This window comes from Nocardioides sp. GXQ0305, assembly GCF_050880345.1.
GTDB lineage: Bacteria > Actinomycetota > Actinomycetes > Propionibacteriales > Nocardioidaceae > Nocardioides.
On sequence record NZ_JBNYXG010000002.1, the window covers coordinates 330,095 to 387,765 of the forward strand.

Consider the following 57,671-nt stretch of genomic DNA (forward strand, 5'->3'; position numbering starts at 1 on the left):
ACATCGGCCCGGAGGCCGGAGTTCGCCTGGCCGATGGCATCGGTTCCACTCGTACTTTCCGCCGATCCATCGGCGGCCGCGCCGTCCCTGCTTGGGGCAGGAGGTGCCGAAGGCTCGACGTGAGGTGGACCGGGTCCAGCCGGTGGACCGGGTCGACCACAGGTCTTGGCCGTGCCGCACCGCAGCGGCCGGTCAGTGGCCGGGCAGGATCTTCCGCTTCTTCTGGCGGGGCGGGCCCTTGCGGGTGACGGTGACGCCGGCCATCAGCGCCACGCCCTTGACCCGGACGACCGGGGAGTCCGCGGTCAGCTCCGCCGCCACCTTGTCGCGGCCCTGCTCGAAGGCCCCCATGATCCCGACGCCCTCGATGATCACGTGGGTCGCTGCGTCGACGGTGATGTCGACGCCCGCCATCACGGCGTTCGCGTAGATGACCGTCTCGCGCTCGGCGAACGTCGCCTCCCGCAGGTCGAGGTCGACCCCGCCCATGAGGGCGAACGCCTGGTGCCGGGGCGGGACCAGCCACGGGCCCTTGCGGGTGCAGCCGCCCATGATCGCCAGCGACGAGTCGTACGTCGTGGTGGCCGGCAGCGTCTCGCGGCGCGGCGCCGGCGCCGTCGACGGCTGCTCGCCGTGGGCGGGGAGGTCGATGGTGATGGGGACCAGGTCGGCGTAGGTCTTCGCGGCGTACGCCGCCTCGAGCCGCTCGTCGAGCTCCTCCAGGTCCAGCCGACCCTCGGCCGCGGCGTCGCGGAGCAGCTCGGCGACCTTGTGCCGGTCGGCGTCGGAGATCCGCAGCCGTGACGGGTCCCCCGGCTGCGGTGTCGGCTCGAGCGGTCCTCCCATGCGGATCACCCTAGGGCGTGCCCCTCAATCCGGCGCCACGCACGCTAGCGGAGGGCGACCAGCAGCCGGTCGACGAGGAACCGCACCCGGCCGCGGTCGGCGTCGCCGTCGAGGGCGGCGCGGACCTTTGCCACGCGCGCCCGCAGCTGCGGGCCGAGGTTGCCGCCGAGGGCGGTCTCCCAGGACGGCAGCAGCGCCGCCAGCCGCGCCACGTCCTCCTCGGACAGGGTTCGCGGCGCGTTCCACCGCCGCTCCAGGTCGGCCGCGGCCCGTGCGTGGTGGACAGCGCGGTCCAGCGCCTGGCCCTTCTCCGTGAGCCGGAGCGCGTCCTCGGCCGTGAGCCCGACGAAGCGACGGTGGGCGACCCCGCGGTGCACCAGGTCCAGCGCATACTCGCGGTGCCGGGCTGCCACGTCAGGTGGTCCCTCCTGCAGCGGCGGCAGCGGGCGCTGGCACTCCCGGCGCACCGCGGCCCCCACCGCCACCCACGGCAGGACCAGCGAGAGGCCCAGCAGGAGCACGGCGTAGGCCAGGCAGGCCGCGAACGCCGTCCGGCGCCCGGGCCCCGGGACCTCCCCCCAGACGGGCAGGCTCACCACGAACGCGATCAGCGCGAACCCGACCGCGTAGACCACGGCCCAACCAGCCGAGAGCGCGCGGGCGTCCGCCACGGGCGCGAAGCGGTAGGGCGGGTCACTCTCTCCTGTCGCCCCCAGTACCTGCATCCACCGCCCGGTGCGGTCGGAGGCCCAGCCGCAGACCAGTACGGCGACCAGCACCAGCGGCCAGACCCACAGGTGGGCCTCGACCCAGCCGAGCAGGTCGGTGCGGGACAGCCACCACACCGCCCCGACAAGAACCGCGAGCCCGGCCAGCCAGGCAAGCGCGGTCAGCCCGACCCACACCAGCGCGAGCACCCGACGGGCGACGGTCCGACCGAACGAGCGGGGCCGGGTCCGCCGGGAGCCGTCCGCGGGCGGGATGGGGCGCACGAAGCCCTGCCGGTCGGCGAGCCGGTCCAGCGCCACCCAGACGCTGCCCGCCGCCATCGGGATGCTGCCCAGGAGCATCAGGCCGAGCACCACCGCCAGCACCACCAGGAACGTCGACACACCGCCGGCGTCGTCTGGTCGCTGGGCCAGCGCGTAGATGACCAGCGGCACCACCGGGGCCAGCAGCACCACGCCGTGCAGCAGCGACCCGGTGCGCAGTGCGCCGTACGCGAAGGCGCCGAGCACGGCACCCGCTCCGACCGCGGCCGCGACCGGCTGCAGGCCCTCGGGGAGGACGCCGAGCAGGGCCAACGCGAGCGCGGTGCCGCCGAGCGCGAAGGCCAGCAACGCCAGGGCACGGGCGATGCCGCCACGGGCCAGTCCGGTGATCCCCCAGTAGGGCAGCAGCATGCCGCCGCGCAGCGTCCGGGTGACCGGCTTGAGCGCTCCCAGGCCGGAGCCCGACGAGTCGGCCACGGTCGTGACGACGGCGGCCGCGGAGGTGACGGTCCGGATCAGCAGGTCACTGCCGGCCTCCTCGTGCAGCGGCTCCGAGCCGATCCCGGCGCCGTCGAAGGCGGCGAGGGCCCGTCGGCTGTCCTCCTCGTCCGCAGCGTGGTGGGGGTCGCCCAGACGTCGCAGCAGCTCGTCGTGCTGGGCCACGAACTGCTCGCTCCGGGACCGGGGGTTGGCCCCGTCGACCCGGTCGCCGACGATGGCCGCGGCCAGGGCCGGCAGCTCGCTCGGGAGCGAGTCGAGGTGGAGCGCCCACGCGAAGATGTTCGCGAGCGACGGCATCGCCGACGGCAGGTCGGCGTCGGCGACGGTGAGGTCGAACGCCGTGCTCAGCTCGCGGCCCGCCGCCCTCGCGTCGGCGGGGAACGCCTCCGCGTCGAACCCCAGCGCCGCCAGGACGTCGGCCAGGGTGCGGTCGGCGCAGCGCCTCGCCTGCTCCTGGTGGATCTCCTTGACACGGGCCGCGTCCCCCTTCCCGGTCGGTTCGTGGCGGACGATGTAGCCGGACACCAGGGCGGCGCGGCGTACCCGTTTGGGGTCGAGCAGCGTGCGGGCCAGCATCGTGGCGCCGTCGGCGCGGCCCCAGATCCAGTCGTTGACCCGCCACGAGCGCTTCAGGAAGCCGCCGAACCGGTTGATCGCGTCTCCCCCGAGCTTCTCCCGGCCGTGGGTCGTGATCGTCGCGAACGGGTTCTGCGTCTCGGCGGAGACCTGCACCAGCTCGACCGGGATCGAGGCACCGGTGACGACCTCGTCGCCGAGGGCGGTGCTGACCACCTCGAGCTGCATCAGCCGGGTCAGCGCCGTCAGCCGGTCGGTCCCGTGGAGGAGCGCGTGCCAGCCCGGGAGGCCGGCGTCCTTCCCGACGGCGGTCCCGGCATGCCTCTCGAGCGACCGCACGCAGGTCAGCAGGACGTCGACCGTCTCCTCGACCAGCCGCCGCACCTCCGCCCCCGCGGAGGCCGGCGCCCGCAGCCGACCGTGGTCCTGGAGCGCCGCGGCCACCGCCCGGGCGACCTCGGCCGTGGCCTCGTCGAGCTTCTCGACCCGTTCGGCGACGGCGTCCTCGGAGATCGCGCCCGTCATCAGGTAGGCGTAGAACGCCAGCCGCAGGGTCCAGTACGCCCGGGTCGGGGGCAGCTCGAGCAGCGTCGGGTCGGTCTCCCACGCGTCGTCGGTCAGGTGGCGGGCCTCGCGGATCTGCTGGGCGAGCCCGAACACCTTCAGCCGGGCGGCGTTGACGGCCTCGAAGTCCTCGCCCTTGGGCAGGATCCAGACGAGTCGGCGGAGCAGGTCGGCGGCCCCCTCCGCCACCCCGAGCGCGGCGTCGATGCCCCAGTCCCACTGACCGACGGTGATCCGGAAGTGGTCGACGGTCGGGGCGGAGGCCGGCACGTAGGGCAGCACGTCGGCCGGGGAGCCGTCGGCGTCGCTCTCCCACATGTGCTGGGCCCGCACCGCCGCCGACCGCACCCGCTCGTAGCTCCACTTGTCGGGCAGGGTGGCCCCCATCAGCCCGTCGGGCGTCATGCCCGTGCGCCAGGCCGCCAGGTTGCGGCCGATGCGACGCTGGCGCAGCCTTCGGTACTGGCCGTAGACCGACCCGGTGAGCGCAGTGAGCGCGTCGGGCCCGGCGGGGCCGCCGCCCGTGGGTTCGAGCAGCTGCTGGAGCAGCTCGTTGCGGGTGCCGCGCCGTCCCGACACCGTCAGGTTGTGGCGCTCCAGCTCCTCGACGTAGGAGCGGCTGCCCTGGGCGGTGAGGGCGCCGAGCAGCCCGGTGAGCGACTGGGTGAGCTCGAACGGCTCGTCGCGCTCGTCGGGCGGGTCCTGCTCCTCGGCCGGCGCGTGGGGGAAGACCAGCAGCACGACGCGGCGTACCGGTCCGGCGGCAGGCATCTCCTCGATCGCCTGGAGCGCCTCCCGGGTGGGGGTGTTGGAGAGCGCCCCGCCGTCGGCGCAGTAGCGGGAGCGGTTGGTGGTCATCCCGGGGTTGCCCCAGAACTCCACGTGGTCGCCCATGTCCGGTCGCAGCTTCTGCTCCGGAGTGAGCGGCACGCCGGGCCGGTCGCGGTAGTCGGGGTGGAAGACCGGCACGTACGACGGCTCGAAGGCGAACGGGAAGCTGGCGGAGCTGCGGGAGGCGAGCGCCAGCCGGTCGGCCGTGCGGGCCAGCCGGTCCTCGGCGAAGGGGTCCTCGACCATGCCGGCGCGGCGCCGGAACCGGAACCGGCCGGCGTGCAGCCGCTGCGGCAGCGGCTGGCCCATGGAGTCGACCGACACCGCCTGGTTGCCGCCGATCACGGTGGTGGTGATGGTCAGGTCGACGGGTGCCTCGTCCGGGCCGACGTGGCCGGTTCCCCGGGCCAGCCGCCCGAGCGCGGCGTTGAGCGCCGGCAGGAAGTACTCGTCGCCCTGGAGCAGCGACCGGGGCTGGCCGCGGAACGGCTGGCGGAGCAGGTTCTCGAACCGCCCCTGCTCGATCCACAGGTCGCGCAGGGCCGACGGCGACGCGTGCCGGTTGACCTGGGTCAGCGCGAGGGCGGCGCCGTTGATGCCGCCCGCCGAGGTCCCCGTGATCACGTCGACGCGGGCCGCGCAGCCGGTGAGGCGCTTGAGCACCGAGTACGGCGTGCCCGCCGCCGGATCCGCCTTGGTGAGCCGGTCCAGCTCGAGGACGACGCCGCCCATCCAGACGGCGAGCGAGACGCCGCCGTTGAGCACGACCGCGAGCCGCACCTGCTCCTCCGGGACCGCGTGCAGCTCCGCGTGCCCGAGCAGTCCCGTGGTCCCCACCTGCGCCGTCGTGGCCGCCATCGCGCCTCCCGTGCCGACACCCTCCGAACTCAGCGTGGCACCTCCCCGGCGCGCGCGGAATACCCACGACGGAGGGCCTGGGCGGCACCCCGGCTCCGGGCTACCCTGCCGGGGTGAGCACCTCACCCGAGTTCCGCCACTCCGACCTGCTGCCGACCGCGGCCGACGACACGCCGTACCGCCTCCTGACCACCGAGGGGGTGTCGACCTTCGAGGCCGTGGTCGACGGGCAGAGCCGGACCTTCCTCCAGGTCCGACCGGAGGCGATCCGTCGGCTCACCGACGAGGCGATGCACGACATCGCCCACTACCTGCGGCCGGCCCACCTCGCCCAGCTGCGGAGGATCATCGACGACCCGGAAGCGTCGGGCAACGACCGCTTCGTCGCGCTGGACCTGCTCAAGAACGTCAACATCTCCGCCGGCGGCGTGCTGCCGATGTGCCAGGACACCGGCACCGCGATCGTGATGGGCAAGAAGACCGAGGGCGTGCTGACCGGGGCCGACGACGGCGAGTGGATCTCCCGCGGGGTGTTCGACGCCTACACGCGGCTCAACCTCCGCTACAGCCAGATGGCGCCGCTGTCCATGTTCGAGGAGAAGAACACCGGCTCCAACCTGCCGGCGCAGGTGGAGCTCTACTCGGTGCCCGGTGACGCCCCCGAGTACAAGTTCCTCTTCATGGCCAAGGGCGGCGGCTCGGCCAACAAGTCCTTCCTGTTCCAGGAGACCAAGGCGATCCTCAACCCGCAGCGGATCCTGACCTACCTCGACGAGAAGATCCGCTCGCTCGGCACCGCCGCCTGCCCGCCCTACCACCTCGCGGTGGTCATCGGCGGCACGTCGGCCGAGTACGCCCTCAAGACGGCCAAGCTGGCCTCCGCCCACTACCTCGACCGCCTCCCGACCGAGGGGTCGATGGCCGGCCACGGGTTCCGCGACCTCGACCTCGAGGAGCAGGTGTTCGAGCTGACGCAGTCGTTCGGCATCGGTGCGCAGTTCGGCGGCAAGTACTTCTGCCACGACGTCCGGGTCGTGCGGCTGCCGCGGCACGGGGCGTCCTGCCCGGTCGCGATCGCGGTCTCCTGCTCGGCCGACCGGCAGGCCCTCGGCAAGATCACGCCGGAGGGGGTGTTCCTCGAGCAGCTCGAGACCGACCCCGCGCAGTACATGCCGGACGCCGGCACCGCCGAGACCATCAGCGGGGGCGAGGTGGTGCCGATCGACCTCACCCGGCCGATGGAGGAGATCCTGGCGGAGCTCCGCCGGCACCCGGTCAAGACCCGGCTCTCGCTGACGGGGCCGCTGGTGGTGGCCCGCGACATCGCCCACGCGAAGATCAAGGAGCGGCTCGACGCCGGCGAGGAGATGCCGGCGTACCTCCGCGACCACCCGGTCTACTACGCGGGCCCCGCCAAGACGCCCGAGGGGATGCCGTCGGGCTCCTTCGGCCCGACCACGGCGGGGCGGATGGACTCCTACGTCGAGCAGTTCCAGGCCGCCGGTGGCTCGATGGTGATGCTGGCCAAGGGCAACCGCTCGAAGGTCGTCGCGGACGCCTGCCGCCAGCACGGCGGCTTCTACCTCGGGTCGATCGGCGGCCCGGCCGCGCGGCTGGCCCAGGACTGCATCCGGTCCGTCGACGTGATCGAGTACGAGGAGCTCGGCATGGAGGCGGTCTGGAAGATCGAGGTCGAGGACTTCCCGGCGTTCATCGTGGTCGACCACGAGGGCAACGACTTCTTCACCGACCCCGCCGGCACCACGACGATCCCGCTCACGGGCCTCCGGGTGCGGTCGCGGGAGTGACCCGGGAACCCCGCAGGTGGCGTCCTCGTTCCTCGGGGTGACGACAGGAGCCGACATGAAGTGTCCCAACGACGGAACGACGCTCACCATGAGCGAGCGCAGCGGGATCGAGATCGACTACTGCCCCGACTGCCGCGGAGTCTGGCTGGACCGGGGTGAGCTGGACAAGCTGATCGAGCGCTCGACGGACTACGCCGCAGCGCCCGAGGGGCGAGCCTCGTCCTACGAACGCGAGAGGGACGAGCGGCAGCAGCACTACCAGCAGCGGTACGCCGATCCCCAGCGATACCCGCAGCAGCAGCCCTACCGCAAGAAGCGCAAGGAGAGCTGGCTCAGCGACATCTTCGACTGAGGGCCGACGGACCCGCGACGGAGCGTGTCGAGACCGGTGCGGGCCGCACGCGTCGTCACCACGTAGCGTCCTGCCCGTGGAGTACGTCGAGCTGGCCCGTGCGGAGTCCGAGCGCGGCGAGCTGGTGCTGCGCCAGCGGCAGGAGGCCGGCGGGCCGGCGATCCTCGAGCTGCGGGCGAACGGCGTCTTCGTGATGGACAGCGCGGAGTTCACCAGCGAGCGGGCGCTCGCCACCTCGGCCCTGGCGCTGGTCGAGGACCCACGTGACGTGCTCGTCGGTGGGATGGGCCTGGGCTTCACCATGCACGAGGTGCTCGCCGACCCGCGCGTCGAGCGGTGCACGGTCGTGGAGATCGAGGAGGCCCTCGTCGGCTGGATGCGCGACGGGACGATCGGCCACGGGCAGACGATGCTGGCCGACGCGCGCGCGAACCCGGTCGTCGCCGACGTCACGGTCGCGCTGGCCGAGGGGCCGCCGGCGTCGTACGACCTGGTGCTGCTCGACGTCGACAACGGCCCGAACTTCCTGGTCCACGAGTCCAACGCCCGGATCTACGAGGAGGGGTTCCTCGCCGAGGCGCGGCGGCTCCTGCGGCCCGGCGGAGCGCTGGCGATCTGGTCGATGGACGACGCGCCGGCGCTGCGGCAGACCATGGCGGCGGTGTTCGACGAGGCGGCGGCCGTGCCGCAGCCGGTGCGGCTCCAGGACCGCGACGAGCAGTACTGGCTGCTGGTCGGTCGGGTGGCCCGCGCCTAGAGTGGATGGATGCTCTTCGACGTCACCGCCGACGCCTACGGCCGGTTCATGGGGAGATACTCCGAGCCGTTGGCCGATCAGCTCGTGGCGATGGCCGGCCTGCGGGCCACCGACCGAGTGCTCGACGTGGGCTGCGGACCGGGGGCGCTGACCGCGCGGCTGGTCGCCGTCGCCGGCACCGGCCGGGTCACCGCGATCGACCCGTCCTCGTCGTTCGTCGCCGCCGTCGCCGCCCGCCTTCCGGGCGTGGACGTCCGTGAGGCGAGTGCCGAGGCGCTGCCGTTTCCCGACCACGGGTTCGATGCGACGTTGGCCCAGCTGGTGGTGCACTTCATGAGCGACCCGGTGGCGGGCCTGCGCGAGATGGCCCGGGTCACGCGTCCGGGCGGTCCGGTGGTCGCCTCGGTCTGGGACCACGGCGGCGGCCGAGGACCGTCGTCGCCGTTCTGGCGAGGTGTCGCGGACGTCCACCCCGGCGCGCGCGACGAGAGCGACCCTCCCGGCTCACGCGAGGGCCACCTGCGCCAGCTCTTCGAGGACGCCGGCCTGGACGACCTCGACGAGACGGTGCTCACCGTGACCGTGCCGTACGAGAGCTTCGAGGAGTGGTGGGAGCCCTACACCTTCGGGGTCGGGCCGGCCGGCGCCTACGTCGACCGGCTGGACGAGGCGGACCGGCAGCGGGTGCGTGACGCGTGCGCGGCGCAGCTGCCCACGGCGCCCTTCGAGGTCACGGCGTCGGCGTGGACGGTGCGCGGGCGGGCCTAGCCGAACTCGGCGCGGTAGTGGTCGGCCAGGGCCGGGTAGTAGTCGTCCCACACCACCCCGGCCACGTCGCGGCCGTCGTGGGCGACGACCAGCCGGTCGAGGTAGTAGTCCCAGCCCGGCCCGACGCTCTCGACCTGGATCGCCTCCTCGAGGCGCTGGGCGAAGGTCAGCACCGTCACGCCGCCGGCCTCCGCCAGGTCGAGCTCGAGCCGCCACACGGTCTCCTCGCCCGCTCCGGTCGACTCGGTGACCAGGTGCCGCGGCGGGTCGCACGCCACGATCCGGTGCGTCTCGGCCGGCGCGTCCTCCCCCTCGGCCGTCATCCGGAACTCGATCGAGCCGCTGGCCGGGTCGCCGGACCAGGTGCCGATCCAGCGTTCCAGCCGCGCGGGCTCGGTCACGGACGCCCAGACGTCGGTGATCGGCGCGCGGAACTCACGGCGGAACTCGACGTACGTCGTCCCGTCGCGCTGGTCGCGGCGCCCGGTGGCGGTGGGGTGAGTCATGCGGTCTCCTCGTCGTGGGCGGAGTCGGTCGGGGTCGGGCGTCGCTCCCTGCCGGTACGGCGGACCTCGAGCTCGAGGCCGTCGAGCAGGTGCTCGGGCACGGGGCCGCGCAGCTCGCGTAGCAGGTCGGCGACCGGCCGCAGCCCGGGTCTGGCCAGCGTGTAGTGGCGCTCGCGGCCGCGGTCCTCGACCTCGACGAGGGCGGCCTCTCCCAGCAGCCGCAGGTGGCGGCTGATGGCGGGGCGGCTCACCGGGTGGTCGGCGGCGAGGTCGACCACCCGCGCCGGGCCCCGGGCCAGCCGACGGAGCAGGTCGCGGCGGACCGGGTCGGCGAGCGCGGCGAACGGGTCCATGGACTATTGGTAACCGTTTCGTTACCAATAGTCAAGCGTGCAGGGCGGCGATGTGCCGGCCGAGCTCGGCCATGGTGCGCCGCATCGTCAGCGGCAGCAGCACCTCCACGTCGGCCCCGAGCGCCAGCAGCTCCTGGGCGGCCACCTCGTACGACGGGAACCGGAACGACCCCTCGACCCAGCCGGGTCGGTCGGGGCCAGGCTCGGCGCCGGGGCGCGACCGCCACCCCTCGGGTCGGCCCAGGACGAGCGCGAGCTGGAGCGCCGCCGGCGACAGCCGGACCCGGACCCGGCGCAGCTGGCCGGCCGGCGCCACGATGCCCGCCGGCAGCGCCGGCACGTCGTGGTCGAAGGTGTCGAGCAGCTCGAAGCCGCCCTGGCAGCCCCGCACGGCGTACACGGGCACACCCGACGAGCTGAGCCGGTCCAGGTCGCGGAGCACGGTGCGTGAGGACACCTCGAGCCGGTCCGCGAGCTCGCGTGCGCTCATCCGGCCGCCGTTCTTCAGCAGCAGGAGCAGGCTCAGCAGCCGCTGCGCGCTCACTTCTCCCGACCGATCACTGACACATGATGTCAGGTATGGGTCGGCACCATGGTCGCCATGAGGCACTTCGCAGCCCGGACCGAGATCGCCGCCCCTGCCGCGCGGGTGTGGGACACGCTGCTGGACGTCGCGGCCTGGCCCTCCTGGGACCCGGGCCTGGATCGGGTCGAGGGGACCCTCGACGAGGGCGGCCGGGTGACCATCCACGTCACGGAGAGCAGCCGACCGTTCCGGCTCCTCGTCACGGAGCGGGAGCCGGGGAGCAGCCTGGTGCTGCGGGGCGGCCTGCCGCTCGGCCTGTTCAGCGGCACCCGCCGCTACCGGCTGGAGGCGCGCGCCCCGGATCGGACGTCGTTCTCGATGGAGGAGTCGTACTCCGGCCTCCTCGCCCCGGCGATCACCCGGTCGATCCCCGACCTGCAACCGTCGTTCGACGCCTTCACCTCCGGACTCAGGCGTGCCGCCGAGACCCGGTCCAAGGACCGGCCGCTCGACCACGAGCGGGGCACCGCATGATCGACCACGTCGAGGGGAACGGCACCGCCGAGGACCCGTGGATCCTCACCACCCCGCCGGGCAGCTCGGAGTTCGACGCCTGGCACGACGAGGAGCGGGACGCCCTCGCCATCCGGGTCGGGTCGACCACGCTGAGCTACCAGTGGCGCAGCATCGCCGACCTGCACGCGATGCTCGTCGAGCACGGCGACTGGATGCCGCTCGGCAACGCCGACGAGCAGAAGCCCGCCAAGCCCGGGACGGTCGAGGCGTGGGCGAGGTCGGAGGACAACCCCGTCGGGGGGTGGTACGGCCTCCGCAAGGGCTACCGCGGCCGTTTCGGCACCTACGTCCCTCCCGTGCTGGAGCACCTCGGCCTGGCCGAGCTCGAGCACCTCCCCCGCAACAACCGGATGCGCGCCACGGGCTGAACCCCCGCGGCGCGGCGCCTTGTAGCGTCGGGAGCATGACCGACGACTACCGGACAGAGCACGACTCGATGGGCGAGGTGCGGGTACCCGCCGCCGCACTCTGGCGGGCGCAGACCCAGCGGGCGGTCGACAACTTCCCCGTCAGTGGCACCCCGATCGAGCCGCGGCTGGTCCAGGCCCTGGCCCTGGTCAAGCAGGCGGCGGCCCGGGCCAACGGCCGCCTGGGCGTGGTCGACCCGGGGCAGGCGCAGGCGATCGAGCACGCCGCGGCCGCCGTGGCTGCCGGCGAGCACCTCGACCACTTCCCGGTCGACGTGTTCCAGACCGGGTCCGGCACCAGCTCCAACATGAACATGAACGAGGTGCTCGCCTCGCTCGCCTCCCGCGGCGGAACCGACGTCCACCCCAACGACCACGTCAACGCCAGCCAGTCCAGCAACGACACCTTCCCGACCGCGATCCACGTCGCGGCCGCCCTGGCCGTCGTGGAGGACCTGCAACCGGCGCTCACCGTGCTCCGCGACAGCCTCCGCGCCAAGGCCGAGGAGTACGCCGGGCTGGTGAAGTCCGGCCGGACCCACCTGATGGACGCGACGCCGGTCATGCTCGGCCAGGAGCTCGGCGGCTACGCGGCCGTGCTGTCACTCGCGCAGGAGCGCCTCGACTCCGTCCTCCCCCGGGTGCGCGAGCTGCCGCTCGGCGGCACCGCCGTCGGCACCGGCATCAACACCCCCGAGGGCTTCGCCGCCGGCGCGATCGAGGCGCTGGGCGAGCTCACCGGCCAGCCGTTCACCGAGGCCCGCGACCACTTCGAGGCCCAGGGTGGCCGCGACTCGCTGGTCGAGCTCAGCGGCGTCCTGCGCACCATCGCGGTCGGCCTCACCAAGATCTGCAACGACCTGCGCTGGCTGGCCAGCGGACCCACCACCGGGCTCGCCGAGATCCGGCTGCCGGACCTGCAGCCGGGGTCGAGCATCATGCCGGGGAAGGTCAACCCGGTCCTGCCCGAGGCGACCCTCATGGTGTGTGCCCAGGTCGTCGGCAACGACGCGGCCGTCGCGTGGGCGGGTGCGGCCGGCAGCTTCGAGCTCAACGTCATGATGCCGGTCCTCGCCCGCAACGTGCTCGAGTCGGTCCGGCTCCTGGCCACGAGCACGCGGCTGCTCGCCGAGCGTTGCGTCGACGGGATCGAGGCCGACGCCGAGCGGATGCGCGCGTACGCCGAGTCCTCCCCCTCGATCGTGACCCCCCTCAACCGGGTCATCGGTTACGAGGAGGCCGCCAAGATCGCCAAGCGGGCCATGGCCGACGGCGCCACCATCCGCGACACCGTGATCGCGATGGGCTACCTCGAGCGGGGCGAGCTCACCGAGGCCCAGCTCGACGAGGCCCTCGACGTGGAGTCGATGACCCACCCCTGAGCGCTCGACGCAGGGTCGAGACGGCCCGGGTCACTGGAAGGTGCGGTCGACCCCGCTGCCCCCGCGGATCCTGTCGCGTCCGGACATCCCGACGATGCAGTCAGCGTCGGCGCCGCCCCAGAGCCGGTCGCGGCTGTCGCCGCCCCGGATCCAGTCCTTGCCGGCTCCGCCGACCGAGATGTCGCGGTCCATCGCGCCGCCGAGGTAGTCGTCGCCGCGGCCGCCGTACAGTGAGTCCCGCCCGGCGTCCCCGAGCACGGCCATGTCGAGGATGGCGGGCAGGCCGCGCCCGTCGACGCGGTCGTTGCCCAGCCGCGGCCGCACCTCGATCAGCGCGTGGTCGTCGGCGGTGGCGTCGGCAGGAACGCGGCAGGTCGCGGCGACCCCGGGGTCCACCCGCTGGCGGTCGCAGGCCCTCGGGAGCGACTTCCACGAGTCGACCCGGGTGTCACGGAAGCGCAACCGGCCGTTGTCGGTCATCGTGATCCTGAGGCGCGAGTTCTGCTCGGCAGCCGTGAGCCGGTAGCCGTACCGGGTGCGGGCGATCTTGGCCTGTCCCCGCACCGACTCCTGGGGCCCGTCGTCCGGCTTGATGGAGTCGTCGAACGGGTCGGCAGGGCCGTAGCCCTCCGGCTGGTCGGCGGTGGCAGGGCCCGAGCCCAGCGCCACGAGCGAGATCGTGACGGCGAGTGCGGCGACGGTGGCGGTGACGAGCCGCCGGAAGAGGCGAGCCATGGGGGGTCCTCCAGGGGGGTCGGGGGGCCACGATGGTAGGCACGTGGCGCTCCACATGGCCAGCCTCGCGGCCCTCAGTACCAGTTGTTGGCCTGCTTGAACTCCCAGGCAGCGCAGGGGGAGCCGTAGGAGTCGGCGATGTAGTCCAGACCCCAGCGGATCTGGGACTCCGCGGAGGTCATGTAGTCGGCGGGCAGGTCGTGCATCGAGGTGAGCGCCTGCGGGATGCCGTACGCCGACGAGGTCGGGTTGTCGGCGTCCACGCGCCAGTTGCTCTCGCTGACGTAGAGCGAGTCCAGGCAACCGAACTGGTCCCCGGAGAAGCCGTACGCCGGCAGCAGCGCCTGGGCGATCTCGCGCGGGTCGCCGCTGGAGACCTCCTCGGACCGGGTGACCCCGCCGCCGCCGTCCTGGGAGAGCGCCGCGGCCTTGGTCTCGTCGGTGCGGCCCCGGCTGTCGGAGCGGGAGACGGTGTCGCGCCGGTCCTCCATCTCGGCCTGGCTCAGCGAGGCCGCGATGGGGGCGGTCGAGGTGGTGTCGGTCGAGGTGGTGTCGGCCGCAGCGGGCTCCGTCTCGCCGTCTGCGTCGAGCACCCCGCCCACGACCGACGCGCCGGTCGCCGCCACGGCGACCGATGAGAGCAGCATCGTGTTGCGCACCACCGTCCCGGGCGCGGACCGCGCGAAGCGGTTGGCGCGCGTCTGCCGGTGTCGGGGCGCGTACTTCTGACGTGCAGGGGAGGTGAGGGACATGAGTCGCTAACGGGGGTCGGAAACAGGGGGTCAGGGCAATCACTGCGACAAGGGGCCCGAACCACCGAGGTCACGAAATGATCACGAGGCACCCTGCCGCACCTGACGTGGTCATGCAAACCGAACGCCGGGAAATGACCCGGATGCACCATGCGATACCGGTCACACGGGACCCCACGAGCCACACCTGTCGCTCAGGTCACGCGACAGACCACCCGGTCGGGTCGCCGTGGTCACGGCGGCCCGGCCGGGTGTACGGCGCTCAGAGCGTGACGTTCTCCAGCATCTCGGTGACCAGGGCAGCGATGGGCGAGCGCTCGCTGCGGGTGAGCGTCACGTGGGCGAACAGCGGGTGACCCTTGAGCTTCTCGACCACGGCGACCACGCCGTCGTGCCGCCCCACCCGGAGGTTGTCGCGCTGCGCGACGTCGTGGGTGAGCACCACCTTGGAGTTGGCACCGATCCGGGACAGCACGGTCAGCAGCACGTTGCGCTCCAGCGACTGGGCCTCGTCGACGATGACGAAGGCGTCGTGCAGGGAACGGCCCCGGATGTGGGTGAGCGGCAGCACCTCGAGCATCCCGCGGTCGAGCACCTCGTCGATCACGTCGCGGGAGGTGACCGCCCCCAGGGTGTCGAAGACCGCCTGCGCCCAGGGGTTCATCTTCTCGGCCTCCGAGCCCGGGAGGTAGCCCAGCTCCTGGCCGCCGACTGCGAACAGCGGCCGGAAGACGACCACCTTCTGGTGCTGGCGACGCTCGAGCACCGCCTCCAGCCCGGCGCACAGGGCCAGTGCGGACTTGCCGGTGCCGGCGCGGCCGCCCAGCGACACGATCCCGACCTCGGGGTCGAGCAGCATCTCCAGCGCCACCCGCTGCTCGGCCGAGCGGCCGTGGATGCCGAACGCCTCCCGGTCGCCGCGCACCAGCTGGACCTGCTTGTCGGCGCCGACCCGGCCCAGCGCCGTACCACGCTCGGAGAGCAGCACCAGGCCGGTGTGGCAGGGCAGCTCGCGGGCGGTCTCGAGATCGACCGTGCCGTCCTCGTAGAGCTCGTCGAGCTCGCCGGCGGTCACGTCGAGCTCGGCCATGCCGGTGTAGCCGGTGTCGGAGTCGGAGCCCTTGAGACCGGACTCGGCGCGGTACTCCTCGGCGTCCAGGCCGACCGCGGAGGCCTTGATCCGCATCGGGAGGTCCTTGGAGACCAGGGTGACCGCGTGGCCCTCGTCGGCCAGGTTGCGCGCGACCGCGAGGATCCGGGTGTCGTTGTCGCCCAGCCGGAAGCCGGACGGGAGCGAGTCGGCGTCGGTGTGGTTGAGCTCGACCCGGACCGTGCCGTCCTCGTCGCCGATGGGCACCGCCTCGTCGAGGCGTCCGTGGGTCACCCTCAGCTCGTCGAGCAGCCGTAGCGCCGACCGGGCGAAGTAGCCCAGCTCGGGGTGGTGCCGCTTGGCCTCGAGCTCGGTGATCACCACGACCGGCAGCACCACCTCGTGCTCGTGGAAGCGCCTGATGGCGCCGGGGTCGGCGAGCAGCACGCTGGTGTCGAGCACGAACGTCCGGGTGGCGCCCGGAGGTGTCGCGGCGGACGGGGAGCTGGAGGCGGGCGCCTGGGACTTCTGGGCCGTGGTCGGCACGATGTCACCCCTCACGGACCGGCGCGCGCACTCCTCGCCCGGTCCTTGTTCCTACGCGGTGGACCGGACAGGGCGCGGTGGACCGGAGTGCCGGTCCCCGTGGTCGCCGCGGGATCCCCGTGGTGACCGACGGTCGTGATAGGTCACGAACTGCCCTCCCAGCACGACGAGCTTCCCCACTCGCCGATACCCGCGAAAGTACGCCCGCCGCCCACCCCGACTGTCGCGACACGCCCGAATCAGGGGTGACAGGAAGGTGAAGGAATCGTGGCGGGGTCGCCTCGGTCGGTTTCCCCGCTCAGGCGGGGAAACTGACGGTTGGCGCGGGAAGTTTCCCCCTCCAGGCTCCAGTTTCCCCGCTCAGGCGGGGAAACCGCCGCCCGCCCTCACGACCCGAACCGGCGCTCCCGCTGGGCGTACGCCCGGATGGCGCGCAAGAAGTCGACGCGGCGGAAGTCGGGCCAGTAGGCCTCGCAGAAGTAGAACTCCGACCGCGCGCTCTGCCAGAGCAGGAACCCGCCGAGCCGCTGCTCCCCCGAGGTGCGGATGACCAGGTCGGGGTCGGGCTGGCCCTTGGTGTAGAGGTGGTCGGCGATGTGCTCGACGTCGATCACCTGCGCGAGCTCCTCGAGGCTGGTGCCCCGGGTGGCGTGCTCGGCGAGCAGGGAGCGTACGGCGTCCGCGATCTCGCGCCGACCGCCGTACCCCACGGCGACGTTGACCAGCAGCCCCTCGACGTCGCGGGTCTCGTCGGCCGCCTGCTTCAGCCGGGCGGAGACCCGGGCCGGCAGCAGGTCCAGCGCACCCACCGGGTGCAGCCGCCACCGGCGCTGCTCCGCGAGGGCGGTGACCGCGTCGCCGATGATGTCGAGCAGCGGGTCGAGCTCGTCGGTGCCGCGGTTGAGGTTGTCGGTGGAGAGCAGCCACAGCGTGACCACCTCGACGCCGACCTCCTCGCACCAGTCGAGCAACGGCTCGATGTTGGCCGCCCCGACCCGGTGGCCGTGGGCGCTGTCGTGCCCGACTGCGCGCGCCCAGCGGCGGTTCCCGTCGAGCATCACGCCGACGTGCTTCGGGATCCGGTCGGCCGGCAGCGCCTTCACCATCCGCGCCTCGTAGGCGGGGTAGAGGGCGCTCCTGACGGCGTCCTTCACGCTTCGCAGGGTGGCCACGACTGCCGATGATAGACCCCGTGATCCTGCTCGCGTTCTGCTTCACGCCGACCGCGGGTCCCGTAGCCTCGTGGTCATGAACGACGTCGTGCGCCAGGGGCTGGACCACCTCGCCCACGACGTCGCCGAGCTCACCCGGCACGTCAAGCCGAAGCTGCGCGGCTGGCTCCACCTCGTCAACGCGCCGCTCACGCTGGCCGCCGGGATCGTGCTGATCGCACTGTCCCCCACGGCCCCGACGCGGGTCGGGTCGGCCGTCTTCGCCGGGTCCGCGCTGGTGCTGTTCACGGTGTCCGCGGTCTACCACCGCGGGACGTGGTCACCACGCGTGCACGCGTTCCTGAAGCGTTTCGACCACGCGAACATCTTCGTGCTGATCGCCGGCTCCTGCACGCCGTTCGCGATCCTGCTGCTCGACGGCGCCGACCGGTGGACGATGCTCGGCATCACGTGGGGCGGCGCGCTCGCCGGCGTCGCGATGAAGGTGCTGTGGGGCGGTGCCCCGCGCTGGCTCTCGGCGCCGATCTACATCGCCCTCGGCTGGGCGCCGGTCTTCTTCTTCGGCGACTTCATCACCGGGGCGATGGGGTACGGCGAGGCCATCGGCACCGCCATCATCGTGCTGGTCATCGTCGGGGGCGGTCTCTACACCGTCGGCGGCCTGGTCTACGGCACGCAGTTCCCCAACCCCTGGCCCCGCTGGTTCGGCTTCCACGAGGTCTTCCACACGCTGACGATCCTGGCGTTCGTGACCCACTACGTCGGCGTCTCGCTGGCGACGTACTCGCTGCGCTGACGGCCGGCAACCGGCATCACAGCAACGCCGGGTCGGTCACCGGCCGCTCGCACACCAGCCGCCGGCAGACGTACGCCGCCGGGCGGCCGTCGACGGGCTCCCGCCCGACCAGCAGGGGGACGTCGTCGCGGGGCCCGTCGGCCACCAGCACGACCGCGCCGGGGCGCCGTCGGGCCGCCGCCTCGAGCGCGTCGCGGTCCGGGCCGGGCGGGCCGACCACGGCGACCTCCTCGGGACCGTCGAGCATCGACACCGCGGCGGCCAGGGACCATCCCGCGAAGCGCGGCGCCCGCTCGGCGATCGGCGCGACCGTGGCCAGGGCCGCCTCCGCGGCGTCGCGGTGGCGACCGGAGCCGGTGAGGGCCGCGTAGTCCGCCAGCGCGTGCACCATGGCCGACAACCCGGACGGGGAGGCGTTGTCGGACGGGTCACGCGGCCGCGCCACCAGCGCCTCGGCGTCGTCGGCGGTGTCGAAGAAGCCACCGTCGTCGGCCGCGAAGTGCTCCAGCGCGGCATCGAGCACCACGCGTGCCCGCTCCAGCCAGGCCGCGTCGCCGGTCGCCTGGAGCAGGTCGAGGAACCCGGCCGCCACGCACCCGTGGTCCTCCAGCACCCCGGCCGGCGACCCCACGACCCCGTCCCGGGAGACCCGCCGGAGCCGCCCGTCGACCAGGTGCCGGTCCCACAGCAGCTCGCCGGCGGCCACGGCCGCCTCGACGTACGCCGGCTGCCCGAGCAGCGTCCCGGCGCGGCACAGTCCCGAGATCGCGAGCCCGTTCCACGCGGCCACGACCTTGTCGTCGCGGGCCGGCCTCGGGCGCGCGGCCCGGGCCTCGCGCAGCCGTCGCTGCACGTCGAACCACCGGTCGAGGTCGTCGGGGTCCTCGCGCAGCTGCAGCGTGGAGGTGCCGTTCTCGAACGTGCCGGCCTCGGTCACGCCCAGCCAGCGGGCGGCCCAGGCGCCGTCGTCGGGTCCGAGCACCGAGGTCAGCTGGGCGGGCGTCCAGACGTAGTAGGTCCCCTCGGCGCCCTCGGAGTCGGCGTCGAGGGCGGAGGCGAAGCCACCCTCGGGGGTGCGCAGCTCCCCGAGCAGGAAGTCGGCGATGCCCTCGGCAGCCCACACGCCCTCGGCACTGTCACACCGGGCGGCCCACTCGGCGTACACGCGGAGCAGCAGAGCGTTGTCGTAGAGCATCTTCTCGAAGTGGGGCACCACCCAGTCGGCGTCGACGCTGTAGCGGGCGAACCCACCGCCGAGCTGGTCGTGGATCCCGCCGCGGGCCATCGCCTCCAGGGTCTGCGCCGCCATCGCCCGCGCGCGCTCCGAGCCCTCGCGCAGCAGGAACTCGAGCACCATCGAGGGCGGGAACTTCGGCGCTCCCCCGAAGCCACCCCGCTCCGCGTCGAACTCCCGGGCGAGCAGGTCGACCGCCGTGTCGAGGGTCTCCCGGCCGATCGGCGCCGCCGCGGCAGCCAGGGGCTGGCTCAGGTGGTCGCCGAGCCGCTCGGCCACCCGCTGGACCTCGTCCCCGCGGTCGCGCCAGGCCTCGGACACGGCGGCCAGGATCTGCCGGAAGGCCGGCTGCCCGTGCCGCGGCTGGTCGGGGAAGTAGGTCCCGGCGAAGAACGGCCGGGCGTCGTGGTCGAGCACGACGGTCATCGGCCAGCCGCCGTGACCGGTCATCGCGGTGGTCGCGTTCATGTAGACCGCGTCGACGTCCGGCCGCTCCTCGCGGTCCACCTTGATGCTCACGAAGTGCTCGTTCATCAGCGCCGCGGTCGCGTCGTCCTCGAACGACTCGTGCGCCATCACGTGGCACCAGTGGCAGGCGGCGTAGCCCACGGACAACAAGATTGGTGCATCACGGCGCCTGGCTTCCTCGAAGGCTTCGGGTCCCCACTCCCACCAATCCACCGGATTCTCCGCGTGTTGGAGCAAATACGGGCTGGTAGCGTTGGCGAGGCGATTGGCCATTCCTGTGACTCCTGATGAGTGGCACGTGCATCACTTTTCCCTTGAGTGATGCACGAGAGTGATGCACGAAACCGGCGTACGATGGGCTTCTCCAGCGTAGGAGGTCTCGTGGCGGCGCGTTCTCAGCCGAAGCTGCTCGCACAGGGCAAGCCGCGCACCCTCGGCGGCAGCACGCGGCCGTGGCGGGTGCGTGTCTACGCACCGGCACCGGGCAGCAACAAGTACCAGGTGTACTTCAAGGCGCCGGCCGGCGACGGCGAGCCGTGGAAGCGGGTGCTGCGTCGCGCCGCCTCCGAGGAGGAGGCCCGCAAGATCTTCGCTCAGGCCGAGGCCGCGCTCGACACCGAGCAGGCGACGCCCGTCGGCGCTGATGTGCGCGCCTCCCGCACGATCCGGATGCTCGGCGAGGAGTACCTGCGCGACAGTCGTGAGCGAGGCAAGCAGCCGCGCACGATGGAAGGGCGCGAGTCGCGACTCAACGCCCACATCCTCCCGACCATCGGCGACGTGCCAGTGACGAAGTGGCGTGTCGAGCACAGCCGCAAGGTGATGGAGAAGGGCAGCAAGACGCTTTTCTCCCAACGCGGCCGCGAGGACCTCCGCGGCCAGCTATCGGCAATGCGCAAGCTCGCCTGGCGGCTGGGCTGGCTCGACCGCAGCATCGACCCGCTGGACGGCCTGGAGATCAGGCGAGCGAACGTCCTGCACGGAGCAACTACCCAGTACGTCGACCCGCGCCTGCGCCCGGAGACTCGTCAGGTGAAGGCGATGGCCGCGGCCGCCGACCAGCTCTGCGGTCCGGAGGGCATTGACCCGCTGATGACCCGCCTGCCGCTGTTCGGCACGAAGATCCGCGTCGCCGGCTTCGGTGGGCTGAGGCTCGGCGAGCAGAACGCGCTGCGGGCGATCGACGTCTTCTTCGAGCACGGCTACGTCCACGTCAACGGCTCCTGGATCACCCCGCGCAAGGCGCCCGGCTTCCGCGGCCCGGTGAAGAACCACGTCCTCCACGAGGTGCCGCTGCCGAAGTCGCTGATGCACGAGGAGCTCCTCCCCCGCGTCCGCGAACTGCTGGACCTTCCGGCGAAGGCATCGCTCCAGCAGGTCATCAACGCCCAGGAGGCCGAGCGCCAGCGCCGGGCGTCGCTGGCAGCGCGCGAGAAGGACCGGAACCTCGCCTGGTGGAACTATCCAGTGCCGCCCGAGGGCGAGCTGTGGCTCTTCGTCGACACTGTGACCGGACTGCCGGTGAAGCCCGAGATGCACAACGAGCGCTGGCACCGTGTCCGCGCGTGGGTCGACGAGCACGACCCTGAGAACGCCTGGCCCAAGACGATCGTCTACCGCAACCTCCGCCACCATGCCGCGACCAAGTGGTTCCACGAGGAGCTCGGCGAGCCCTGGGAGGTCGTCGCCCAGTACCTCGGCGACAAGCTCGCAACCGTCCTCAACCACTACGTTCGGGCCGGTGAGGACGCTCTCCGTGGCTCGGTCAGCAAGCTGGCCGAGCGGTGAAGTGTCGGTGGCGTCTGAGAGTCTGCCCGGCTGCTCCGGAGACGCCGGACGGCGGAAGGAAGTCCAGCAATGTCCGAGTCAGCGGTCGAGTCCGTCAGTAAGGTTTCGTCAGTGATCACGGGTGAGCTGAAGAGCAAGATCGACCGCATCTGGGACGCCTTCTGGTCGGGCGGCATCAGCAACCCGCTCGAGGTAATCGAGCAGATCACCTACCTGCTGTTCATCCGCCGCCTCGACGACATCCAGACGTTGGCGGAGAAGAAGGCCCGCATCACCAAGGCCGACGTCGAGAGCCCCGTGTTCCTGCCGGGCCAGGCGCACCTGCGGTGGAGCCAGTTCAAGAACGCCTCCCCTGAGGTCATGCACAAGACCATCGCCGATGAGGTCTTCCCGTTCCTGCGAGGCATGGGTGACGGCACGACCTACAGCGAGCACATGAAGGACGCCCGCTTCACCATCCCGACCCCGGCGCTGCTGTCGAAGGTCGTCGACATGCTCGACGACATCCCGATGGCCGACCGCGACACCAACGGCGACCTGTATGAGTACTTGCTCTCAAAAATCGCCTCCGCAGGGGTGAACGGCCAGTTCCGCACGCCGCGCCACATCATCGAGCTCATGGTGAAGATGACCGCGCCGCAGCCGTCCGACGAGATCTGCGACCCTGCCTGCGGCACCGCCGGCTTCCTCGTCGCCGCGAGCGAGTATGTCCGCGACATCCACGCCGAGGCGCTGCTGGACTCTGCGCAGCGCAAGCACTTCCACGCCTCGATGTTCCACGGCTACGACTTCGACTCCACAATGCTCCGCATCGGCAGTATGAACATGTTGCTGCACGGCATCGAGTCCCCCGACATCCGCTACCGCGACTCGCTTTCTGAAGGCGCCGCCGGGGACGCTGACAAGTACACGCTTATCCTCGCCAATCCACCGTTCGCGGGTTCGCTCGACTACGAGTCCACCGCCAAGGACCTCCAGCGGATCGTCAAGACCAAGAAGACCGAGCTGCTCTTCCTGGCACTGTTCCTCAAGCTGCTCAAGCCCGGCGGCCGCGCCGCCGTCATCGTCCCCGACGGCGTCCTGTTCGGATCGAGCACGGCGCACAAGGCGCTACGCAAGACCCTCGTCGAAGACCAGAAGCTCGACGCCGTCGTGAAGCTCCCGTCCGGCGTCTTCCGCCCGTACGCCGGCGTCTCGACCGCGATCCTGTGCTTCACCAAGACCAACTCCGGTGGCACCGACGAAGTTTGGTTCTACGACGTTCGCGCCGACGGCTTCTCTCTCGACGACAAGCGCAACCCCGTCGAGACCAACAACCTCCCCGACGTGCTCGCCCGGTGGGAAAACCTCGTGGATGAGAAGGACCGAGCCCGCACCGACCAGTCCTTCCTCGTTCCCAAGGGGGACATCGTTGCCCAGGGCTACGACCTCTCCCTGAACCGCTACAAGGAGATCGTCCACGACGAGATCGAACACCGCGACCCACTGGAGATCATCGCCGACATCGAGCTGCTCGAAGACGAGATTGCCAGGGGTCTCGCCGAACTGAAGGCGATGCTCACGTGACCGCCTTGGGCGAGGTCCTCCGACCAAGCAAGGATCCGGTTCGCGTCGAAGACCCTGCAACAGCACGACTGATCTCGGTCAAGCTCCACGGCAAGGGCGCTGTGCAGCGAACTGTTGGCGACGGCAAGGCACCCAAGCCATTCACTGGCAACCGCGGGCGGGCGGGTCAGTTCGTGTTTTCTCGTATCTGGGCGCGACGAGGCGCGATGGCCCTCGTCCCAGCCGAGCTCGACGGCGTCATCGTCACCAACGAGTTCCCGCTCTTCGACGTTGATTCCGCAAGGCTGGACGCGCGCTACCTCAACCGATACGTACAGACGCCGTCCTTCCTGGCTAACCTCGAGCGCGTCAGCGCGGGTGCATCAGGGCAGAACCGCGTGAAGGAAGCCGCCTTTCTAGGCCTCGATATTCCGCTGCCGCCGCTCCCTGAGCAGCGCCGCATCGCCGCGATTCTCGACCACGCCGACGCCCTTCGCGCCAAGCGCCGCCAGGTCATCACCCAGTTCGACTCGCTTACCCAGTCGATCTTCCGGGACATGTTTGGGGAGCCCTACGAGAACCAGATGCCGCTCTGCGAAGTAGCCGATTTCTTCGGTGGTGCAAGCCTCCCTGCAGGTGAAGCCTTCGCCGACCAGCCGGGCGGTGTCTTGCTGATGAAAGTCTCGGACATGAACTCGGTCGGTAACGAGGACGAGATTCGCACGACAGCCCTGTGGTCCGCGAGGCCGACTCCACGCTCCTCTACGGTCGGCCCTGGAGCCGTCGCGTTACCGAAGCGGGGCGCTTCGATCGCGACCAACAAGAAGCGTCTGACCACGCGTCCTACCGCTCTTGACCCGAACCTTATGGGGGTCCAGCCTCGGCCTGAATCTCTGACCAGTCGATATCTCCACGAGTGGTTCAAGTCGTTCGACCTGTCGACCATTACGAGCGGCAGCACGGTCCCGCAACTCAACAAGCAGGATCTAGCTCCGCTCATGATCCCGATCCCATCTCTCGACGTTCAACACGAGTTCGCCGAGCGAGTAGAGGCAATCCACGAGAACGGCGCCGCGGCGCATCGTGCAGCAGCAGCCGACGACCAGCTCTTCGCCTCCCTTCAGTCTCGCGCCTTCCGAGGGGAGCTGTGACAGATGCCCGTTGAGATGAGGATGTGGCGGATCGACGGCGAGGAGCCGAAGCCGCTGACGACGTCCGTGCTCCCCGCAGAGAAGGACCTGCACGAGTTCCTCAAGCGCGACCCGTCCCTGCTCGGCGACCGCCTGCTGGTGATCGGCAGCGAGGTGATCACGCCGTACGGGCCGCGTCTCGACCTGCTGGCGATCGACGCCGACGGCAACCTGAACCTGCTGGAACTCAAGCGCGACAAGACTCCTCGCGAGGTCGTCGCCCAGGTGCTCGACTACGGCTCGTGGGCCTCGACGCTGTCTCGGGACGACATCATCGACATCGCAACGAAGCACCTTGACCAGCCCTTCGAGGCCGCGTTCGAGGACGTCTTCGGCAGCGCCCCGCCCGACGAGCTCAACGGCGACCTCAGCCTCACCATCGTGGCTGCCGAGCTCGACGCGAGCTCGGAGCGCATCGTCAACTACCTGCGTGACTTCGGGGTCCCGGTCAACGCTGTCTTCTTCTCCTATCTCGAGAACGACGGGCGTCGCTATCTCGCCCGTTCATGGCTCGCCACGTCTGAGGAGGGCGCTCCGGCAGCGCCGTCGGCGGGCAAAAAGGGCAAGCGTGCCGCCTGGAACGGACTGGACTGGTACGTCTCCTACGGCGGAAACCGGAACTGGGAAGACGCACGCCGGTTCAACTTCATCGCGGCCGGGGGCGGGAGGTTCTACTCCCAGACGATGAGGTCACTGCCCGAAGGCGCGCGCGTATGGGTGAACCTCCCCGGCACCGGCTACGTGGCCGTCGGCAGGACCCTCGCCCCAGCGCGCCGGTGGACGGACGCCATGGTCAAGCTCGGCGAGGGCTGGGTGAAGCTGTCCGAGCAGGACCTCGCCGGCACACCCCACCCGCACTTCGACGACGCCGACGCCGACATGGCCGAGTGGGTGGTGCCCGTGGAGTGGCTCGACGCCCGTCCCGAGGCCGCCGCCTTCTGGGAGAAGGGGATGTTCGCCAGCCAGCACAGTGCCTGCAAGCTCCGCCAGGAGTTCACCCTCGGGCGCTTGGCCGTCCACTTCAACATCGACGACGGCGAGTAGACGACTGCGATGGGGAACTTCGACTTCGTCCGCCAGACGCTGCCGTCAGTCCATGACGACTGCGCCCGGGCCGAGTCGTACCTGTCGTCGGATCCTCGCTCGGCGTGCTTCTACAGTCGCCGCGTCGTTGAGGAGCTCGTCGGCTACCTCTACGACGTCCTGTCGCTGCCGACGCCGTATCGCGACGACCTCGCCGCCAAGATCGGTGACCCCGCGTTCAAGGCGAAGGTGCCGCAGGGCATCGCGCAGAAGCTGACCGCGATCCGTCGCATCGCCAACACCGCGGTGCACGAGAACCGGCAGATCCGCCCCGACGTGTCGCTCGCGGTGCTGCGCGAGCTGTTCAACGTCGTGCTGTGGACGTCATACCACCACTCACCGTCCCCCGACGCGGTGCCGTTGCAGGCACAGTTCGACCCTGCACTAGCCGCCAAGGCCGCGCCGCTGTCGCGCGAGGAGGTCACTCGGCTGGCTGCAAAGTTCAAGGAGCAGGACGAGGCCCACGCCCGCGAGCTGGCGGAGAAGGACGAACGTCTAGCTCAGCACGCGGCAGAGATCGCGCAGCTAAAAGCGCAGATCGCCGCGGCCCAGGCGGCAGCCGCGCCAGACACCCGCGACTACGACGAGGCCGCGGCCCGGGACCTGTTCATCGACGTCCTGCTGCAGGAGGCCGGGTGGGAGCTGGCCGAGCAGCGCGACCGCGAGTTCGAGGTCACGGGCATGCCCAACGCCGAGGGCAAGGGTTTCGTGGACTACGTACTGTGGGGCGCCGACGGCCTTCCACTGGCCGTGGTGGAGGCCAAGCGCACTGCGAAGTCACCGGAGGTGGGCCAGCAGCAGGCCAAGCTGTACGCCGACTGTCTCGAGAAGCAGTTCGGCCGGCGGCCGGTGATCTTCTACACCAACGGCTACGAGCACCGGATCTGGGACGACGCCGGTGGCTACCCGCCCCGCGAGATCCAGGGCTTCTACACTCGCGACGAGCTCGAGTTGCTCATCCAGCGTCGTCGGACCAAGCTGCCATTGTCGAGCGCTCCGGTGAACACCGACATTGCCGGTCGGCCCTACCAGGTCCGGGCGATCAAGGCGGTCAGCGACGCGTTCGACCGCAAGCAGCGCGAGGCGCTGCTGGTGATGGCGACAGGGTCAGGCAAGACCCGCACCACCATCGCGCTCGTCGACCTGCTGCAGAAGGCGAACTGGGTCAAGCGGGTGCTCTTCCTCGCGGACCGCACCGCGTTGGTCAACCAGGCCGCGAACGCGTTCAAGGAGCACCTGCCCGGCTCGACCACAGTGAACCTCGTGACGGAGAAGGCCGTCGAGGGCCGCGTCTACGTGTCGACCTACCCGACGATGATGAATCTGATCAACGAGGTCGACGGCGGCCTGCGTCGGTTCGGTCCCGGCTACTTCGACCTGATCGTCATCGACGAGGCCCACCGCTCCGTCTATGCCAAGTACGGCGCGATCTTCGACTACTTCGACTCACATCTGGTCGGCCTGACTGCGACCCCGAAGGACGAGGTCGACCACAACACCTACCGGCTGTTCCATCTCGAGGACGGCGTCCCCACCGATAACTACTCGTTGGACGAGGCCGTCGATGCGGGCTACCTCGTGCCCCCGAAGGGCATCAGCGTGGGCACCCAGTTCCTCCGCTCGGGCATCAAGTACGACGACCTCACCGAGCAGGAGAAGGACCAGTGGGATGCGCTGGACTGGGGTGAGGACGGCCCGCCCGACGAGGTCGGTGCCGAGGAGCTCAACCGGTTCCTGTTCAACGAGGACACCGTCGACAAGGTCCTCGAGACCCTGATGATGCAGGGGTACAAGGTCGCGGGCGGCGATCGACTAGGCAAGACGATCATCTTCGCCAAGAGCCAGAAGCACGCGGAGTTCATCGAGAAGCGCTTCAACCTCGCCTACCCCGAGCTCGTCGGCCACTTCGCCCGCGTCATCACCCACGGCACGCCGTACGCCCAGTCCTTGATCGACGACTTCTCGATCAAGGACAAGGCGCCGCACATCGCGATCAGCGTCGACATGCTCGACACCGGCATCGACGTACCCGAGGTCGTCAACCTCGTGTTCTTCAAGATGGTCCGCTCGAAGTCGAAGTTCTGGCAGATGATCGGCCGCGGCACGCGCCTGTGCCCCGACCTGTTCGATCCCGGCGAGGACAAGCAGGACTTCCTCGTCTTCGACTTCTGCGGCAACCTCGAGTACTTCAGCCAGGACCTGCCCGGCTCGCAGGGCCAGATCCAGAAGTCGCTGTCGCAGCGGCTCTTCGAGGCGCGGCTTGGACTCGTGATCGCCCTCGGCGACGCCGAGCCTGAGCTCCGGTCGTCCACGAAAGAGACTCTGCACGAGGTTGTCGCTGGTATGAACCTCGAGAACTTCGTGGTCCGCCCGCACCGCCGGTTGGTCGAGAAGTACGCGTCGGCCGAGGCCTGGAGCAGCATCGTGCCGGAGGACTCCGAGGGGCTGCTCACGCTCGCCGGACTGCCGTCGTCCGTCCGGGACGACGACGAGGACGCAAAGCGCTTCGACCTGCTCATCCTGCGCCGCCAGCTTGCCCAGCTCGACGGCGACGCCGTCCTGGCCGAACGGCTGCGCGAGACGGTGCAGCGCATCGCCGCGGCCCTGCTCGGCAAGACCACGATCCCGAGCATCGCCGAGCAGGCCGTCCTGTTGGAGTCGGTGGCCGGTGACGAGTGGTGGATCGATGTCACCCTGCCGATGCTGGAACTCGCGCGGCTCCGCATCCGCGGCCTGGCCCGCTTCATCGAGAAGACGCCCCGCAATCCGATCTACACCGACTTCGAGGACACCCTGGGCGAAGGAGTCGAGGTCGTGCTCCCCCGCGTCACGCCCGGCACCAACTTCGAGCGCTTCCGCGCCAAGGCCGAGGCCTACCTACGCGAGCACCTCGACAACCTCGCCCTCCAGCGCCTGCGCCGGAACAAGCAGCTCACGCCCGAGGATCTGACGGAGCTGGAGCAGATGCTCGTCGCCTCCGGCGGTCAGCAGGTCGACATCGCCTGGGCGACCGAGCAGGGCGGGGGCCTCGGGATCTTCGTCCGTCACCTCGTGGGCCTAGACCGGGCCGCCGCCATAGAGGCCTTCGAGAAGTACCTCGACGGCACCGCCTTCTCGGCCGACCAGATCCGCTTCGTCAACCTCATCGTGGACGAGCTGACGAAGAACGGCGTCATGGAGCCGGCCCGCCTCTTCGAGTCGCCGTACACCGACCATGCTCCGACTGGCCCCGACTACTTCTTCCCCGACGCCGACGTCGACGTCATCGTCGACACGCTCCACCACATCAAGCAGACCGCAGTCCCGGAGGAGGTCGCATGACGTCGTCGGCACGGGCGATGCCGTATCAGCACCTGTCGATCAGGGTTCCTTGGCACGACTCCGGTTGGACAGGAAGCATCTGCGTGGACCCAGCGAACAACGGTTCCTGCCTCCGCTTGTCGCGGGTGGCTGCAGAGCGAAACGATGCCTTGGAGATTGCCAATGCGGGCAAGCTCTGGTCCGAGCTTGATGCTGCGGAGTTGCCGCCTTGCCACGCGGAGCGCGCTGGCTTCATGTCGGCCTCGGACCGACGAGTCCTGAAGCGACACCCATACTCCGATTGGAATGAGACCTACAAGAAGTTCCAGCCGGTGTGGCTCTCACTCCCGGCATACTCAGCGGACTGCGTGCCCTTCCGTTGGATGCTGCGCGAGAACGCGATTGACCTCGCCGATGCGCTGGACATCGACTACGAAGCACGCCTGGAAGAGCACGTCGACACAGAAGCAAACCTGAAATCACCTGCGTGGATCCAGCACGAACGCAACCAACGAGCGATGCTCGACACGTTCTTCAGCGCGGTTCGGCCCGGTGCTTCCTTGGCGTTCTTCTACGCCAAGGAGACGCCTCTCTCTGATGACCCGAGGCGCGCGCTCATCGGTGTCGGCCGCGTCTCTGCAGTGTCCGGTAGTCAGCCCTACGGGAACACCTCCGGTGGATTCGGGTCAGTCACATGGGAAACCCCGGTCGAGCACTCAATCCGGCCGACCATGCAGGACGGCTTCCTTCTGCCTTACCACGCCCTCCTGGAGCTCGGAAAGTCCGGATCGATCCATCCCAGGGACTACGTCGTCCATGTTCCGGATGAGTTCACGACACAGTTTTCGTACGCCACTGAGCACGTGACCCACGACGCGGCCCTAAGCCTTCTTCTGCAGGTGGTCCAGAGCCTCGACCGGTTCGCGACCTTGGTTCCCGGCGACTGGGACGGCGTCAAGAGTTGGCTCAGCGACCGCGTTGCCGAAGTGTGGGACGCGCGCGGCGGATACCCGGGTCTGGGGGCGGCGCTCACTGCATTCGGCATGCCGCAGGGCGTCCTGTTCTCGCACACGATTCGCTCTGCGACCGGTGATAACGACGACCCTTGGGACGTCGTCGACGCGGTGTTCAAAGACCCGGCTCGGCACCCCGAGATCGCACCACGACCCAGCGAGATGCTTCGAAAGGTCTGGTCGTCGCTACCAGACACCCGGCGCGATCTCCTCAAGCTCGTGTCGCGCTTCGACCTGACGATCGAACAGGCGAAGCGGATGTACGTCGACACCGAGCGTTCGAAGGCGAGGATCGAAGACGCCGATCACGAGCTGCTCGCAAACCCGTATCGGTTGTACGAGGTCGATCGGTTCAGCCCAGACGCCATAGCGTTGACCACGATCGATCGTGGAGTGTTCCCGGTCCCCAAGATTCGCGAGCGTTTCCCGTTGGATGCCCCGTCACGGGTTGACGACGCTTTGGACGAGCGCCGAGTCCGCGCCCTGACGATCTCGGAACTTGAGCGCGCCGCCGACAGCGGCCACTCCCTCCAGGCCCAGAGCTCCGTCGTCCAGGCCATCCGCGACAAGGCGATCGACCCACCCTGCCCGCTGACAAGCGACATCGTCGCGGTTGCGGAGGAAACCTTCGGACCCGAGATCACCGTGACCACCATGGCCGACGGAGCCGCGGCCTACCAGTTGAATCGGCTCGCGGCCAGCCGGGTCAAGATCGCCACCCTCGTCCGCAAGCGCGCTGGTGCGAAGGGCCTCCAAGTGGACGCCGACTGGCCCAAGGTCATCAACTCGCTCCTTGGGGCATCGGCCAAGGACGATCCAGATGAGGCGCTGGCGCGCCAGGAAAAGGCCGCCGCACTTGAGGTCCTGGCGAAATCACGAATCTCGGTACTGATTGGTCCGGCTGGCACCGGGAAGACAACGCTTTTGCGTGCGCTCTGCGGTTTGCCGGAGGTCGAACGACGCGGCGTACTTCTGCTGGCCCCGACCGGGAAGGCGCGAGTGCGCATGCAAACTGCGATTGGGCAGAAGGCCTTTACCCTCGCCCAGTTGCTCGTTCGCTCCGGCCGCTACGACCCCAACACCGGGCGGTACCTGCGAAGCAACCAGGCGAAGGTCAGCGGCTACTCCACGGTGGTCGTAGACGAGTGCTCCATGCTCACCGAAGAGCAACTCGACGCTCTCCTCGACGGGCTCGAAGGATACGAGCGACTCATCCTCGTCGGGGACCCACGCCAACTGCCGCCGATCGGAGTCGGGCGGCCCTTCGTCGACATCGTTGAGCACATGCGTGACACCGGTGGCGTCGCGGGGTTCCCCCTCGTCGGCTCCTCGTACGCGGAACTCACAGTGAGGCGGCGCCAGCTCCTGACCGAGGCTGCTGGCGGCGAGCGGCCGGACCTGGTCCTTGCGGACTGGTTCTCGGGGATGGCGATCCCGCCAGGCGGCGACAGCATCTGGGACGAGCTCGGGAGATCGAGCGACCTCGGGTCGCTATCGGTCAGGCAATGGACGACATCCGAGGAACTTCACGCACTACTGAAGTCTGAGCTCGCCGCCTCGCTGACGGAGATGACCGACGCCGACGACGCGCTCGGCTTTCAGTCGTCGTACGGCGGTTCAGTCAGCGGCGAGTACGTGTACTTCAACATCAGCAGTGCCGCGAAAGTCGAGGCGTGGCAGATCCTCTCGCCGATCCGAGGGGAGGCGGGCGGGGTGAACGAACTCAACCGCCTCCTCCAACGCACGTATCGCAGCGCAATGCTTGACCTCGCCAACGAACCGGTCTTCTGGAAGCGGAGGATCCCCGAGCCGGTAGGACCGCAGGACATCGTCTACGGCGACAAGGTGATCAACGTCCGAAACAAGTCGCGACACAAGTTCTGGCCGCAAAAGGACGATGCACTCGCTTACGTTGCCAACGGCGAGATCGGCGTCGTGACCGGAGCGTTCAAGCGGCGCGGCTCCAAGGTCTCGCTCAACCAGTGGGAAGTAGCCTTCGCCACTCAGCCCGAGATCGCCTACAAGTTCCGAAAGTGGGAGTTCGGGAATGACGATGGCAGCCCAATCCTGGAGCTGGCCTACGCCATCACGGTGCACAAATCCCAAGGAAGCGAGTTCGGCACGACCTTCGTCGTCATTCCGAGTCCGTGCCGCCTGCTAACCCGGGAACTGCTCTACACAGCGCTCACCCGGCAGCAGCAGAGAGTTGTCCTCTTCATGCAGGGCGACCTCGCCGAACTCCGTGACCTCACGTCGCCGAAGTACTCCGAAACTGCGGCCCGCGTCACGAACCTCTTCAACGCCCCGAAGCCAGTCGAGATCGATGGCCGCTTCATGGAGGAGGGGCTGATTCATCACACCCGCAAAGGCATCCACGTCCGCTCGAAGTCCGAGGTCATCATCGCCGACCTGCTGTACTCGAAGGGCATCGACTTCGTGTACGAGCGGGAACTCGTCATCGGGGACGCGAAGAGACTCCCCGACTTCACGGTCGAAGACGCAGACACTGGTGAAACCTTCTACTGGGAGCACCTCGGCATGCTCAACAACGCCTGGTACCGCCGAAAGTGGAAAGCGAAGAAGGCTTGGTACACCTCCCACGGCATCATGAAGCGGGGCACCGGCCCGGGCGAGGATCCCGAGGGCACGTTGATTGTCACCGTGGACGGCCCCAACGGATCCATCTCGTCCGCGGAGATCGAGCAACTCGTCGACGAAGTCTTCATGGGCGGCTAGTCATGACTGCACCCGGCTCCGCCGTTCTCCGCTCCACCCACGGGTACCACCCGGTGACCACCGACCTCGACTCGATCCTGCGCGCTGGCGGGTTCGAACAACTCCTCGTCTTTGGTCCCGGTGTGCCCGACGTAGTGGACCTGGTGTCCGAGACCCGTGTTGTCCCGGAACCCCCTGTCGAACTCCCGCAGGGCATCTACTGGTTCTCCGGCGTCAGCCCCTCCATCGCGCTCTCGGTCTCCAACGGCGGATCGCCAGGCGCCAGCACGTCACTCGACCCCGACCAGATCCCGCCCGGCTCGGCGCTGGACAACGCACTTGGATGGGTCGACTCGTCGTGGGACATGGCCACACCCGTCGCCATGCCGGCCTTCTCCGTCGGACAGGACGTCATCGTCAGTGGGGACGGTAAGGACGGAGTAGTTCGTCCCAACCGGCGCTACGTCGGAGGGAGCTGGCTGTATCAGGTCTTCTCCGGTGGCCAGGTCGTACGACGCAATGAGCAAGACCTCCAAGCACGGCCGATGATCGACGACGCCTCCACGTGGGTCACGGGTCCCCCGGTGGCCCCCAAGCGCTTCGCGGCGACCCTCACCCGGGCAAAGCTCGAAGGCAACTTCACCGACACGATGTTCTCGTTCCGGGCGACGCGCACCTTGTTCCGGCCGTATCAGTTCAAGCCGGTGCAAAAGCTCCTCGACACCGGAACGCTGCGGCTGCTGATCGCCGACGAGGTCGGCCTTGGAAAGACAATCGAGGCCGGCCTCGTCTGGACCGAGATGGAGGCCCGGCGCCAGGCCGACCGAGTCCTCGTCGTATGCCCCAGCTCCTTGGTCGAAAAGTGGAAGCGCGAGATGGAGGACCGTTTCGGGTTCATCCTCGTCGAGCTGGATAACGCCGGTCTGGCAGATCTTCTCGACCGGCTTGAGACCGATCGTGTCCCGCGCCGGGTCGCGTACATCAGCAGCATTGAGCGCCTCCGCGTCTGGGACGGCATCGAACGAGCCACCGAGCTCGGTCTGCAGTTCGACCTCTCGATCATCGACGAGGCCCACGCGTTTCGAAACTCCGACACCAAGAGCTTCGAGCTGGGCGAGCAGATCCAGGACTGGTCCGACGCTCTCGTGATGCTGTCTGCGACACCGGTCAACCTGCGAAACCGCGACCTCTTCAACCTGCTCTCGCTCCTCGTCCCGGGCGAGTTCGACGACGTCGAGTCCCTTGAACGACGCATCGCCCCTAACTCGGTGCTCCACAGGATCACCCGGTCGTTGACTGATCCGAGCGTGACCAACGCGGATAGGCGCGCTTGGCTCCAGGAACTTGAGCAGGACACGTTCGGCTTCATCCTCACCTTGCGGCCGGACTACAAGGTGCTCCAGGACGTTCTCGAAGCTGAGACGCTGGACGCCGCCGGCGCCGTCGCGGTCAAGCGTCTCTGTGCCGAGTTGCACGGCCTCTCGGCCCAGATCACCCGTACGCGCAAGGTCGACGTGCAGGAGGAGAAGCCGCTGCGCGAGCCCCGACGCATCCCGGTCGACTTCAATCCAAGCGAGGCTGCGTTCTACGAGGCGTACTACGAGTGGTGTGTGGAGCGCGCCACTATGGCCGACATGCCCCTGCATTTCGCGATGCAGATGCCCCTGCGCCTAGCCGGCAGCTGCCTTCCCGAGGCGGCGAGGTACGTGCTTGAGTGGGGAAAGAAGCCGGACGTCGAGGTCGAAGACTCGGCCGACGTACCCGCGACGAAGTCGTCAGACATCGCCCCTGGGACGACCCTCGTTCGGCTCGCGCAAAACCTCAAGACGGACACCAAGTACGACCAGCTCGGCGCGGCGCTCACCGACCTGATGCGCCAGGGCAAGCAGGCCATTCTGTTCACCTTCTCGCGGAGGACCCTGCGATACCTAGAGCAGCGTCTCGGGCGGGACTTCCGAATCGGCATGCTCCACGGCGGGGTGCCGAAGCACCGACGCGAACGGATCATGTATGACTTCCGAAGGGGACACTTCGACCTCCTGTTGGCAAGCAAGGTCGCGAGCGAAGGTCTGGACTTCGAGTTCTGCTCCGCCGTCATCAACTACGACCTGCCGTGGAACCCAATGGAGGTGGAGCAGCGCATCGGCCGTATCGACCGCATCGGGCAGGTCGAGAAGAAGATCGGCGTCCTCAACTTCCACACTCCAGGCACCATCGAATCCGACATCATCGAGCGCGTCATGGACCGGATCCAGGTCTTCGAGCACTCCATCGGCGAGCTCGAGCCGATCATCGAGTCCGAATGGAAGAGCGTCGAGCGCCTGCTGTTCGACTTCTCCCTGGACCCCGAACAGCGCCGCCTCCGCGCCGATCAGATGATCCAAGCCATAGAACAGCAGGCACAGGACCGCGAGTTCATCGAGTCCGCAGCCCCGATGCTCATCAGCAGCGACGGAGCCGATATCGACGGCCTCGAAAGGGATCTTCTCGCCAGCGGCCGCTACGTGGGCCAAGCCGAGCTCGGACTCCTCGTGCAGGACTGGGCCGAGACGTTCGGAGGGTCTGTCGGGCGCGAGAAGACCACCTTGCGAGTCCGTGGCAACGAAGAGCTCGCCGACCATGTCCAGGCACTGGTCCGCACCGGAGAGCGCCGTGCCACAGAAGTACAGGAAGTCGCCTCACAGTTGCGCGACGGACAAGACCTCATCGTGTCTCTGGACCAAGAACAGTCCCGGATCACCGACATCCCACTGCTCACCGCAACCCATCCACTCACCCGCGCCGCCGTCGGGACGCCTGGCCATAGGCACGGGAGGTTCACTCTGCTGCGAATGCCGCCCGCCACTGCTGGCGTGCCGGCGGGCATCTACCTCTCCCTGCTCGCCGTCGTGCACTGGAACGGCGTTCGCCCCATCCATGAGGTCTGGTCCTCCAGCATCGATCTCCGGAAACTGTCGGATGTCGGTGATTCCCTTGGCTCGGCCATCATGAAGGAGTTGGCCACGGCCTCGTACCAGGCCGGCCCGCTCAGGGATCATCCGAATCTGGTCGAAGCCGTCGATCTCGCCACGATGAACCTGGAGGCACGAGTGGCAACGCGACGCACCGACCTAGCGCTGGAGAACCACGCTTTCATCGAAACCCGGCGCGCGTCCTTCAAGGACGTGCATGAACGCCGACTGAGGGCCATCGACAAGCGGCTCCAGACGCTGATCGAGCGCAACCGGACCAAGATGATTCCGCTCGCGGAGGGCAAGCGTCGCAAGGAAGTGGCCCGGTTCGAGGGGCAGCTGGCCACACTCGACGGCGCCGCCGCCCCGTCGCTGACCACAGATGACCTCGCGGTCTGTGTGGTGGAGGTGGGCTAGTTGGCGACGCATCCCGACCTGCCGTTCGAGCAAGCCAAGAACAAGGAGTACCTGGAGAAGCTCGAGCGGAAACTGGCACGCAACCCGCTTCAGGCCGTTGCCCGCAACGTGATCTGGATCGATCAGGTTGACCACCAGATCAAGGTCGCCGGCTACCACCACCCACTCCTCGGCAGAGTCGGATGCGGCGATGCCGCTGAGGAGGACCTGCGTGACTTCTACATCGGCTCCCGGTACATCGATGACGGCGACGTGCTGGTCTACAGCTGGGCGGCGCCGATTGCGCGACTCTTTTTCCAGCCCGACTGCGAGGGCTCGGAGCACGTCGTGGTCCGTCGGACCTTCTCTCACAAGAACATCGAGGTCAGCGACCTCGATGACGAATGGGCCAAGGAGGGAGCACCCTCGCCCTTCGTCCGACGCGAATTGAATGTCCCCGCGCCGGCGCCAGGGCCATCGATCCGTCGCCGTACTCCGGCACAGCCACCGACGCCCACTCCCCTTCCGCCAAGTCCCGTGCCGGGCTCACCGACTCCGCAGGCCACAAGCCCTGAGACCCCGGAGTCGGCTCGCCCCGACACGAAGACGGTCCGGGTGCGCAGGATCGAGGACATCAGCATCGGCATGCGCGCGAAGCAGGCCGTCCTCAAGCGCGTCACGGCCCCCCGCCAGGAGCGCCTCATGTCCGTGCTCGCCCTCCTCCAGCCCGACCAACACGCGCTCACCTCCTGGCCGGCCGACCAAGACCTTGTGGTCCAAGGTCACCCCGGAACTGGAAAGACCGTCGTCGCTGCCTACCGCGCCGCCTACCTCGTCAACCCCGCCCTCTACGATGAAGGTGGCGTGTTCTCATCCCGTGCTGATCGGCCGCTCCGCGTGCTCGTCGTCGGCCCCACCACGGGCTACGTCAACCACGTCCGAGGCCTCATCGAGCCGCTCGCGCCAGCCAAGCAGGTCAAGGTCACCAGCATCACCGAGTTCCTCATCGAGACGACCGGGATGAAGGGCACGTGGAGTGGCGGACTCGCCGGCGCGTACGACGACGTCGACCAGCGCGCTGCGGAACTCGTCCGCCGAGCCGGCGCCGCACTGCGTCGCTCCGAGAATCGTCACCAGGTCCAGCTGCCCTCAACAGCACTGCGCAGCGGTCCGAGGAAGCCGAAGCAGGGGAACCGCGACCCGATCAAGGCGCTCTACGAGCTGCTCCGCAGTAACGGCACCACGAGCCGTCCACTCTCCACCGATCCCGATGAGATCCAGTGGATGAAGCGGCTCCCATCCTTCGAGAACGCCACCCAGCGACGCCTGCTGCCACTAATGGCCCAATGCAAACTCGCAGCGGTACAGATCTCCGACGCCGAGCGGTTCGACCACATCATTGTCGACGAGGCCCAGGACATCTCGCCCATCGAATGGACCTTCCTGCTCGAGTTCGTGCGGCGCGGCGGCCACTGGACGTTGGTTGGCGACATGAACCAGCGCCGATCCGATGTCACCTACGGATCATGGAAGCAGATCGCCGAACACCTCGGCTTCTCCGAGATCGAAGAATTCGATCCGCAGGTCATGAGCCGGGGCTACCGCTCCACGGGAGCGATTCTCAAGTTCGCTGATCGACTGTTGCCCGCCAAAGAGCGCGGCAACCAGACAGTCCAAGACGACGGCGAGCCGGTTCAAGGTCGTCGCATTCCGAGGGCGGGGGAACTGACCTCAGCAGCGGTCGAGGCCGCCACGCAACTCACGCGCAAGCACGCGACCGGCTCTACGGCGATCATTACCGTCACGCACCACGAGCTGATCGGCGAGCTTGGCCGCAAGGGCTGGCGCCGCCCAGGCGCCAGCCAGCAACACTGGACCAAGGGGGATTTGGCTCTGCGCCTCCACGTGCCAGAGAGCGCCCGCGGGCTGGAGTTCGACGCTGTGGTGGTCATCGAGCCTGGAGCGTTCCCCGCCAACCTCGGCCGCACGGGCCCGCTCTACACAAGCCTCACCCGCGCCAACAAGGAGCTCGCCGTCATCTGGCACCGCGAACTCCCAGACGCCCTTCGCCGCGCCCTCCGTTCCTGAGCGCGCCCGCGCCGATCGACCCCGTGACGATGCCGGGCGTCTACTCGATCCGGCGGAGTAGATCTCATCGACATCCCTTCCCGCGCCACCATTGACCTTCGCACCTTCCTCCCGATCCACCTCGCTATCAGCACCAAGATCGCCCGCCATATACACCCACTGACGATCACCAACGGCTCCCAGATCTGCGCCCTGGACTCGCCCTCCTCACTGACCCCATCGAGCGGCACGCATGCTACGAAGTTTCGTAGTGGGCGGGGCGTCGATATGGCCGCTGACCTGCGGTTTCACGGTTGTTGGTGGTTGTCGACGGAGGTGATTTCGATGCATGGCGGCATGAAGATCTACCGCGGCGCAGCAGCCGCCGCTCGACACTACGTCGAGGCCGATCGCTCCCGCGCGGACGACTACTACCTCGCCGAGGGCAGCGGGGTCGCGATGCACTTCGCTGCGGGTCTCGACAAGCTCGACCAACGGGTCCGGGTCGAGCGACGGGCTGACATGGACGGCGAGACCTACGAGCGCTGGGTCGCAGGCTTTGACGTCGACACCGGACTCGTGAAGGGACGGCTGCGGAAGGATGACAAGGCAGTTCGGTTCGTCGAAGTCACCGTGAACGGGCCGAAGACCTGGTCGCTCGCAGGCGCGCTTCACCCCGAGATCGCCGAGGCCTACGACGCCGCGCAGCTGGCCGCGGCCGAGGAGATCATCGGCTGGATTGCCTCGCACGCGACGACGCGGGTCGGGCCACGCGACCGGCAGGTACAGGTGCCGGTCGAGCAGATCGAGGCGGCCGTCGTACGCCACTTCACCTCACGGGCGGGAGACCCGCACCGGCATCTGCATCTCCAGTTCAACGCCCGAGTGTTCGCTGCAGGCGCCTGGCGCGGGCTGCACACGGTCGGCGTCCGCGACAGCCTGGAGGCGATCAACGGGATCGGGCACGCGGCGGTGATGACGGATCCGGCGTTCCGGTCGGCGCTGGCGCAGCACGGATTCACGATCGACGCCGAAACGGGCGAGGTCGCCGAGTTGGCTGCGTACGCCGGGGCGTTCAGCGCACGGGCGAAGCAGATCGAGGCCAACATCGACACCTACGAGGCCGAGTGGCGCTCCGAACATCTCGGCGAGGAGCCCGGGCCGGCGCTGCGGCAGGCATGGGATCGGCGAGCGTGGGCCGACGCGCGGCCGGACAAGGTGGTGCCTACAAGCGGTGAGGAACTGCGGCACCGCTGGATGGAGGAGTTGCACGAGCTCGGCTACGTCGCTCCGGCGCCAGGCGCTCCACTACCCGTGTTGCGGACGGGCGCCGTCGACCGCGACGGCGTGGTCGAGCTGGCTCTCGTCCGGCTGGGCTCACGTCGCTCGGCGTGGAACGCGGCCGACGCCCGGGGTGAGGTCGAGCGGATCATCGCGTCCGGCGGAGGCGTGGTCGACGGGGCCGTGCGCCGTGAGTTGGCAGAGGATCTGACCGCTCGCGTCATCGCCGCCTCACGCCAGCTACTCCCCCGATCGGACGTGCCCGAGCACGTGCGTTCGTTCACGTCGGTCGACGTGCTGGCCGTCGAGCACGAGATCGTCGACCGCCTTGCGGCCCGTGCCGAGGCCAAGACGATCACCGTGATCGAGGGCGCGGCCGGGGCTGGCAAGACCGCCCGGCTCGCGGCAACCCGCGAGCGCGCGATCGCGGCCGGGCGTCGGATGGTCGTGGTGACACCGACCCTCAAGGCGGCCCAGGTCGTAGTGGGCGCGATCGGCGCGGCGTCGTACTCCGCAGCCTGGCTGCTCCACCAGCACGGCTTCCGCTGGGACGAGGACGGTCGGTGGACTCGCGTCGACTCCGTGCCCGACGTCAGCGCCCGACTACGTCGAGGCGACCTGCTCGTCGTCGACGAGGCGGGCATGGTCGACCAGAACACTGCCCGCGCGCTACTCCGCCTGGCCGACGAGACCCAGGCACTCGTGGTGCTGGTCGGCGACCGCCATCAGCTCCCCGCCGTCGGCCGTGGCGGGGTCCTGGATCTGGCGATCAGGTACGCGCCCGATCGCGTGCAACAGCTCGACGGCGTACGCCGCTTCAAGGACCCCCGCTATGCCGAGCTGTCGGTGCGGATGCGGACGGGCACCGCGCCCGGCCAGGTGTTCGATGAACTCCTCGCCCGCGGCGAGATCGTCATCCACGCCAGCGACGTCGAGCGGGCCCGACGCCTTGCCGCTGAAGCCAGCGTCGGCAAGCTCGTCGTCGCCGACACCCGCGAGCAGGTGGGCCGCATCAACGCCTTCGCGCACCGGATCCGCAAGGCGGCCGGTGAGGTCGACGAGCAGGTGTTGACCGCGGCTGGTGAACGGCTCGGCGTCGGGGACAGGATCGCGACCCGACGCAACGACCGCGATGCCGACGTCGCCAACCGTGAGCTGTGGACCGTCGTCTCGTGTGATCGGGGTGCGCTCGCCGTGCGGGGCGAGGCGGGGACTCGTGTGTTGCCGCCCGACTACGTGCGTCGCGATGTCGAGCTCGCCTACGCCACGACCGCCTACGGCGCGCAAGGCGCCACTGTCACCGAGAGTCATGTGCTGTTCAGCGAGCACAGCGGCGCCGCGTCGGCGTACGTCGGGATGACGCGCGGGCGGGAGCGAAACGTCGCGCACCTCGCCGCCGAATCCGTCGAGGATGCGCGCAAGCAGTGGTGCGACGTGTTCGGCCGGGACCGTGCCGACCTCGGGCCGGCCCACGCACGACAAGCGGCGGCCGAGGCGATCGAGCGCTACGGACCGAAGGCTCCGCCGCGTCGGCCATCGACTCGGCCACCAGCGGCGCCCCGCTCGCCAGCGCCAGAGCCGACATACCGCCCGCCGGTTCGGATTTCGACGCCTGGCCTCGGCCTGTGAGGACTCTGCTCAGTTCCGCAGCGAGTCACCGAGGAGCGGAAGAATGTGGTCGCTGATCAGCTCCCTTGATTTCGGGGTGTCGGACACCTTGGTCAACGTCTGCCGATACGAGCTCGGGAGCGTGACCGGGGACGATCGGAAGTCCCGGACCCAGTTCACTCCCACGCGGTGCCCGTCGACCGACGGCTCCGTCACGACCCCGATCGCCTTGACGAGCATCGTCTTGAAGTCGTTGTTCATCTGCTTGGCGATGAGCACATCGCCAACCTCCATGAGCGCGAGGTTCGGCACCTGCTTCTAATAGCTCGGGTGCGACTCCCAGTCGTGCCACCCCAAGACCCACAAGTCCGCTTCGATCCAGTCGTCGAGCATCTCCCGCGCCCCTTGGCCGTGCCAACCGCCATGGATGGTCCCGACCATGAAGTAGTTCGTCATACGGTTCACTTCTTCCTGCGGCAGACTCAGTAGTCGAGGCTGTCGGCCGGGAGAATGAGCGTCGGGCCGTTCGCGGCAGGTACCTACCATCACTCCGGCGGCCGCGGGTCGAACCGTGTCCTGCGCTGTCGACGAGGCGGCGCCGGAGGGGGCTTCGGGATGTACTCGTAGTCGCGGATCCGGGCCCGAGGCGCGAGGAACCCGTCCTCGAAGATGATGGACCGCAGCCCATCGAGCTCCAGCGGCGCTGTCGCCAACCTGACTGCCGGAGCCCAGGCCTCGCGCACCGGGTCGGGCAGGTCGAGCTCGTCCCAGAGGTCGACCAGCAGGCCGCCGTCCATCCAGCGGATCATCTGCTGGGGCAGGCCGCGGCGAATGAGCTGCTCGTAGACACCCCGCCGCTCGTCACGGTCGCGCATGTTCCAGGTACGCATGCCGGTGTCCCGGATCCCGTCGGGGATGCGCAGTGTCGCGAAGCACGTCGGCGGTTCAACCGCCCAGAGCATGCTCGGCGCCCAGAACTTCACGATCCCCGGCGGATGGTGCTCCACCCAGTCGACGTGGGCTCGCAGCGTGAACTCGTAGCCCATCGCCTCCAGGATCCGTGACGCGACCTTCAAGGACGGCGACTTCAAGCCGCGCTCGTACTGCGACAGCGTCGTCTGCGAGGTACCCGAGATGGCGGCGAGCTCGACCTGCGTCAGGCCCCTGGCCCGGCGCGCGATCCCCAGCAGGAACGAGCGGTCCATCAGCGCCGCGATATCCGATCGACTCTATTTGGCCCTTCCGTTGGCAACGCCCGCACACCTACCTGTCGCCCACGATCCTCGCGGGCTTCGGCCAACCAGGAGGAACCATGAACAGCACCACCCACGACGTCCCCTTCCACGCCCGCCACGACGACGAGCTGCTCACGCTCTACGACGTCGCCGAGATTCTGCGGACCCCGGTGAACACCGTGCGCTGGTGGCGTCAGGAAGGCACAGGCCCGGAGTTCTTCAAGATCGGACGGCGGCTCTACACGACCGTCGGCGACCTGCGCACCTTCATCCGGGCCCAGCGGATCGCCTCTCAGCCGGTGCTCGGCAAGCCGAAGGCGGTGTGACCATGCACTGGCCAGCAGATGCCGGGGAGGACGCCGACCCGCGCCACGTCTTCCTCGACGCGCACGACGTGATGGCGCGCTACGGATGGGGCAAGACGAAGGGCTACCGGAACCTCAAGGACCGCTCGCTCGTGCCGGCGCCGGTCATGACCCACCCCGACCGGTGGCGGCTCGATCAGCTGCTGGGGTGGGAGGAGAAACGAATGGAGTTGGCCGAGGCGGCGCTGGAGGCGCTCGTCGCACCCGGGCGCCACGAGGTGGACGTCGCCGATCTGCTCCCCAAGTCGAAGAGACCGTCTGCTCGACGAAGGCGATCGGCCTGACCGCCCGTACAGGCAGGCCCACTGCTTGCGGCGAACACCCACGACCTGACAGACACCGAACAAATCGAGGTGCTCGACGTCGTTGGCGGCAGGCACACTGACGTCATGGCCGACGATGACCCGGGTGCGCTCGCGAAACTGGACGCGTTCATCGCGCGCCTGGAGGAACTCCGCGACCTCGCCGTCGACGGAGTCATTGATGCCGAGCTCGCATACCGCGCGTCGCAGCCCGAGCGAGAACTCGCATGCTGCTGGTGCGGCTACGACATGACTGAACATGACGACGGGGCCGGAGAACGCCTCGGCGCGATCCCGCACCCGTTCAGGGCCTCTGGGACGAAGTCGATCGCGTGGCTGCTGGATGTGCCCGGGCAGCGCGAGCCGTTCGCGCACGACCACGCCAGGACGCCCGATCTGGAAGAGATCTGCGTCCGATGCCGGATGGAAGCCCGAGAACCCAGACCCGCGAGAACTTGAGTAGATCGTTTTGATCGACGTCTGACTACTCAACTAGCTTAGCATGGCGCATACTTGAGTAGATCATTTAGCAAGCAGACTTGCTACTCAACTTGCAGGAGCAACACGACCATGGGCCGAGGACGACCGTCACGGGAGACCGTTTACGCGCGCCTGGAAGCTGGTGTCGCGGAATTGAACAGCCGCCTCGGCGGTCTCCCCTCGCCCAACGAGTCCCAGTTCATCTGGTCGGACATCTGGCACCTCGAAGCCCACCACTCCACGGCCCTGGAAGGCAACACGCTCGTCCTCCGCGAGGTAGAGGCGCTGTTGGACAAGGGCCGCGCGGTCGGGGCCAAACCGCTCAAGGAGTACATGGAGGTACAGGGCTACGGTCAGGCTGCCCAGTGGGTCTACAGCCAGGCGCTCGAACCCTTGCACTGGTACGACGGCGACCTGATCAGCGTGTACGAGGTCCGCACCATCCATTCAGAGGCGATGACGCCGGTGTGGGGGGTCGCGCCGCATCCCGAGGCAACTGATCGGGAATCGCCGGGCAATTTCCGCGAACACGACATCCATCCGTTCGATGGCGGCATGACTCCCCCGTCGTGGCCCCTCGTGCCCGCACAGCTCGACGGCTGGGTCCAGCGGGTCAACGACAGCGCTGAGGTCCTGCACTCGCGACAGACCACAAGGCCGTGGCCAGAAGAGCTGGCAGCGATCCACAACGAGTTCGAGTGCATCCACCCGTTCATCGACGGCAACGGCCGAACCGGACGCCTGGTGCTCAACCTGCTGCTCGTCCGGCTCGGCTACCCACCCGTCGTGATCTTGAAGCAGCACCGCCCGCAGTACCTGTCCGCGATGCAACGGGCAGACAACGGGGACTACGGCCCGCTCGGCGAGCTGCTCGCTCGCGCGATGTACGACAACCTCAACCGGTTCATCGTCCCCAACCTCGCGGGCCCCGCACGACTCGTCCCGCTCGCAGCCCTGGTCAACAAGGACTTCACCCTCTCCGCCCTCCGACAGGCAGCGCAACGCGGCCGACTCGAGGCATACCAAGGAACCGACGGAACCTGGCGAAGCAGCCGCAAGGCCGTCGAGGCCTACAAGCGCGCCAAGGGCCAGCGGAGAGCCTGACGACCGCCCACCACTGGCTGCCAGTGACGAGCCTGAAGTGATGCACGAGAGTGATGCACGAAGCCCCGGAAACGGTGTCCAACGGCGGCACTCGCCGATTCGGCGCGAACCGCCACTAGGCCGCTGACCTGCGGTTTCGCAGATTTCCGTCGACAGTCGCCCATCGAGGAACCTCGTGGCACCAGTGGCACGCGGCGTACCCGACGGAGAGCAGCACGGGCACCCCGCGCCGCCGCGCCTCCTCGAACGGCCCCGGCCCCCACTCCCACCAGTCCACCGGGTTGTCGGCGTGCTGGAGCAGGTACGGCGACGTCGCGTTTGCCAATCTGTTCACGCTGCCAGTCTGCCGTCCGGTGGTGGCGGACCGCTCGTGCCGGCCGTGCGCTCAGGCTCCCAGGTGGCGGAACCGCCTCACCGGGCCGCCCCGACGGGCTCACGATGGCCAGGGAGCAACCAGACCTCGTCGCTCTCACCGGGTGGACCCCCGAACGTCGGGCAACGCGTCTCCGGGGCGACTTGCACGTCGAAGATCTCTTCCACACCGTTGGCGAACTGCAGGGTGGCGATGGTGTTGCCCGTCGCGAGCTCGATGATCCCGACGCCACACTTGAGCTGATCATGATGGGCGGCGATGGGCGCGCCCCCGAAGATGGCGGTTTCGCGGATCTTGGACAGTCCGATGAAGGCCAGACCGCGATGGATCGCCAGCCCTCGGGCGTAGCCGGGGACCGCCGCGACGAGGTCACGGTGGCCGGTGGCCGGGTCGACCCGTTCGAGGCAGCCCATGCCGGAGTTGAGGACGTAGAGGCTTCCGTCGTACCAGCGCGGCGAGTGCGGCATCGAGAGTCCGCTGGTCACCGCCTCGCCCGAAGGGACATCCAGCACCAGCCCCCTGTCATTGCGAACCTCTCGCCACCCTCGAGGCTCGTCCGTGGGTGCCATCACGGTCACGTAGGCCGGCGAGCCGTTCCGCATCGCCAGTCCGTTCAGGTGACAGCGATCCTGGGCGGCCAGCTGCGAGATGAACGAGGGCCGCCAGCGTGGCACGAAGCTGTAGCGAGGGTCGAGGCCTGCCAGGCACGAGAACAGGGTGTTGACGATCCACAGCTCCGGCTCGTCGGACTCCGAGCGGCCCCAGGCGATCTCGTGGCACTGGATCTCGCCCGTGACGGTTGACGACCGGGGCAGCCAACACCGGTCGTACCTGCCGGTGGGCTCGATCGCGGACGCGATCTCGGAGTGCTCCTGCAGTGACCACACCCCGCCCTTGCCGCCCACGGCCAGACGGTCCACGCCGAGGGCGATGCCCATGGCCTGGTCGAACCGACGGAAGGCGAAGTGGAGCCGCCCGTCGGCGACACCGACTGCGATGAGCTGACCAGCCTGGTAGGTGGAGATCAGCAGCGAGCACGCTGCTTCCCCGAGCACCTGGGGGAAGAGGTCGCTGTGGCGGTAGCGCACTTCGATCCCCTGGGTGCCCGTACCCTCTCCGCTCTCACCCTCTTGGCCCGTGGGCGAGGGTGACACGGGCACACGCTCCGAGGTCATCGGCAGGCCCCGCCGTCACCGCATCCGGAGGGTGTACCGGCGGACAACACTCTTGCCGGCGACGCCACACGGGGTGAACGTGAAGCGTGCCCTTACGACGAGCTTGCCGGTCCGTCTGAGCTTCTTGAGGCCGGCCCTGGTCGGCGCGAGGGTGAGGGTGACCCTCTCGCCGGTCGCGCTGGTCCTCATCGCCCTCTTCAGCTTGGAGTTGGCAATGGGAGCCACCGAGACCCGCCCGGTGGCATCCACAGCCACCCTTACCTTCAGCGTGCCCTTACGCTTGTTGGCGGTGCCCTGCTGAGGCACCCGGAACCAACCACCCATGTCGATGTCGTCGACCATCGTGGTGCCGGCCTCGGTGCCGTCGGACCGCCACAGCTCTTGGCCGAGGTTGCCGTCGTCCGCGCTGAAGTAGACAGTCCCACCTGCGGTCGTCAGGTAGAAGGGACCGTATGCGTAGGGGCCGGCGTCGGTGGAGATGTCCTTGACCAGGACGGTGCCGGCCTCGGTGCCGTCGGACCTCCACAACTCCTCGCCATGGACGTCGTCGTTCGCCGTGAAGTAGAGCGTCTCGCCGGCCCCGGTGAGGAACCGCGGGCGTGCGTAGTTGCCACTACCGGGCGTGATGTCCTTGACCAGCATCGTGCCCGCCTCGGTGCCGTCCGACGACCACAACTCCTCGCCATGAACGCCGTCCTGCGCTGTGAAGAACAGCGTGCCCGCGACGTCGGTCAGCCAGCTCGGGTCGCTCGGGTACTGGCTGGGACGGATGTTCTTCACCAGCACCGTGCCCGCCTCGGTGCCGTCCGAGGCCCACAGCTCACGGCCACTGACGCCGTCATTTGCGGCGAAGAACAGCGTGCCGCCAACACCAACGAGGGAGCCCGGGTTACTCGGCCCGCCGGCCCGGATGTCCTTGACCAGGACGGTCCCCGCCTCGGTGCCGTCCGAAGCCCACAGCTCACGGCCGTTGACGCCGTCCTGGGAGGTGAAGAACAGGGTGCCTCCGACATTCTCCAAGGAGCTCGGAGCACCGGACAGGGCGTCCGGACGGACATCCTTGACCAGCACGGTTCCGTCAGGGGTGCCGTCGGACCGCCACAGCTCCTGACCGTGCACGCCGTCCTCGGCGGTGAAGTACAGCGTCCCGCCGACATCGGTCAGCCAGCCCGGACTGCTGTGGTAGTCCCCGGGATGAATGTCCTTGACCACGACGGTGCCGGCCTCCGTGCCGTCCGACATCCAGAGCTCCCGACCGAAGTCGCTGTCTTCGGCGGTGAAGAACAGTCTTCCTCCGACCGCGGTCAGGTTCCGGGGGTAACTACTGTCGTTCCCGGGAACAATGTCCTTGACCAAGGCGGTGCCGGTCTCGGTGCCGTCCGACATCCACAACTCCTGGCCGTGAACACGATCGTCGACCGTGAAGAAGAGCGTCCCGCCGACGTCGGTCATCGACTGGAAGTAGCCGTAGTTGCGCCCGGGAAGAATGTCCTTGACCAGGACTGTCCCCGTCGCCGACCCGTCGGTCTTCCACAGCTCGTCGCCGTGAACACCATCATCCGCACTGAAGAACAGCGTGCCCCCGACATCCACCAACCCGTCGGGCCAGCTACCAGGGTTGTGCGGGTTGTCGCACAGCGCCCGCAGGGCGCGGGTGGTGACACCCCCTGTCGCGCCAAGAGCACCACTGAACGCCTGCCCAGAGGTGGTCATGGGAGCACCTGTGGAAGCGGGCGTCCCGATCCCGGCGAACGTCGCCGCAACGGCCGCGACCGCCGAGGCAGCAGCCGCCGTCTGAGCCGCGGGCCCCCGGCGAGCGCGACGCGCACGTCGACGAAGCGCTTTCGCCTGGACCACTCGCGATCTGGAGACCTGGTCCCTGGCTCGGCGGCGGCGTCGACTCATCGCACTTCCTCCCCCTCAGTGCGTGATCTCTCTAGGTCACGGTCCCGGATCGGAGGTGCCAGCCGCTATCGGTACTTGTACCTAGCGCACGGCAGACCGCGCGGTCACCGGCTGCCCGCTCCCCGGGCTGACGTCGTCCGCGATGGAGGATGCCCGCCAGGACGGTGACGGCCAGTCTGGTCGGTGGGTGGGGCCGCTGGGGTCCCGCAGGCAAGGGGAGCTCCGATGTCCACACCAGCCACCGAGTCCAGGCCCTGGACCGTCACCACCGTCGTCGTCCTCGCCACGATCTCGGGTCTCGTCGACATCATCGGCGGCATCAGCCTCTGGTTCTTCTCGAGCAGTGACGCGCTCGAGGACCTCACGGACGCCGACAGCGGCACGCTGGTGACCATCGCGGTCGTCTCCATCGTGCTGGGGCTGATCACCGTCACGGTCGCCTTCGCCCTCGGCGGCGGGTCCAACGCGATGCGGACGCTGATCGCGGTGCTCATGGCCATCCGGATCGCCGGCGCCGTCTACGTCCTGTTCGCCTTCGGGACCCACCAGCTGGGCGAGGCGCTCATCTCGATCGTGGTGGCGGCGGTGACGCTCTCCCTGCTGTACAACGACCGGGCCAACGCCTTCTTCGGCAGCCGCTGACCCGCGGGACGGCCCCCTGACACGAGAGGTCACGCATGCACGTCGACATCAGGCACACACCGTCGTTCGCCCTGGCCGTCCTCACCCTGTCACCGGGCGAGGAGGTCAAGGCGGAGGCCGGAGCCATGACCAGCATGTCCGGCGGGGTCGAGATCGAGACCAAGGCCCAGGGCGGGATCATGAAGGGCCTGCGGCGCTCGGTGCTCGGCGGCGAGAGCTTCTTCGTCAACACCTTCCGCGCCCCGGGCGGCGGAGAGCTGACGCTCTCCCCGACCCTGCCCGGCGACATCATCGACCTCCCCCTCAGCGGGCAGACGCTGCTCGTCCAGTCCGGCTCCTGGCTCGCGTCGAGCCCGGACATCGAGGTCGACACCAAGTGGGGCGGGGGAAAGACCTTCTTCTCCGGCGAGGGTCTCTTCCTGCTGCGATGCTCCGGGGCCGGCGACATGCTCGTGTCCAGCTTCGGCGCGATCGAGCAACGGACGCTCGGCGCAGGGGAGGTCCTCAAGGTCGACACCGGACACGTCGTGGCCTTCGAGCAGGGCGTCGGGTACGAGGTCAGCAAGGTCGGCCGCTGGAAGTCCACGCTGCTCTCCGGCGAGGGTCTCGTCGCGACGTTCACCGGACCCGGCAGCGTGTGGATGCAGACCCGCAGTCCGTCCGACTTCCTCGGATGGCTGATCCCGCAGCTCCCGTCGCGCAGCGAATGACGATGCACCGGGTGGTCGGAGCCCTGCCACGGGTCAGCCTGACTACGTGACCTTGGCGAACTCCCCGGTGCGCACCCGCTCGCGGTAGCCGGTCAGCTCACGCTTGAGCACTCGGGCCAGCAGGTAGAGGCCGATCACGTTCGGGACCGACATCAAGAAGATGGCGGCGTCGGAGAAGCCGAGCACCGAGTCGAGGGCGGCGCCGGCGCCCAGCACGGTGAAGATGCAGAACACCACCTTGTAGACGTTCTCCGCCGTCGCGTTGTCGCCGAACAGGTAGCCGGTCGCCTTCATGCCGTAGTAGGACCAGGAGAGCATCGTGGAGAGGGCGAACAGCACGACGGCCAGGGCGAGCACGTTCGGGAACCACGGGATCACGGTCTCGAACGCGCTCGAGGTGAGGCGCACCCCGTCGCCGTCCGCTGCCTCCGGGTCGTTCCACACGCCGGTGATCACGATCGTGAGCGCCGTCATCGTGCAGATCACGATGGTGTCGATGAACGGCTCCAGCAGGGCGACGTGCCCCTCGGTCGAGGGCTCCTCGGTCTTGACCGCCGAGTGCGCGATGGAGGCGGAGCCGACCCCGGCCTCGTTGGAGAAGGCCGCCCGCTGGAACCCGACGATGAGCACGCCGATGAAGCCGCCGGCGATGCCCTCGGGCGTGAACGCGCCGCTCACGATCTGGCCGAAGGCGGTCGGGACGTTCTCGAGGTTGCCGAAGATCACGACCAGGCACGCCGTGACGTAGAGGACCGCCATGAACGGCACGACCTTCTCGGTGACGCGGGCGATGCTCTTGATGCCGCCGATGATCACCAGCCCGACCAGGAGGGCGAACACGCCGCCGATCGCGAACGCCGCTCCCTTGTTGGACTCGTCCACCCCGGCGACGTCGAGCAGCTGCAGGGTCGCCTGGTTGGACTGGAACATGTTGCCCCCGCCCAGGGAGCCGAGGATGCAGAACACTGCGAAGGCCGCCGCCAGCACCTTGCCGAGCCCCGGGAGGCCGAGCTTCGCCACGCCGTCCCGGAGGTAGTACATGGGACCGCCGGAGACCGACCCGTCGGGGTGGTAGTGCCGGTACTTCACGCCCAGCGTGCACTCGGCGAGCTTGGTGGACATGCCCAGGAAGCCCGCGAGGATCATCCAGAACGTCGCCCCCGGCCCGCCCAGCGAGATCGCCACCGCGACGCCGGCGATGTTGCCGAGGCCCACCGTCCCGGAGACCGCGGTGGCGAGTGCCTGGAAGTGCGAGACCTCACCGGCGTCGTCGGGCTTGGAGTACTGGCCACGCACCAGGTCGATCGCGTGCTTGAACCCCCGGACGTTGAGGAACCCCAGGTAGATGGTGAAGAACACCGCGGCGACGATCAGCCAGACCACGATGAGCGGCAGCTCCGCCCCGTTGATCGTCACCGAGTAGAAGACGATCTCGGTGATCTTGTCGAGCACGGCGTTGAACGAGTCGGCGAAGGTCATGGCGACCACCTCGGCGGAGGCGCTCATCACGGCACCACCGTCACGGGTACGGGTGCGGCCTGCACCAGGTGCCCGGGGATGCTCCCGAACACGGCCTGCCTCATCCGGCTGTCCCCGGTACGCCCCACCACGATCTGCACGGCACCCTTCTCCTCCGCGATGTCGATGACCAGGTCGACCGGGTCGCCGTGCCGCACGACGCCCTCGGTCGCGACGCCGTGGCTGCTGCCCAGCTCGACCATCGGGTCGAGCAGCTGCTCGGTCGCGGCCCGGATCTCCTGCTCCTTGGCCTGGTGGCGGCGCTCGTTCTCGCCGGGGGTGTTGAAGGAGTACGGCGACCACGGGATCACGTGCACCACGCACAGCGACAGCCCGAGCTGCTCGGCCCGCGTGCTCGCGAACTCCACCGCCCGGGTGCTCGCATCGCTCCCGTCGACACCCACGAGCACCACACTCATCGCCCACCACTCCCCGAGCTCGGCTCCGTCCGGTTCGGAGCAGGCTAGCGAGCCCGGCGTGCCCCCGAAAAAGGTCGGAACGGCGCACGTGGCGGGTCACTGCCGCGACAGCGCGACGCGGAGCCGCTCCTCGGGGTCGATGAAGTGGTCGTGGTCGTCGGTCCCGAGGTCGAGCTGGACCCAGTGCAGCCGTCCGGTGAAGCGTGACTCACGCGTGGTGTAGTCGGTGCTCACCGGCGTGCCGGACTCGTAGCCGATGTCGGTGGTCTCGTCGGCGGAGAAGACCATCGGCTGGGTCGCCTCGACCCGGCCTCGGGCGACCTCCTCACCGTCGTGGAACAGCGTGACGTCGCCTCCCTTGGCGAGCCCGCCTCCGTCGTAGGCGAACTCCATCCGGACCTGGTGGTTGCCTGCCGGGATCGGCGACTCGGCGGTCGTGGTGAACGACTGGATGCCGAGCACGTTGTAGACGAAGGTGAGCCTGCCGTCCGGCTTCACGTAGACCGCCCAGCCCCCGAACCGGCCTCCCTGGGCGATGATCACGCCGGTGACGCCGCCCGGCGGCACGTCGATCTCCGCCGTGAGCGAGAACGACTTGTTCTTGACGTTGACCACGCTGTTCTCCGACAGCCGCCCCATCCCCGGGAAGAACATCTGGGACGTGCCCCGGATCAGGGTCGGACGCCCCGCCAGGTCCGGGTTGAGCCGCTCGCCGCTGCGGTCGTCGAGCGGCAGGACGCCGTACTTGGCCGCCTCGATCAGCCAGAGCCGCTGGAGCGAGGCCAGCTTCTCCGGGTGCTCGGCGGACAGGTCGCGCGCCTGGCTGAAGTCGCCGGCGCCGTCGTAGAGCTCCCACGCGTCGTCGTCGAAGGGCGCCATGTGCGGGTCCACGAGCAGCCACGGCGTCTTGTGCTTGGTCACGGCGCTCCAGCCGCGGTGGTAGATGCCGCGGTTGCCGAACATCTCGAAGTACTGGAGGTCGTGGCGCTCGCGCGCGTCCGGGTCGTCGAACGTGTAGAGCATGCTGGTGCCCTCGATCGGCGACTGCTGCACGCCGTTGACCATGGTCGGCTCCGGCAGGCCGGCGGCCTCGAGGATCGTGGGCGCGAGGTCGATGACGTGGGTGAACTGCGAGCGCAGGCCGCCGGCGTCCTCGATCCGCTTGGGCCAGTGGACGATGGTGCCGTTGCGGGTGCCGCCCCAGTGCGAGGCCACCTGCTTGGTCCACTGCAACGGGGAGCACATCGCCCATGCCCAGCCGACCGAGTAGTGGTTGTAGGAGCTCGGGGAGCCGAACTCCGCCATCTTGCTCAGCATGAACTCCGGCGTCTCCAGCGCGGCCATGCCGTTGAAGTTGGCCATCTCGTTGAACGCGCCGTTGACGGTGCCCTCGGCCGAGGCACCGTTGTCGCCGACGATGTAGTAGACGATCGTGTCGTCGAGGACCTCCAGGTCCTCCAGCGCATCGATCAGGCGACCCACGTGGTGGTCGGTGTGCTCCAGGAAGGCGGCGTACACCTCCATCTGCCGGGCCAGGACGGGCTTCATCTCCTCGGGCATGTCCTCCCAGGCCGGGATCTCGTCGTGGCGGGCCGTCAGCTCGGTGTCCTCCGGGACCACGCCGAGCTCCTTCTGCCGGGCGAGGGTGCGCTCGCGCAGCACGTCCCACCCGTCGTCGAACCGGCCGACGTACTTCTCGATCCACTCCGGTGGCACGTGGTGCGGAGCGTGGGTCGCGCCCGGCGCGAAGTAGACGAAGAACGGCTTGTCGGGCATCAGCGCCTTCTGCTGCCGCATCCAGCTCACCGCCCGGTCGGCCAGGTCCTCGGTGAGGTGGTAGCCCTCCTCCGGGGTGGCGGGCGGCTCGACCGGCGTCGTGCCGTCGTAGAGCGCCGGGTCCCACTGGTTGTTCTCCCCGCCGATGAACCCGTAGAACGTCTCGAACCCGCCGCCGCCCGAGGGCCACGCGTCGAACGGTCCCAACGGCGAGCTCTGCCAGACCGGTACCTCGTGGCACTTGCCGAACTGCGCCGTCGAGTAGCCGTTGAGCTTGAGCGTCATGGCCAGCGGCGCCTTGGTGTTGGGACGCAGCGAGCTGTTGCCCGGTGCGGAGGTCGCCGTCTCGGTGATGCTGCCCATCCCGACCGAGTGGTGGTTGCGCCCGGTCAACAACGCCTGCCGGGTGGGCGCACACAGGGCGGTGGTGTGGAAGCGGTTGTAGCGGAGGCCACCACGAGCCAGACGGTCGGCCGTCGGCGTCTCGCACGGACCGCCGAACGTGCTCGACGCGCCGAACCCGACGTCGTCGAGCAGGATGACGAGGACGTTCGGCGCGCCCGCCGGCGGCGTGAGCGGCTCGATCGGTGGGAAGTCGGTGTCCGGGTCCTTCGCGTCGTACGTCGTCAACCCGACAGCGGGGCGATCCGGGATCGGAAGCATCGTGCGAGCGTGGCGGTCGGCGGTCATGGGGTCCCCCCGTCGGTGGTCTGTGGAGCCCGAGACCTCGCGAACCTACGACGCCCCGCCCGGCCGCCCCCTCACCCGGAACGGACGGGGCAACGCACCGATGACCCGTTCCGGGTGGCGCGGGCACGCGCCGGCGCCGGGTGTGCTGCAGGTGTGAGTGCACCTGCGGCAGCACCGCGCCCCGACATGGTCTGGGTGGCGGGGGCGGAGTTCCGGATGGGCAGCGACGAGCACTACCCCGAGGAGCGCCCTGCCCACCGGCGGACGGTGCCCGGCGTGTGGGTGGACCACCACCCCGTGACCAACCAGGAGTTCGGCAGGTTCGTCGCCGGCACGGGGCACGTCACCACCGCCGAGGTCGCGCCCACCCTCGAGGAGTTCCCCGACGCCTCCGACGACCAGCTGGTGCCCGGCTCGCTGGTGTTCACGCCGCCGGGCCACCCGGTCCCGCTCCACGACGTCCGCGCCTGGTGGTCGTGGGTGCCGGGCGCCCAGTGGCGACACCCCGACGGACCCGGCTCGACGGTGCACGGCCGCGAGCAGCACCCCGTCGTGCACGTGAGTCACGCCGACGCGGCGGCGTACGCCGCCTGGGCGGGCAAGGAGCTGCCGTCCGAGGCCGAGTGGGAGCATGCCGCCCGCGGCGGCCTCGACGGCGCGACGTACGCCTGGGGCGAGGGCTTCACCGTGGACGGGCGGAGGATGGCCAACACGTGGCAGGGCGAGTTCCCGCACCTGGACCTGCGGCCTCCCGGCCACGGCCGCACCTCGCCGGTGGGGTCCTTCCCCCCGAACGGGTACGGGCTGGTCGACGTGTGCGGCAACGTGTGGGAGTGGACCGGCTCCGCGTTCACCTCCGACCACCGGGCGTCCACACGGGCGCCGGCGCGCACCACCCCCGCGTGTTGCGGACCGGCCCCCACGGACCGGGCGTCGGCCACTCAGCTGGTGATCAAGGGCGGCTCCCACCTCTGCTCCCCCGACTACTGCCTCCGCTACCGCCCGGCCGCCCGGCAGCCGCAGACGGCCGACACCTCGACCAGCCACCTCGGCTTCCGCTGCGTCCTGCGACCGGCCACCTGACCCGCACGCGGGTGACTCCACCTGTTCGGTCGTTCCCTCCGCTCCTAGTGTCAGGTGCATGAAGGGTGCCCTGTCCCGGCGGATGCGTGACCCGATCTTCTGGAACGACGTCACGCAGCTCACGAAGACGGTGGTCGCGGCCGTGGTCGCCTGGGTGCTGGCGGCTTCGGTCCTGGACCTGCCCCAGCCCTTCCTGGCGCCCTGGTCGGCGCTGCTGGTCGTCCACGCGACCGTCTACCGCACCTATTCGCAGGGGATGCGCCAGGTGGCGGCAGCGGTCATCGCGGTCCTGCTCGCGGCGGCCGTGGGACACGTGTTCGGCCTGAGCACGGCCGGCGTGGCGATCCTGCTGGCGGTGGGGCTGGTGCTCGGGTCGCTGCGGTGGTTCGGCACCGAGGCGACCACGATCGCGACGACCGGGCTGGTGGTGCTCACCACCGGCTTCACCGACGACATGCGGCTGTTCCTGCGCCTCCTCGACACCGGCATCGGCATCGGCGTGGGACTGCTGGTCAACGTCGCCGTCTGGCCGCCGTTGCTGCGGCGTACGGCGATCTTCTCGCTCAACCGGATCGACGACCGGATCGGCGAGCTGCTCACGGACATCGCCTCCAGCCTCGCGTCGGGCGCCGGGACCGACGTGGACGCGTGGGTGGAGCGGACGCGGGACATCGACGCCGAGATCGACGAGGCGTGGTCGCTGGTGAGGCAGGCCCGCGAGAGTGCGCGGATGAACCCGCGGCGCTCGGCCGGCCAGTTCCGGGACCCACGACTGTGGGACGACCTCCTGCACCGGATGGAGCAGGCGGTGGCGGAGACCCGCAGCATGGCCCACACCCTCGGCGGGCCGGCAGGTCCGCGTGAGGAGTGGGAGCCGCCGTTCGCACACGCGTGGACCCGTCTGCTCACGGAGGCGGGCCACGCCATCGCGGAGGCAGACGCCGACCAGATCCACGTCGTCCGGAAGGAGCTGCAGGACCTGGTCGGCGACCTGACCCGGAAGCCGACGTCGCTCCGGTGGCCCATCCAGGGCGCCCTGCTGATCAACCTGCGCAACATCCTCGACGCGATGGACGAGGTCGCCCTGGCCAGCCCGCTCGACGACCCGCCGAGGCCGCTCGCGCACATGCGGTCACGCGCGTCCGGACCGATCGGCCCCGCAGGCCCACCCGAGCGCTGAGCCGTCGCCGGAGGATCCGCCCTCGGGTGTCGAAGGCGGACTCGCCCGTCGTCTCGCAGCGACCTGTCCCCGGGCGGCGTCCCCCACGGCGGACGTCGGCCCCACCCACCTCCCACGGTGGTTTCGAGACGGGCCTTGCCGGCCCTCCTCAACCACCGACTCAGCGGCCGGGTACCAGCGGTGGTCGAGGAGGTTGCTCTGCACCGTTGGTCCTTGAGGAGGGCCGTCAGGCCCGTCTCGAAAGGCTCGAAACCACCCGTACCGGGGACGGTCCGCCGACGTACGCCGACAGCAACCCGCCTGTCTGCCGGGCCTCCTCGACCACGACACTGCTGGTTGAATCGGCGTGTGGACGCCGAAGGTTGGGACGAGCGCTACGCCGCGACCGAGCTGGTGTGGTCGGCGGAGCCGAACCGGTTCGTGGCGGCCGAGTGCGCCGACCTGCCCCCCGGGACCGCGGTCGACCTGGCCGCGGGCGAGGGCCGGAACGCGATCTGGCTGGCGCGGCGCGGCTGGACGGTCACGGCCGTCGACTTCTCACAAGTGGCCCTGGACAAGGGCGCCCGGCTCGCCGGTGACACGGTGGTCACGTGGGTCCGCGCCGACGCGACAGCCTGGACAGCGCCCGAGCCGGTCGACCTGGTCGTCATCGCCTACCTGCAGCTCCCCGCCGGGGCCCGCCGGGCGGCGGTCACGGCGGCGTACGACGCGCTGCGCCCCGGCGGCACCCTGGTGTGGGTGGCCCACGACTCGACCAACCTGACCGAGGGGACCGGCGGACCCCAGGACCCGTCGGTGCTGGTGACGGCCGAGGACGTGCTCGACGACCTCGACGGCCGACCGCTGCACGTCGTCCGCGCCGGGCGGGTCGCCCGCCAGGTCGCGCCGAGCGGCGACCACCACGAGCACGCCGGCGAGCCGGCTCGCACGGCGTGGGACTGCCTGGTGCGGGTCGAGAAGGTCTGAACCGTCAGGCGCGGGGCGGCTCGTCGTGCTGGGCCGCCGTGCCGTTGTCGTCGGCCACCTCGGCGTCGTCGCTCTCGCTCGTGACGGGCTGGTCGCCGTAGACGCCGGCGTCCTTGGCCGCCTGTGCCTTGCGGAGCTGCTTGACCAGGCTGAACGCGAGGAAGACCAGGGCGAGGCAGAGCAGCAGGAACAGCGCGAAGGCGGTCCAGCCGGCCTTGACGTCCTCGGGCGCCGGGCCCTCCTCGACGGCCTCGAGGAGCGGCAGGGCGGTCGTCAGCAGCATGCCGCCATTGTCTCATCGCCCAGTTGGCGCCACGAGCTGGGGAGTGCCGGCGACGTGGGACGTGGAGGTCGAGGGGCCGCGGCGGACCCGAGGCCGCGGGGCGGCCGGTCGGCCGCCTCGAAACCAGGTGGCAGGGCTCATTCGGGCGCCGGGATGCCGGCGAACAGGTCGTCCTCCGGCGTGGGCGCGTCGACGTGACTGGTGACGAGCTCGAAGTCCTCGGTCGGGGCGACCTGCTCCTGGATCTCCCGCGGCACCGCGAACCAGAACCCGTCCGGGTCGATCTGGGTGGCGTGGGCCAGCAGCGCCTGGTCCCGGACGCCGAAGTACTCGCTGCACGGCACCCGCGTGGTGATCCGCGCGTCCCACTCCGGCTCCGGCTTCCACTCCTTGAGCCGCTCCTCCCACGGCGACTCCAGGCCGTGGGCGACCATCGCGTCGTGGATGGCCTGCATCCGGGGCCGGTTGAACGAGTGGTGGTAGTAGAGCTTGAGCGGCTGCCAGGGCTCGCCGGCGTCGGGGTAGCGCTCCGGGTCGCCCGCCGCCTCGAACGCCGCCACGGAGATCTTGTGGCACATGACGTGGTCGGGGTGCGGGTAGCCGCCGCGCTCGTCGTACGTCGTCAGGACATGCGGCCGGAACGAGCGGATCAGCCGGACCAGCGGCTCGGCGGCCTCCTCGACGGGGACCAGCGCGAAGCAGCCCTCCGGCAGTGGTGGCTTCGGGTCGCCCTCCGGCCAGCCGGAGTCCACGAAGCCGAGCCAGTCCTGGGTGATGCCGAGGATGTCGCGGGCCCGCTCCATCTCCTGCCGACGCACCTCGGTGATGTTCTCGAGGATGTCGGGCCGGTCCATCTTCGGGTTGAGGATCGACCCGCGCTCGCCACCCGTGCAGGTGGCGACGTGGACGTCGACGCCCTCGGCGACGTAGCGCGCGGTCGACGCAGCGCCCTTGCTGGACTCGTCGTCGGGGTGGGCGTGGACGTGCATCAGCCGGTAGCCGGCACGGGGGCGTGACCCGTCGCCCGGGGGGAGGTGCTGCGACATACCGCGCAGTCTAGGGAGACGCGGCCCTGAGAGGATGGGGACATGACTCCGGCGACCGCCCCACCGGGCCTGACGGACCGCTACGG

The 57,671-nt window shown here is 69.4% G+C and carries 46 protein-coding genes and 1 pseudogene (1 of these 47 cut by a window edge); 27 read left to right on the top strand and 20 right to left on the bottom strand.

All coding sequences use genetic code 11. From position 1 onward, the window contains the following. Nucleotides 1–192: 192 nt before the first annotated feature. Together ACQ1X7_RS06460 and ACQ1X7_RS06465 are read right to left on the bottom strand one after the other, a co-directional pair. Entirely contained in the window at nucleotides 193–846 is a 654-nt protein-coding gene (locus ACQ1X7_RS06460) for a DUF1707 SHOCT-like domain-containing protein (protein WP_432477346.1), read from the bottom strand. Nucleotides 847–890: 44 nt separating this feature from the next. Beyond that, nucleotides 891–5,168 carry a patatin-like protein gene (locus ACQ1X7_RS06465; protein WP_432477347.1) on the bottom strand — a complete coding sequence of 1,426 codons (4,278 nt, stop codon included), beginning with the start codon at nucleotides 5,166–5,168 and terminating at the stop codon, nucleotides 891–893. 113 nt (nucleotides 5,169–5,281) lie between these two features. Here ACQ1X7_RS06465 and ACQ1X7_RS06470 point away from each other — a divergent pair, with 113 nt between their 5' ends. The 4 genes from ACQ1X7_RS06470 to ACQ1X7_RS06485 all read left to right on the top strand — a co-directional run bounded on the left by ACQ1X7_RS06470 (nucleotide 5,282) and on the right by ACQ1X7_RS06485 (nucleotide 8,853). After that, nucleotides 5,282–6,976, top strand: a complete 1,695-nt coding sequence (locus tag ACQ1X7_RS06470; protein ID WP_432477348.1) for a fumarate hydratase — start codon at nucleotides 5,282–5,284, stop codon at nucleotides 6,974–6,976. Between the two features lie 55 nt (nucleotides 6,977–7,031). After that, nucleotides 7,032–7,328 (top strand): zf-TFIIB domain-containing protein, encoded by a 297-nt coding sequence (locus ACQ1X7_RS06475; protein ID WP_432477349.1) that lies wholly within the window; start codon nucleotides 7,032–7,034, stop codon nucleotides 7,326–7,328. Between the two features lie 76 nt (nucleotides 7,329–7,404). Beyond that, a complete protein-coding gene (locus tag ACQ1X7_RS06480) occupies nucleotides 7,405–8,085 on the top strand; it encodes a spermidine synthase (RefSeq protein ID WP_432477350.1) in 681 nt (226 codons plus the stop codon). Between the two features lie 9 nt (nucleotides 8,086–8,094). Continuing rightward, a complete protein-coding gene (locus ACQ1X7_RS06485; RefSeq protein WP_432477351.1) occupies nucleotides 8,095–8,853 on the top strand; it encodes a class I SAM-dependent methyltransferase in 759 nt (252 codons plus the stop codon). Here the strand turns inward: ACQ1X7_RS06485 and ACQ1X7_RS06490 are convergent. From ACQ1X7_RS06490 to ACQ1X7_RS06500, 3 genes are read right to left on the bottom strand one after another with little or no spacing between them, the layout of a single operon-like run. After that, entirely contained in the window at nucleotides 8,850–9,359 is a 510-nt protein-coding gene (locus ACQ1X7_RS06490) for an SRPBCC family protein (protein WP_432477352.1), read from the bottom strand. The two genes, ACQ1X7_RS06485 and ACQ1X7_RS06490, sit on opposite strands and share 4 nt — an antisense overlap. Then, nucleotides 9,356–9,712 carry an ArsR/SmtB family transcription factor gene (locus ACQ1X7_RS06495; RefSeq protein ID WP_432477353.1) on the bottom strand — a complete coding sequence of 119 codons (357 nt, stop codon included), beginning with the start codon at nucleotides 9,710–9,712 and terminating at the stop codon, nucleotides 9,356–9,358. Before ACQ1X7_RS06495 ends, ACQ1X7_RS06490 begins: the two co-directional genes overlap by 4 nt. A 31-nt stretch (nucleotides 9,713–9,743) precedes the next feature. After that, on the bottom strand, nucleotides 9,744–10,256 hold the full coding sequence (locus ACQ1X7_RS06500) for an HTH domain-containing protein (protein ID WP_432477354.1): 513 nt from the start codon (nucleotides 10,254–10,256) through the stop codon (nucleotides 9,744–9,746). Nucleotides 10,257–10,313: 57 nt separating this feature from the next. On the opposite strand from ACQ1X7_RS06500, the gene ACQ1X7_RS06505 reads away from it, so the two are divergent. The 3 genes from ACQ1X7_RS06505 to ACQ1X7_RS06515 are packed head-to-tail and all read left to right on the top strand — an operon-like array spanning nucleotide 10,314 to nucleotide 12,603. Then, nucleotides 10,314–10,772, top strand: coding sequence for an SRPBCC family protein (locus ACQ1X7_RS06505; protein WP_432477355.1), 459 nt, complete (start codon nucleotides 10,314–10,316; stop codon nucleotides 10,770–10,772). Further along, a complete protein-coding gene (locus ACQ1X7_RS06510) occupies nucleotides 10,769–11,182 on the top strand; it encodes a DUF6855 family protein (RefSeq protein WP_432477356.1) in 414 nt (137 codons plus the stop codon). Before ACQ1X7_RS06505 ends, ACQ1X7_RS06510 begins: the two co-directional genes overlap by 4 nt. A 35-nt stretch (nucleotides 11,183–11,217) precedes the next feature. Next, the gene (locus tag ACQ1X7_RS06515; protein WP_432477357.1) at nucleotides 11,218–12,603 is read left to right on the top strand and encodes a class II fumarate hydratase; all 1,386 of its coding nucleotides are present in this window, start codon (nucleotides 11,218–11,220) and stop codon (nucleotides 12,601–12,603) included. A 30-nt stretch (nucleotides 12,604–12,633) separates the two neighbouring features. On the opposite strand, the gene ACQ1X7_RS06520 is transcribed toward ACQ1X7_RS06515, so the two are convergent. The 4 genes from ACQ1X7_RS06520 to ACQ1X7_RS06535 form a co-directional block, all read right to left on the bottom strand. Beyond that, the gene (locus ACQ1X7_RS06520) at nucleotides 12,634–13,338 is read right to left on the bottom strand and encodes a calcium-binding protein (protein ID WP_432477358.1); all 705 of its coding nucleotides are present in this window, start codon (nucleotides 13,336–13,338) and stop codon (nucleotides 12,634–12,636) included. A 74-nt stretch (nucleotides 13,339–13,412) separates the two neighbouring features. Then, nucleotides 13,413–14,090 (bottom strand): lytic transglycosylase domain-containing protein, encoded by a 678-nt coding sequence (locus ACQ1X7_RS06525; RefSeq protein ID WP_432477359.1) that lies wholly within the window; start codon nucleotides 14,088–14,090, stop codon nucleotides 13,413–13,415. A 262-nt stretch (nucleotides 14,091–14,352) separates the two neighbouring features. Further along, nucleotides 14,353–15,726, bottom strand: a complete 1,374-nt coding sequence (locus tag ACQ1X7_RS06530) for a PhoH family protein (RefSeq protein WP_432477360.1) — start codon at nucleotides 15,724–15,726, stop codon at nucleotides 14,353–14,355. A 386-nt stretch (nucleotides 15,727–16,112) separates the two neighbouring features. Continuing rightward, nucleotides 16,113–16,898 (bottom strand): isoprenyl transferase, encoded by a 786-nt coding sequence (locus ACQ1X7_RS06535; RefSeq protein WP_432477361.1) that lies wholly within the window; start codon nucleotides 16,896–16,898, stop codon nucleotides 16,113–16,115. 76 nt (nucleotides 16,899–16,974) lie between these two features. On the opposite strand from ACQ1X7_RS06535, the gene trhA reads away from it, so the two are divergent. Beyond that, on the top strand, nucleotides 16,975–17,694 hold the full coding sequence (gene trhA / locus ACQ1X7_RS06540) for a PAQR family membrane homeostasis protein TrhA (RefSeq protein WP_432477362.1): 720 nt from the start codon (nucleotides 16,975–16,977) through the stop codon (nucleotides 17,692–17,694). Nucleotides 17,695–17,710: 16 nt separating this feature from the next. On the opposite strand, the gene ACQ1X7_RS06545 is transcribed toward trhA, so the two are convergent. Next, nucleotides 17,711–19,669 (bottom strand): thioredoxin domain-containing protein, encoded by a 1,959-nt coding sequence (locus tag ACQ1X7_RS06545; RefSeq protein WP_432477363.1) that lies wholly within the window; start codon nucleotides 19,667–19,669, stop codon nucleotides 17,711–17,713. 108 nt (nucleotides 19,670–19,777) lie between these two features. Between ACQ1X7_RS06545 and ACQ1X7_RS06550 the strand changes: the two genes are divergently transcribed. The 9 genes from ACQ1X7_RS06550 to mobF all read left to right on the top strand — a co-directional run bounded on the left by ACQ1X7_RS06550 (nucleotide 19,778) and on the right by mobF (nucleotide 40,354). Next, the gene (locus ACQ1X7_RS06550) at nucleotides 19,778–21,184 is read left to right on the top strand and encodes a hypothetical protein (RefSeq protein WP_432477364.1); all 1,407 of its coding nucleotides are present in this window, start codon (nucleotides 19,778–19,780) and stop codon (nucleotides 21,182–21,184) included. Between the two features lie 111 nt (nucleotides 21,185–21,295). Next, entirely contained in the window at nucleotides 21,296–22,750 is a 1,455-nt protein-coding gene (locus tag ACQ1X7_RS06555; protein ID WP_432477365.1) for a type I restriction-modification system subunit M, read from the top strand. After that, entirely contained in the window at nucleotides 22,747–23,880 is a 1,134-nt protein-coding gene (locus tag ACQ1X7_RS06560; RefSeq protein WP_432477366.1) for a restriction endonuclease subunit S, read from the top strand. Before ACQ1X7_RS06555 ends, ACQ1X7_RS06560 begins: the two co-directional genes overlap by 4 nt. A gap of 3 nt (nucleotides 23,881–23,883) precedes the next feature. Beyond that, nucleotides 23,884–24,963, top strand: a complete 1,080-nt coding sequence (locus ACQ1X7_RS06565; RefSeq protein WP_432477367.1) for a hypothetical protein — start codon at nucleotides 23,884–23,886, stop codon at nucleotides 24,961–24,963. A gap of 9 nt (nucleotides 24,964–24,972) precedes the next feature. After that, entirely contained in the window at nucleotides 24,973–28,323 is a 3,351-nt protein-coding gene (locus tag ACQ1X7_RS06570) for a DEAD/DEAH box helicase family protein (protein WP_432477368.1), read from the top strand. A 125-nt stretch (nucleotides 28,324–28,448) separates the two neighbouring features. After that, a complete protein-coding gene (locus ACQ1X7_RS06575; protein WP_432477369.1) occupies nucleotides 28,449–32,051 on the top strand; it encodes an AAA family ATPase in 3,603 nt (1,200 codons plus the stop codon). Nucleotides 32,052–32,104: 53 nt separating this feature from the next. Then, entirely contained in the window at nucleotides 32,105–35,398 is a 3,294-nt protein-coding gene (locus ACQ1X7_RS06580) for a helicase-related protein (protein ID WP_432477370.1), read from the top strand. Then, nucleotides 35,399–37,465 carry a UvrD-helicase domain-containing protein gene (locus tag ACQ1X7_RS06585; RefSeq protein ID WP_432477371.1) on the top strand — a complete coding sequence of 689 codons (2,067 nt, stop codon included), beginning with the start codon at nucleotides 35,399–35,401 and terminating at the stop codon, nucleotides 37,463–37,465. Nucleotides 37,466–37,801: 336 nt separating this feature from the next. Further along, nucleotides 37,802–40,354 carry a MobF family relaxase gene (gene mobF / locus ACQ1X7_RS06590; protein ID WP_432477372.1) on the top strand — a complete coding sequence of 851 codons (2,553 nt, stop codon included), beginning with the start codon at nucleotides 37,802–37,804 and terminating at the stop codon, nucleotides 40,352–40,354. 9 nt (nucleotides 40,355–40,363) lie between these two features. Here mobF and ACQ1X7_RS06595 read toward each other — a convergent pair whose 3' ends face one another. Both ACQ1X7_RS06595 and ACQ1X7_RS06600 read right to left on the bottom strand, forming a co-directional pair. Beyond that, nucleotides 40,364–40,645 carry a hypothetical protein gene (locus ACQ1X7_RS06595; protein ID WP_432477373.1) on the bottom strand — a complete coding sequence of 94 codons (282 nt, stop codon included), beginning with the start codon at nucleotides 40,643–40,645 and terminating at the stop codon, nucleotides 40,364–40,366. A 233-nt stretch (nucleotides 40,646–40,878) separates the two neighbouring features. Further along, nucleotides 40,879–41,538, bottom strand: a complete 660-nt coding sequence (locus tag ACQ1X7_RS06600) for a helix-turn-helix domain-containing protein (RefSeq protein ID WP_432477374.1) — start codon at nucleotides 41,536–41,538, stop codon at nucleotides 40,879–40,881. Nucleotides 41,539–41,645: 107 nt separating this feature from the next. Between ACQ1X7_RS06600 and ACQ1X7_RS06605 the strand changes: the two genes are divergently transcribed. The 4 genes from ACQ1X7_RS06605 (at nucleotide 41,646) to ACQ1X7_RS06620 (ending at nucleotide 43,819) form a co-directional block, all read left to right on the top strand. Beyond that, complete coding sequence (locus ACQ1X7_RS06605) at nucleotides 41,646–41,894, top strand: helix-turn-helix domain-containing protein (RefSeq protein ID WP_432477375.1); 249 nt, start codon at nucleotides 41,646–41,648, stop codon at nucleotides 41,892–41,894. Between the two features lie 2 nt (nucleotides 41,895–41,896). Then, nucleotides 41,897–42,217, top strand: a complete 321-nt coding sequence (locus tag ACQ1X7_RS06610; RefSeq protein WP_432477750.1) for a hypothetical protein — start codon at nucleotides 41,897–41,899, stop codon at nucleotides 42,215–42,217. Between the two features lie 105 nt (nucleotides 42,218–42,322). Continuing rightward, nucleotides 42,323–42,694, top strand: a complete 372-nt coding sequence (locus ACQ1X7_RS06615; RefSeq protein WP_432477376.1) for a hypothetical protein — start codon at nucleotides 42,323–42,325, stop codon at nucleotides 42,692–42,694. Nucleotides 42,695–42,805: 111 nt separating this feature from the next. Next, nucleotides 42,806–43,819: a Fic family protein gene (locus ACQ1X7_RS06620; RefSeq protein WP_432477377.1), complete on the top strand. Its 1,014-nt coding sequence runs from the start codon at nucleotides 42,806–42,808 to the stop codon at nucleotides 43,817–43,819. Nucleotides 43,820–43,994: 175 nt separating this feature from the next. On the opposite strand, the pseudogene ACQ1X7_RS06625 reads toward ACQ1X7_RS06620, so the two are convergent. The 3 genes and pseudogenes from ACQ1X7_RS06625 to ACQ1X7_RS06635 form a co-directional block, all read right to left on the bottom strand. Further along, a pseudogene (locus ACQ1X7_RS06625) lies at nucleotides 43,995–44,153 on the bottom strand (DUF255 domain-containing protein); the annotation flags it as partial. Between the two features lie 77 nt (nucleotides 44,154–44,230). Then, nucleotides 44,231–45,280, bottom strand: coding sequence for a TIGR03032 family protein (locus ACQ1X7_RS06630; protein WP_432477378.1), 1,050 nt, complete (start codon nucleotides 45,278–45,280; stop codon nucleotides 44,231–44,233). Nucleotides 45,281–45,382: 102 nt separating this feature from the next. Continuing rightward, entirely contained in the window at nucleotides 45,383–47,080 is a 1,698-nt protein-coding gene (locus ACQ1X7_RS06635; RefSeq protein ID WP_432477379.1) for an ELWxxDGT repeat protein, read from the bottom strand. A 417-nt stretch (nucleotides 47,081–47,497) separates the two neighbouring features. Here ACQ1X7_RS06635 and ACQ1X7_RS06640 point away from each other — a divergent pair, with 417 nt between their 5' ends. Next, nucleotides 47,498–47,914, top strand: a complete 417-nt coding sequence (locus tag ACQ1X7_RS06640) for a hypothetical protein (protein ID WP_432477380.1) — start codon at nucleotides 47,498–47,500, stop codon at nucleotides 47,912–47,914. A gap of 35 nt (nucleotides 47,915–47,949) precedes the next feature. Then, nucleotides 47,950–48,624, top strand: coding sequence for a TIGR00266 family protein (locus tag ACQ1X7_RS06645; RefSeq protein ID WP_432477381.1), 675 nt, complete (start codon nucleotides 47,950–47,952; stop codon nucleotides 48,622–48,624). 42 nt (nucleotides 48,625–48,666) lie between these two features. Here ACQ1X7_RS06645 and ACQ1X7_RS06650 read toward each other — a convergent pair whose 3' ends face one another. The 3 genes from ACQ1X7_RS06650 to ACQ1X7_RS06660 all read right to left on the bottom strand — a co-directional run bounded on the left by ACQ1X7_RS06650 (nucleotide 48,667) and on the right by ACQ1X7_RS06660 (nucleotide 53,000). Then, nucleotides 48,667–50,130, bottom strand: a complete 1,464-nt coding sequence (locus tag ACQ1X7_RS06650; protein WP_432477382.1) for an alanine/glycine:cation symporter family protein — start codon at nucleotides 50,128–50,130, stop codon at nucleotides 48,667–48,669. Continuing rightward, nucleotides 50,130–50,561 carry a universal stress protein gene (locus tag ACQ1X7_RS06655; RefSeq protein WP_432477383.1) on the bottom strand — a complete coding sequence of 144 codons (432 nt, stop codon included), beginning with the start codon at nucleotides 50,559–50,561 and terminating at the stop codon, nucleotides 50,130–50,132. Before ACQ1X7_RS06655 ends, ACQ1X7_RS06650 begins: the two co-directional genes overlap by 1 nt. Nucleotides 50,562–50,657: 96 nt before the next feature. Beyond that, on the bottom strand, nucleotides 50,658–53,000 hold the full coding sequence (locus ACQ1X7_RS06660) for a sulfatase-like hydrolase/transferase (protein ID WP_432477384.1): 2,343 nt from the start codon (nucleotides 52,998–53,000) through the stop codon (nucleotides 50,658–50,660). 180 nt (nucleotides 53,001–53,180) lie between these two features. On the opposite strand from ACQ1X7_RS06660, the gene ACQ1X7_RS06665 reads away from it, so the two are divergent. The 3 genes from ACQ1X7_RS06665 (at nucleotide 53,181) to ACQ1X7_RS06675 (ending at nucleotide 56,256) form a co-directional block, all read left to right on the top strand. Then, nucleotides 53,181–54,110: a formylglycine-generating enzyme family protein gene (locus ACQ1X7_RS06665; RefSeq protein ID WP_432477385.1), complete on the top strand. Its 930-nt coding sequence runs from the start codon at nucleotides 53,181–53,183 to the stop codon at nucleotides 54,108–54,110. A gap of 58 nt (nucleotides 54,111–54,168) precedes the next feature. After that, nucleotides 54,169–55,290, top strand: a complete 1,122-nt coding sequence (locus ACQ1X7_RS06670; protein WP_432477386.1) for an aromatic acid exporter family protein — start codon at nucleotides 54,169–54,171, stop codon at nucleotides 55,288–55,290. 348 nt (nucleotides 55,291–55,638) lie between these two features. After that, nucleotides 55,639–56,256 carry a class I SAM-dependent methyltransferase gene (locus ACQ1X7_RS06675; protein ID WP_432477387.1) on the top strand — a complete coding sequence of 206 codons (618 nt, stop codon included), beginning with the start codon at nucleotides 55,639–55,641 and terminating at the stop codon, nucleotides 56,254–56,256. Nucleotides 56,257–56,260: 4 nt separating this feature from the next. Here the strand turns inward: ACQ1X7_RS06675 and ACQ1X7_RS06680 are convergent, their stop codons facing one another. Next, nucleotides 56,261–56,539 carry a hypothetical protein gene (locus tag ACQ1X7_RS06680; protein WP_432477388.1) on the bottom strand — a complete coding sequence of 93 codons (279 nt, stop codon included), beginning with the start codon at nucleotides 56,537–56,539 and terminating at the stop codon, nucleotides 56,261–56,263. 137 nt (nucleotides 56,540–56,676) lie between these two features. Beyond that, complete coding sequence (gene mca, locus ACQ1X7_RS06685; protein ID WP_432477389.1) at nucleotides 56,677–57,585, bottom strand: mycothiol conjugate amidase Mca; 909 nt, start codon at nucleotides 57,583–57,585, stop codon at nucleotides 56,677–56,679. Nucleotides 57,586–57,627: 42 nt separating this feature from the next. On the opposite strand from mca, the gene ACQ1X7_RS06690 reads away from it, so the two are divergent. Continuing rightward, nucleotides 57,628–57,671, top strand: the start of a protein-coding gene (locus ACQ1X7_RS06690; protein WP_432477390.1) for a DUF4307 domain-containing protein. Its footprint extends 361 nt past the window's final position; only the first 44 of its 405 coding nucleotides appear in the window; it begins with the start codon at nucleotides 57,628–57,630; the stop codon falls past the right edge of the window.

Excerpts from the sequence above, each read along its gene's own strand:
- ACQ1X7_RS06460 (WP_432477346.1), bottom strand. The coding sequence starts at position 846 with ATGGGAGGACCGCTCGAGCCGACACCGCAGCCGGGGGACCCGTCACGG.
- ACQ1X7_RS06510 (WP_432477356.1), top strand. The coding sequence starts at position 10,769 with ATGATCGACCACGTCGAGGGGAACGGCACCGCCGAGGACCCGTGGATC.
- ACQ1X7_RS06605 (WP_432477375.1), top strand. The coding sequence starts at position 41,646 with ATGAACAGCACCACCCACGACGTCCCCTTCCACGCCCGCCACGACGAC.
- mca (WP_432477389.1), bottom strand. The coding sequence starts at position 57,585 with ATGTCGCAGCACCTCCCCCCGGGCGACGGGTCACGCCCCCGTGCCGGC.
- ACQ1X7_RS06495 (WP_432477353.1), bottom strand. The coding sequence starts at position 9,712 with ATGGACCCGTTCGCCGCGCTCGCCGACCCGGTCCGCCGCGACCTGCTC.
- ACQ1X7_RS06545 (WP_432477363.1), bottom strand. The coding sequence starts at position 19,669 with ATGGCCAATCGCCTCGCCAACGCTACCAGCCCGTATTTGCTCCAACAC.
- ACQ1X7_RS06645 (WP_432477381.1), top strand. The coding sequence starts at position 47,950 with ATGCACGTCGACATCAGGCACACACCGTCGTTCGCCCTGGCCGTCCTC.
- ACQ1X7_RS06620 (WP_432477377.1), top strand. The coding sequence starts at position 42,806 with ATGGGCCGAGGACGACCGTCACGGGAGACCGTTTACGCGCGCCTGGAA.
- ACQ1X7_RS06475 (WP_432477349.1), top strand. The coding sequence starts at position 7,032 with ATGAAGTGTCCCAACGACGGAACGACGCTCACCATGAGCGAGCGCAGC.
- ACQ1X7_RS06615 (WP_432477376.1), top strand. The coding sequence starts at position 42,323 with ATGGCCGACGATGACCCGGGTGCGCTCGCGAAACTGGACGCGTTCATC.
- ACQ1X7_RS06680 (WP_432477388.1), bottom strand. The coding sequence starts at position 56,539 with ATGCTGCTGACGACCGCCCTGCCGCTCCTCGAGGCCGTCGAGGAGGGC.
- ACQ1X7_RS06505 (WP_432477355.1), top strand. The coding sequence starts at position 10,314 with ATGAGGCACTTCGCAGCCCGGACCGAGATCGCCGCCCCTGCCGCGCGG.
- ACQ1X7_RS06465 (WP_432477347.1), bottom strand. The coding sequence starts at position 5,168 with ATGGCGGCCACGACGGCGCAGGTGGGGACCACGGGACTGCTCGGGCAC.
- mobF (WP_432477372.1), top strand. The coding sequence starts at position 37,802 with ATGAAGATCTACCGCGGCGCAGCAGCCGCCGCTCGACACTACGTCGAG.
- ACQ1X7_RS06565 (WP_432477367.1), top strand. The coding sequence starts at position 23,884 with ATGCCCGTTGAGATGAGGATGTGGCGGATCGACGGCGAGGAGCCGAAG.
- ACQ1X7_RS06650 (WP_432477382.1), bottom strand. The coding sequence starts at position 50,130 with ATGAGCGCCTCCGCCGAGGTGGTCGCCATGACCTTCGCCGACTCGTTC.
- ACQ1X7_RS06655 (WP_432477383.1), bottom strand. The coding sequence starts at position 50,561 with ATGAGTGTGGTGCTCGTGGGTGTCGACGGGAGCGATGCGAGCACCCGG.
- ACQ1X7_RS06640 (WP_432477380.1), top strand. The coding sequence starts at position 47,498 with ATGTCCACACCAGCCACCGAGTCCAGGCCCTGGACCGTCACCACCGTC.
- ACQ1X7_RS06570 (WP_432477368.1), top strand. The coding sequence starts at position 24,973 with ATGGGGAACTTCGACTTCGTCCGCCAGACGCTGCCGTCAGTCCATGAC.
- ACQ1X7_RS06635 (WP_432477379.1), bottom strand. The coding sequence starts at position 47,080 with ATGACCACCTCTGGGCAGGCGTTCAGTGGTGCTCTTGGCGCGACAGGG.
- ACQ1X7_RS06610 (WP_432477750.1), top strand. The coding sequence starts at position 41,897 with ATGCACTGGCCAGCAGATGCCGGGGAGGACGCCGACCCGCGCCACGTC.
- ACQ1X7_RS06525 (WP_432477359.1), bottom strand. The coding sequence starts at position 14,090 with ATGTCCCTCACCTCCCCTGCACGTCAGAAGTACGCGCCCCGACACCGG.
- ACQ1X7_RS06600 (WP_432477374.1), bottom strand. The coding sequence starts at position 41,538 with ATGGACCGCTCGTTCCTGCTGGGGATCGCGCGCCGGGCCAGGGGCCTG.
- ACQ1X7_RS06520 (WP_432477358.1), bottom strand. The coding sequence starts at position 13,338 with ATGGCTCGCCTCTTCCGGCGGCTCGTCACCGCCACCGTCGCCGCACTC.
- ACQ1X7_RS06515 (WP_432477357.1), top strand. The coding sequence starts at position 11,218 with ATGACCGACGACTACCGGACAGAGCACGACTCGATGGGCGAGGTGCGG.
- ACQ1X7_RS06490 (WP_432477352.1), bottom strand. The coding sequence starts at position 9,359 with ATGACTCACCCCACCGCCACCGGGCGCCGCGACCAGCGCGACGGGACG.
- ACQ1X7_RS06660 (WP_432477384.1), bottom strand. The coding sequence starts at position 53,000 with ATGCTTCCGATCCCGGATCGCCCCGCTGTCGGGTTGACGACGTACGAC.
- trhA (WP_432477362.1), top strand. The coding sequence starts at position 16,975 with ATGAACGACGTCGTGCGCCAGGGGCTGGACCACCTCGCCCACGACGTC.
- ACQ1X7_RS06670 (WP_432477386.1), top strand. The coding sequence starts at position 54,169 with ATGAAGGGTGCCCTGTCCCGGCGGATGCGTGACCCGATCTTCTGGAAC.
- ACQ1X7_RS06485 (WP_432477351.1), top strand. The coding sequence starts at position 8,095 with ATGCTCTTCGACGTCACCGCCGACGCCTACGGCCGGTTCATGGGGAGA.